The organism is Blastococcus sp. SYSU D00695, from assembly GCF_054050555.1.
Window position 1 is genome coordinate 1 of sequence record NZ_JBJGZP010000020.1, and the last position, 55,737, is coordinate 55,737.

General features: G+C 75.6%; 59 protein-coding genes and 1 pseudogene. 10 read left to right on the forward strand and 50 right to left on the reverse strand.

All coding sequences use genetic code 11. From position 1 onward, the window contains the following. Window positions 1–314 precede the first annotated feature (314 nt). The 19 genes and pseudogenes from dapB to rimP form a co-directional block, all read right to left on the reverse strand. A complete protein-coding gene (gene dapB / locus ACI781_RS13725) occupies window positions 315–1,121 on the reverse strand; it encodes a 4-hydroxy-tetrahydrodipicolinate reductase (RefSeq protein WP_456566669.1) in 807 nt (268 codons plus the stop codon). Window positions 1,122–1,168: 47 nt separating this feature from the next. Next, window positions 1,169–1,555, reverse strand: coding sequence for a VanZ family protein (locus tag ACI781_RS13730; protein WP_456566670.1), 387 nt, complete (start codon window positions 1,553–1,555; stop codon window positions 1,169–1,171). Further along, complete coding sequence (locus tag ACI781_RS13735; protein WP_456566671.1) at window positions 1,552–2,901, reverse strand: M16 family metallopeptidase; 1,350 nt, start codon at window positions 2,899–2,901, stop codon at window positions 1,552–1,554. Before ACI781_RS13735 ends, ACI781_RS13730 begins: the two co-directional genes overlap by 4 nt. Next, complete coding sequence (locus tag ACI781_RS13740; RefSeq protein WP_456566672.1) at window positions 2,898–5,177, reverse strand: polyribonucleotide nucleotidyltransferase; 2,280 nt, start codon at window positions 5,175–5,177, stop codon at window positions 2,898–2,900. Before ACI781_RS13740 ends, ACI781_RS13735 begins: the two co-directional genes overlap by 4 nt. Window positions 5,178–5,451: 274 nt before the next feature. Beyond that, window positions 5,452–5,721, reverse strand: coding sequence for a 30S ribosomal protein S15 (rpsO, locus tag ACI781_RS13745; protein WP_014742314.1), 270 nt, complete (start codon window positions 5,719–5,721; stop codon window positions 5,452–5,454). A 101-nt stretch (window positions 5,722–5,822) separates the two neighbouring features. Further along, a complete protein-coding gene (locus ACI781_RS13750; protein ID WP_456566673.1) occupies window positions 5,823–6,776 on the reverse strand; it encodes a bifunctional riboflavin kinase/FAD synthetase in 954 nt (317 codons plus the stop codon). A gap of 1 nt (window position 6,777) precedes the next feature. Continuing rightward, window positions 6,778–7,917, reverse strand: coding sequence for a branched-chain amino acid aminotransferase (locus tag ACI781_RS13755; RefSeq protein ID WP_456566674.1), 1,140 nt, complete (start codon window positions 7,915–7,917; stop codon window positions 6,778–6,780). A 114-nt stretch (window positions 7,918–8,031) separates the two neighbouring features. After that, complete coding sequence (locus ACI781_RS13760) at window positions 8,032–8,370, reverse strand: antibiotic biosynthesis monooxygenase family protein (RefSeq protein WP_456566675.1); 339 nt, start codon at window positions 8,368–8,370, stop codon at window positions 8,032–8,034. Window positions 8,371–8,434: 64 nt separating this feature from the next. Beyond that, window positions 8,435–9,352: a tRNA pseudouridine(55) synthase TruB gene (gene truB / locus ACI781_RS13765; RefSeq protein WP_456566676.1), complete on the reverse strand. Its 918-nt coding sequence runs from the start codon at window positions 9,350–9,352 to the stop codon at window positions 8,435–8,437. Beyond that, window positions 9,349–10,665 (reverse strand): MATE family efflux transporter, encoded by a 1,317-nt coding sequence (locus ACI781_RS13770; protein WP_456566677.1) that lies wholly within the window; start codon window positions 10,663–10,665, stop codon window positions 9,349–9,351. The genes truB and ACI781_RS13770 overlap by 4 nt, the downstream gene beginning before the upstream one ends. Then, on the reverse strand, window positions 10,662–11,657 hold the full coding sequence (locus ACI781_RS13775; protein ID WP_456566678.1) for a DHH family phosphoesterase: 996 nt from the start codon (window positions 11,655–11,657) through the stop codon (window positions 10,662–10,664). The genes ACI781_RS13770 and ACI781_RS13775 overlap by 4 nt, the downstream gene beginning before the upstream one ends. Next, window positions 11,654–11,899, reverse strand: a complete 246-nt coding sequence (locus tag ACI781_RS13780) for a hypothetical protein (RefSeq protein WP_456566679.1) — start codon at window positions 11,897–11,899, stop codon at window positions 11,654–11,656. The genes ACI781_RS13775 and ACI781_RS13780 overlap by 4 nt, the downstream gene beginning before the upstream one ends. A gap of 4 nt (window positions 11,900–11,903) precedes the next feature. Further along, window positions 11,904–12,407 carry a 30S ribosome-binding factor RbfA gene (rbfA, locus tag ACI781_RS13785; protein ID WP_456566680.1) on the reverse strand — a complete coding sequence of 168 codons (504 nt, stop codon included), beginning with the start codon at window positions 12,405–12,407 and terminating at the stop codon, window positions 11,904–11,906. Window positions 12,408–12,496: 89 nt separating this feature from the next. Next, entirely contained in the window at window positions 12,497–12,796 is a 300-nt protein-coding gene (locus ACI781_RS13790) for a DUF503 domain-containing protein (RefSeq protein ID WP_456566681.1), read from the reverse strand. A 106-nt stretch (window positions 12,797–12,902) separates the two neighbouring features. Next, entirely contained in the window at window positions 12,903–14,738 is a 1,836-nt protein-coding gene (gene infB / locus ACI781_RS13795; RefSeq protein WP_456566746.1) for a translation initiation factor IF-2, read from the reverse strand. 1,023 nt (window positions 14,739–15,761) lie between these two features. Next, window positions 15,762–15,908, reverse strand: a pseudogene (locus ACI781_RS13800) (translation initiation factor IF-2 N-terminal domain-containing protein); the annotation flags it as partial. A 61-nt stretch (window positions 15,909–15,969) separates the two neighbouring features. Next, on the reverse strand, window positions 15,970–16,341 hold the full coding sequence (locus ACI781_RS13805) for a YlxR family protein (RefSeq protein WP_456566682.1): 372 nt from the start codon (window positions 16,339–16,341) through the stop codon (window positions 15,970–15,972). 44 nt (window positions 16,342–16,385) lie between these two features. Continuing rightward, window positions 16,386–17,528 carry a transcription termination factor NusA gene (nusA, locus tag ACI781_RS13810; RefSeq protein ID WP_456566683.1) on the reverse strand — a complete coding sequence of 381 codons (1,143 nt, stop codon included), beginning with the start codon at window positions 17,526–17,528 and terminating at the stop codon, window positions 16,386–16,388. Further along, entirely contained in the window at window positions 17,529–18,137 is a 609-nt protein-coding gene (gene rimP, locus ACI781_RS13815; protein WP_456566684.1) for a ribosome maturation factor RimP, read from the reverse strand. A gap of 196 nt (window positions 18,138–18,333) precedes the next feature. Here rimP and ACI781_RS13820 point away from each other — a divergent pair, with 196 nt between their 5' ends. Continuing rightward, a complete protein-coding gene (locus ACI781_RS13820; protein WP_456566685.1) occupies window positions 18,334–18,834 on the forward strand; it encodes a hypothetical protein in 501 nt (166 codons plus the stop codon). Window positions 18,835–18,846: 12 nt separating this feature from the next. Further along, window positions 18,847–19,314: a DUF4439 domain-containing protein gene (locus tag ACI781_RS13825; RefSeq protein WP_456566686.1), complete on the forward strand. Its 468-nt coding sequence runs from the start codon at window positions 18,847–18,849 to the stop codon at window positions 19,312–19,314. A gap of 2 nt (window positions 19,315–19,316) precedes the next feature. On the opposite strand, the gene ACI781_RS13830 is transcribed toward ACI781_RS13825, so the two are convergent. The 5 genes from ACI781_RS13830 to dxr form a co-directional block, all read right to left on the reverse strand. Further along, on the reverse strand, window positions 19,317–21,218 hold the full coding sequence (locus ACI781_RS13830; RefSeq protein ID WP_456566687.1) for a penicillin-binding transpeptidase domain-containing protein: 1,902 nt from the start codon (window positions 21,216–21,218) through the stop codon (window positions 19,317–19,319). Between the two features lie 92 nt (window positions 21,219–21,310). After that, a complete protein-coding gene (locus tag ACI781_RS13835; protein WP_456566688.1) occupies window positions 21,311–22,162 on the reverse strand; it encodes a GNAT family N-acetyltransferase in 852 nt (283 codons plus the stop codon). 7 nt (window positions 22,163–22,169) lie between these two features. Then, entirely contained in the window at window positions 22,170–23,330 is a 1,161-nt protein-coding gene (ispG, locus tag ACI781_RS13840) for a flavodoxin-dependent (E)-4-hydroxy-3-methylbut-2-enyl-diphosphate synthase (RefSeq protein WP_456566689.1), read from the reverse strand. 65 nt (window positions 23,331–23,395) lie between these two features. After that, window positions 23,396–24,790, reverse strand: a complete 1,395-nt coding sequence (locus ACI781_RS13845; RefSeq protein ID WP_456566747.1) for a M50 family metallopeptidase — start codon at window positions 24,788–24,790, stop codon at window positions 23,396–23,398. A gap of 12 nt (window positions 24,791–24,802) precedes the next feature. Next, window positions 24,803–26,002 (reverse strand): 1-deoxy-D-xylulose-5-phosphate reductoisomerase, encoded by a 1,200-nt coding sequence (dxr, locus tag ACI781_RS13850; RefSeq protein WP_456566690.1) that lies wholly within the window; start codon window positions 26,000–26,002, stop codon window positions 24,803–24,805. A 65-nt stretch (window positions 26,003–26,067) separates the two neighbouring features. On the opposite strand from dxr, the gene ACI781_RS13855 reads away from it, so the two are divergent. Continuing rightward, window positions 26,068–26,403 carry a DUF2631 domain-containing protein gene (locus tag ACI781_RS13855; RefSeq protein WP_456566691.1) on the forward strand — a complete coding sequence of 112 codons (336 nt, stop codon included), beginning with the start codon at window positions 26,068–26,070 and terminating at the stop codon, window positions 26,401–26,403. 78 nt (window positions 26,404–26,481) lie between these two features. Here the strand turns inward: ACI781_RS13855 and ACI781_RS13860 are convergent, their stop codons facing one another. Both ACI781_RS13860 and rlmN read right to left on the reverse strand, forming a co-directional pair. Continuing rightward, entirely contained in the window at window positions 26,482–27,207 is a 726-nt protein-coding gene (locus tag ACI781_RS13860; RefSeq protein ID WP_456566692.1) for a VIT1/CCC1 transporter family protein, read from the reverse strand. A 13-nt stretch (window positions 27,208–27,220) separates the two neighbouring features. Further along, on the reverse strand, window positions 27,221–28,402 hold the full coding sequence (gene rlmN, locus ACI781_RS13865; RefSeq protein WP_456566693.1) for a 23S rRNA (adenine(2503)-C(2))-methyltransferase RlmN: 1,182 nt from the start codon (window positions 28,400–28,402) through the stop codon (window positions 27,221–27,223). Between the two features lie 197 nt (window positions 28,403–28,599). On the opposite strand from rlmN, the gene ACI781_RS13870 reads away from it, so the two are divergent. From ACI781_RS13870 to ACI781_RS13880, 3 genes are read left to right on the forward strand one after another with little or no spacing between them, the layout of a single operon-like run. Then, the gene (locus tag ACI781_RS13870; protein WP_456566694.1) at window positions 28,600–29,079 is read left to right on the forward strand and encodes a TrmH family RNA methyltransferase; all 480 of its coding nucleotides are present in this window, start codon (window positions 28,600–28,602) and stop codon (window positions 29,077–29,079) included. 31 nt (window positions 29,080–29,110) lie between these two features. Beyond that, on the forward strand, window positions 29,111–29,869 hold the full coding sequence (locus ACI781_RS13875) for a polyphosphate kinase 2 family protein (RefSeq protein ID WP_456566695.1): 759 nt from the start codon (window positions 29,111–29,113) through the stop codon (window positions 29,867–29,869). Beyond that, entirely contained in the window at window positions 29,866–31,053 is a 1,188-nt protein-coding gene (locus ACI781_RS13880; RefSeq protein WP_456566696.1) for a GNAT family N-acetyltransferase, read from the forward strand. The genes ACI781_RS13875 and ACI781_RS13880 overlap by 4 nt, the downstream gene beginning before the upstream one ends. Here the strand turns inward: ACI781_RS13880 and ACI781_RS13885 are convergent. The 5 genes from ACI781_RS13885 to rpsB all read right to left on the reverse strand — a co-directional run bounded on the left by ACI781_RS13885 (window position 30,971) and on the right by rpsB (window position 35,472). Further along, the gene (locus ACI781_RS13885) at window positions 30,971–32,047 is read right to left on the reverse strand and encodes a phosphatidate cytidylyltransferase (RefSeq protein ID WP_456566697.1); all 1,077 of its coding nucleotides are present in this window, start codon (window positions 32,045–32,047) and stop codon (window positions 30,971–30,973) included. The genes ACI781_RS13880 and ACI781_RS13885 overlap by 83 nt on opposite strands. 22 nt (window positions 32,048–32,069) lie before the next feature. After that, the gene (frr, locus tag ACI781_RS13890; RefSeq protein ID WP_456566698.1) at window positions 32,070–32,627 is read right to left on the reverse strand and encodes a ribosome recycling factor; all 558 of its coding nucleotides are present in this window, start codon (window positions 32,625–32,627) and stop codon (window positions 32,070–32,072) included. Between the two features lie 74 nt (window positions 32,628–32,701). After that, window positions 32,702–33,499, reverse strand: coding sequence for a UMP kinase (gene pyrH / locus ACI781_RS13895; RefSeq protein ID WP_456566699.1), 798 nt, complete (start codon window positions 33,497–33,499; stop codon window positions 32,702–32,704). Window positions 33,500–33,655: 156 nt separating this feature from the next. Further along, window positions 33,656–34,471, reverse strand: coding sequence for a translation elongation factor Ts (tsf, locus tag ACI781_RS13900; RefSeq protein ID WP_456566700.1), 816 nt, complete (start codon window positions 34,469–34,471; stop codon window positions 33,656–33,658). Between the two features lie 74 nt (window positions 34,472–34,545). Beyond that, the gene (gene rpsB, locus ACI781_RS13905; protein ID WP_456566701.1) at window positions 34,546–35,472 is read right to left on the reverse strand and encodes a 30S ribosomal protein S2; all 927 of its coding nucleotides are present in this window, start codon (window positions 35,470–35,472) and stop codon (window positions 34,546–34,548) included. Between the two features lie 313 nt (window positions 35,473–35,785). Here rpsB and ACI781_RS13910 point away from each other — a divergent pair, with 313 nt between their 5' ends. After that, window positions 35,786–36,304 (forward strand): M23 family metallopeptidase, encoded by a 519-nt coding sequence (locus tag ACI781_RS13910; protein WP_456566702.1) that lies wholly within the window; start codon window positions 35,786–35,788, stop codon window positions 36,302–36,304. Between the two features lie 34 nt (window positions 36,305–36,338). On the opposite strand, the gene whiG is transcribed toward ACI781_RS13910, so the two are convergent. The 15 genes from whiG to rpsP all read right to left on the reverse strand — a co-directional run bounded on the left by whiG (window position 36,339) and on the right by rpsP (window position 48,020). Next, entirely contained in the window at window positions 36,339–37,163 is an 825-nt protein-coding gene (gene whiG, locus ACI781_RS13915) for an RNA polymerase sigma factor WhiG (protein WP_456566703.1), read from the reverse strand. A 61-nt stretch (window positions 37,164–37,224) separates the two neighbouring features. Then, entirely contained in the window at window positions 37,225–38,160 is a 936-nt protein-coding gene (locus ACI781_RS13920; protein WP_456566704.1) for a tyrosine recombinase XerC, read from the reverse strand. 113 nt (window positions 38,161–38,273) lie between these two features. Continuing rightward, window positions 38,274–39,500 (reverse strand): DNA-processing protein DprA, encoded by a 1,227-nt coding sequence (gene dprA / locus ACI781_RS13925; RefSeq protein WP_456566705.1) that lies wholly within the window; start codon window positions 39,498–39,500, stop codon window positions 38,274–38,276. Then, window positions 39,497–41,017 carry a YifB family Mg chelatase-like AAA ATPase gene (locus ACI781_RS13930; RefSeq protein WP_456566706.1) on the reverse strand — a complete coding sequence of 507 codons (1,521 nt, stop codon included), beginning with the start codon at window positions 41,015–41,017 and terminating at the stop codon, window positions 39,497–39,499. Before ACI781_RS13930 ends, dprA begins: the two co-directional genes overlap by 4 nt. Beyond that, complete coding sequence (locus ACI781_RS13935; protein WP_456566707.1) at window positions 41,014–41,373, reverse strand: YraN family protein; 360 nt, start codon at window positions 41,371–41,373, stop codon at window positions 41,014–41,016. Before ACI781_RS13935 ends, ACI781_RS13930 begins: the two co-directional genes overlap by 4 nt. A 146-nt stretch (window positions 41,374–41,519) precedes the next feature. Next, window positions 41,520–41,840, reverse strand: coding sequence for a DUF2469 domain-containing protein (locus ACI781_RS13940; RefSeq protein ID WP_029432918.1), 321 nt, complete (start codon window positions 41,838–41,840; stop codon window positions 41,520–41,522). After that, entirely contained in the window at window positions 41,837–42,607 is a 771-nt protein-coding gene (locus tag ACI781_RS13945; protein WP_456566708.1) for a ribonuclease HII, read from the reverse strand. Before ACI781_RS13945 ends, ACI781_RS13940 begins: the two co-directional genes overlap by 4 nt. A gap of 230 nt (window positions 42,608–42,837) precedes the next feature. Further along, on the reverse strand, window positions 42,838–43,545 hold the full coding sequence (locus ACI781_RS13950; RefSeq protein ID WP_456566709.1) for a LuxR C-terminal-related transcriptional regulator: 708 nt from the start codon (window positions 43,543–43,545) through the stop codon (window positions 42,838–42,840). 459 nt (window positions 43,546–44,004) lie between these two features. After that, the gene (gene lepB, locus ACI781_RS13955; RefSeq protein WP_456566710.1) at window positions 44,005–44,946 is read right to left on the reverse strand and encodes a signal peptidase I; all 942 of its coding nucleotides are present in this window, start codon (window positions 44,944–44,946) and stop codon (window positions 44,005–44,007) included. Between the two features lie 64 nt (window positions 44,947–45,010). Then, entirely contained in the window at window positions 45,011–45,367 is a 357-nt protein-coding gene (gene rplS, locus ACI781_RS13960; RefSeq protein ID WP_456566711.1) for a 50S ribosomal protein L19, read from the reverse strand. A gap of 169 nt (window positions 45,368–45,536) precedes the next feature. Next, window positions 45,537–46,037: an NUDIX hydrolase gene (locus ACI781_RS13965; RefSeq protein ID WP_456566712.1), complete on the reverse strand. Its 501-nt coding sequence runs from the start codon at window positions 46,035–46,037 to the stop codon at window positions 45,537–45,539. Beyond that, window positions 46,030–46,779, reverse strand: a complete 750-nt coding sequence (gene trmD / locus ACI781_RS13970) for a tRNA (guanosine(37)-N1)-methyltransferase TrmD (RefSeq protein ID WP_456566713.1) — start codon at window positions 46,777–46,779, stop codon at window positions 46,030–46,032. The genes ACI781_RS13965 and trmD overlap by 8 nt, the downstream gene beginning before the upstream one ends. Beyond that, on the reverse strand, window positions 46,776–47,315 hold the full coding sequence (gene rimM, locus ACI781_RS13975) for a ribosome maturation factor RimM (protein ID WP_456566714.1): 540 nt from the start codon (window positions 47,313–47,315) through the stop codon (window positions 46,776–46,778). The genes trmD and rimM overlap by 4 nt, the downstream gene beginning before the upstream one ends. A gap of 12 nt (window positions 47,316–47,327) precedes the next feature. Then, a complete protein-coding gene (locus tag ACI781_RS13980; RefSeq protein WP_456566715.1) occupies window positions 47,328–47,564 on the reverse strand; it encodes an RNA-binding protein in 237 nt (78 codons plus the stop codon). Window positions 47,565–47,567: 3 nt separating this feature from the next. Continuing rightward, entirely contained in the window at window positions 47,568–48,020 is a 453-nt protein-coding gene (rpsP, locus tag ACI781_RS13985) for a 30S ribosomal protein S16 (RefSeq protein ID WP_456566716.1), read from the reverse strand. Between the two features lie 142 nt (window positions 48,021–48,162). Here rpsP and ACI781_RS13990 point away from each other — a divergent pair, with 142 nt between their 5' ends. Then, window positions 48,163–48,579, forward strand: a complete 417-nt coding sequence (locus ACI781_RS13990) for a VOC family protein (protein ID WP_456566717.1) — start codon at window positions 48,163–48,165, stop codon at window positions 48,577–48,579. On the opposite strand, the gene ACI781_RS13995 is transcribed toward ACI781_RS13990, so the two are convergent. Together ACI781_RS13995 and ACI781_RS14000 are read right to left on the reverse strand one after the other, a co-directional pair. Then, entirely contained in the window at window positions 48,569–50,317 is a 1,749-nt protein-coding gene (locus ACI781_RS13995; RefSeq protein WP_456566718.1) for a proline--tRNA ligase, read from the reverse strand. The genes ACI781_RS13990 and ACI781_RS13995 overlap by 11 nt on opposite strands. 71 nt (window positions 50,318–50,388) lie before the next feature. Beyond that, window positions 50,389–50,970 (reverse strand): hypothetical protein, encoded by a 582-nt coding sequence (locus ACI781_RS14000; RefSeq protein ID WP_456566719.1) that lies wholly within the window; start codon window positions 50,968–50,970, stop codon window positions 50,389–50,391. Between the two features lie 104 nt (window positions 50,971–51,074). On the opposite strand from ACI781_RS14000, the gene ACI781_RS14005 reads away from it, so the two are divergent. Both ACI781_RS14005 and ACI781_RS14010 read left to right on the forward strand, forming a co-directional pair. Then, on the forward strand, window positions 51,075–51,767 hold the full coding sequence (locus ACI781_RS14005) for a response regulator transcription factor (protein ID WP_456566720.1): 693 nt from the start codon (window positions 51,075–51,077) through the stop codon (window positions 51,765–51,767). Further along, entirely contained in the window at window positions 51,764–53,020 is a 1,257-nt protein-coding gene (locus ACI781_RS14010; protein ID WP_456566721.1) for a sensor histidine kinase, read from the forward strand. The genes ACI781_RS14005 and ACI781_RS14010 overlap by 4 nt, the downstream gene beginning before the upstream one ends. On the opposite strand, the gene ACI781_RS14015 is transcribed toward ACI781_RS14010, so the two are convergent. Both ACI781_RS14015 and ffh read right to left on the reverse strand, forming a co-directional pair. Then, window positions 53,017–54,102, reverse strand: a complete 1,086-nt coding sequence (locus ACI781_RS14015; protein ID WP_456566722.1) for an amidohydrolase family protein — start codon at window positions 54,100–54,102, stop codon at window positions 53,017–53,019. The genes ACI781_RS14010 and ACI781_RS14015 overlap by 4 nt on opposite strands. 7 nt (window positions 54,103–54,109) lie before the next feature. Continuing rightward, window positions 54,110–55,678 (reverse strand): signal recognition particle protein, encoded by a 1,569-nt coding sequence (ffh, locus tag ACI781_RS14020; protein ID WP_456566723.1) that lies wholly within the window; start codon window positions 55,676–55,678, stop codon window positions 54,110–54,112. Between the last annotated feature and the right edge of the window lie 59 nt (window positions 55,679–55,737).

The following is a 55,737-nucleotide window of genomic DNA, read 5'->3' on the forward strand; positions in this document are numbered from 1 at the left end:
CACCACACCCAGAGGATGCAGTGCACGGGGTAATACTTGGCACTGACTTTCGGCACGCTGTTGAGTTCTCAAGGAACGGACGCGCGAAGAACCAGACCCCCTGCGGGGCCCTCGTCAACGGCGGCTTTTCCCACTGTACGCCAGCCTCGGAGCGGCGCCACCCCGGGGGGTTCTCGCCTCGCTCCGCTCGCCCTTGCGGGCCGCGCTGGCAACAGGGAGAACCATACACGCCTCCGGAGGGCCGTGCACGGGGGGGGTCCCCCTGGGCGCGGCGGCCGCTGTCCGCGGTCGCCGCGGGAGGACGAACGACCAGGTCAGAGACCCAGGAAGGTCTCGATGCCGACCGTCAGGCCGGGTCGGCGACCCACCTCGCGCACCGCGAGCAGCACACCGGGCATGAACGACGCCCGGTCGTAGGAGTCGTGGCGGATGGTCAGGGTCTCCCCCTCCGCGCCCATGAGCACCTCCTGGTGCGCGACGAGCCCGCTGAGCCGGACGGCGTGCACGGGCACCCCCTCGACGTCGGCTCCCCGGGCACCGGGCAGCGAGTCGCTGGTGGCGTCCGGCTGCGCGGGCATGCCGGCGGCCCGCCGCGCGTCCGCGACGAGCCGGGCGGTCCGGACGGCCGTCCCCGAGGGTGCGTCGACCTTGTGCGGGTGGTGCAGCTCGACGATCTCGGTGGAGGGGAAGAAGCGCGCCGCCTCCTGGGCGAAGCGCATCAGGAGGATCGCGCCGATGCCGAAGTTGGGGGCGATCACCACGCCCAGGTCGGGCTTGGGCTCCAGCCAGGCGCGCACCGTGTCCAGGCGCTCCTGGTCGAAGCCCGTCGTCCCCACCACGCAGTGGATGTCGTTGTCGATGCAGAAGCGGATGTTGTCCATGACGACGTCCGGGCGGGTGAAGTCGACGACCACCTGCGCGCCCGCGTCGGCCACGTTGAACAGCCAGTCACCCGCGTCGACCATCGCGACCAGCTCCATGTCCGAGCTCGCGCTGACCGCCTTGACGACCTCGGCCCCCATCCGGCCCCGCGCGCCGAGCACGCCCACGGACACGAGCGGGGACTCCGCGCCGGCGGTGTCGGGGGCCTGCGGGTCGGGGGTGGGATCAGCGCTGGTCACCGGCTCAGGCTTCCCGGCGCCGGCGCCGCGCGCAAGACGCCGTCCGCCTACCGGGACGACCGATCGCGCCGGGACCGGGACCAGAGCAGCCGGGAGCGGGACCACAGCAGCAGGCCCAGGCCCACGCCGGCCACGTCGGCGACGGCGTCCGCCACCGAGCCGGAGCGCTCCAACGGGGCGAGCGCCTGCACCACCTCGCTGACCGCCGCGTAGGCGACCAGCAGCACGGCCAGGCCACGGGGCGCGACGCCCGCCCACCGGCCCGCGAGCGCCAGCGCCAGGAACAGGCCGAAGTGGACGAGCTTGTCCACGCCCGCGGGCGCCGAGGGGACGTCGTCGCCGGGCGTGAACAGCACCGCCAGCGACACGAGGACGGTGACCGCGAGCACGCCCCGGGACAGCGCCCCGTGGACCGCGAGGGCCGGGTGCGTCATCGCAGCCGGTCGAGGTCGGACTCGCGGTAGGGACCGACGACCGCCAGGCACGTGGGACGGGTCAGCAGGTCCGCCGCCACCGTCCCCACCTGCTCGGGGTCCACCGCGTCGATGCGGGTCAGCACCTCGCGCACGGGCACGTACTCGCCGTGCGCCAGCTCGCTCTTGCCCAGCCGGCTCATCCGGGAGCCGGTGTCCTCGAGCCCGAGGACGAGACCGCCCCGCAGCTGGCCGCGGGCGCGGGCCACCTCCTCGGCGGTCAGCCCGTCGGCGGCGACGCGCGCGAGCTCCTCCCGCACCAGCCGCAGGACCTCGGGCACCCGCTTGGGCGAGCACGCCGCGTAGACCGAGAACGAGCCGGTGCCGGCGTGGTGCGTCAGGGCCGAGCCCACGCTGTACACCAGCCCGCGCTTCTCCCGGATCTCCTGGAACAGCCGAGAGCTCATCCCCCCGCCGACGGCGGTCTCCAGGACCGCGGCGGCGTGCCGGCGCTCGTCGTGCCGCCCGATCGCCAGGGCTCCCAGCAGCAGGTGCGTCTGCTCGGTGCGCCGGCGGATCAGGCCCGTCTCCCGGGCCGGCGCCTCGGGGGCGGCGGCGCCCGTGCGCAGCGGCGCGGGCCCGGCGGATCCCGTGAGCCGCTCCCCGAAGACCTTCTGCACGAGCTCGAGCACCTGCGCGTGGGTGACCCGACCGGCGGCGGTGACGACGATCGAGGGGACGGCGTACCGGCTGCGGTACCAGCCGTCGACGTCGTCGCGCGTCAGCGACTCGATCGACTCGACCGTCCCCAGCACGGAGCGGCCCAGCTCGGTCGCGCCGAAGAGCGTCTCGGCGAACAGGTCGTACACGGCGTCGGCCGGCTCGTCGTCGCGCATGGCGATCTCCTCGAGCACGACGGTGCGCTCGCTCTCGAGGTCCGCGGCGGTGTTCAGGGCGTCGGTGACCAGGTCCCCGAGGATCGCCACGGCCAGCGGCAGGTCGCTGGCGAGCACGTTCGCGTAGTAGCAGGTGTGCTCCTTGGCGGTGAAGGCGTTCATCTCACCGCCGACGGCGTCCATCGCCGTCGCGATCTCCAGCGCGCTGCGGGTGCGCGTGCCCTTGAACAGCAGGTGCTCGAGGAAGTGCGAGGAACCGGCCAGGGCGTCGGTCTCGTCGCGCGAACCGACACCCACCCAGATGCCGACCGTCGCCGACAGCACCCCGGGCATGGTCTCGGTCAGGACCCGCAGCCCGCCGGGCAGCAGCGTGCGCTCCACCCGGCCGCCGACCTCGTCGACGTCCAGGACCTGGGTCACGCCGACCCGCGGGAGACCGGCCCCGGGGGTCGTGTCGGGGAACCCGCTCACGCGTCCTGCGCGGCGGCCTCGGCAGGAGCGGCCTCGGCGGCGGGGGCCTGGCCGGCACCCTCGCCGTCCGCGGCCACCGGCACGAGGCTGATCTTGCCGCGGGCGTCGATGTCGCTGATCTCGACCTGCAGCTTGTCGCCGACGTTCACGACGTCCTCGACCTTGCCGATGCGCTTGCCGCCACCGAGCTTGCTGATGTGGACCAGGCCGTCCTTGCCGGGCAGCAGGGACACGAAGGCGCCGAACGGCGTGGTCTTGACGACCGTGCCGAGGAAGCGCTCGCCGACCTTGGGCATCTGCGGGTTGGCGATGGCGTTGATCCGGTCCACCGCGGCCTGGGCCGAGGGGCCGTCGGACGCGCCGACGTAGATCGTGCCGTCGTCCTCGATGGTGATGTCCGCGCCGGTCTCGTCCTGGATCGCGTTGATCATCTGGCCCTTGGGGCCGATGACCGCGCCGATCTTGTCGACCGGGATCCGCACCGTGGTGACGCGCGGGGCGTACGGGCTCATCTCGTCGGGGCCGTCGATGGCCTCGCCCATGACGTCGAGGATGTGCAGCCGGGCCGCGCGGGCCTGGGTCAGCGCACCGGCGAGGACGTCGGAGGGGATGCCGTCGAGCTTCGTGTCCAGCTGCAGCGCGGTCACGAACTCCTTGGTGCCGGCGACCTTGAAGTCCATGTCACCGAAGGCGTCCTCGGCACCGAGGATGTCGGTCAGCGCGACGTACTCGGTCTTCCCGTCGACCTCGTCGGAGACCAGGCCCATGGCGATGCCGGCGACCGGCGCCTTCAGCGGCACGCCGGCGTTGAGCAGCGCCAGGGTCGAGGCGCAGACCGAGCCCATCGAGGTCGAGCCGTTGGAGCCCAGCGCCTCCGACACCTGCCGGATCGCGTAGGGGAACTCCTCGCGGTCGGGCAGCACCGGCAGCAGCGCCCGCTCGGCGAGCGCGCCGTGGCCGATCTCGCGGCGCTTGGGCGAGCCCACGCGGCCGGTTTCACCGGTGGAGTACGGCGGGAAGTTGTAGTTGTGCATGTAGCGCTTGCGCGTCTCGGGCGACAGCGTGTCCAGCTGCTGCTCCATGCGGAGCATGTTCAGCGTGGTGATGCCCAGGATCTGGGTCTCGCCGCGCTCGAACAGCGCCGAGCCGTGCACCCGCGGGACGACCTCGACCTCGGCGGACAGCGGCCGGATGTCGGTGACGCCGCGGCCGTCGATGCGGACCTTGTCGCGCAGGATGCGCTGGCGGACGACCTTCTTGGTCACCGAGCGGAAGGCGGCCGAGACCTCCTTCTCGCGGCCCTCGAACCGGTCGGCCAGGGCGGCCTTCACGGCCTCCTTGAGCTCGTCGGTCGCGGTCTCGCGCTCCTGCTTGCCGGCGATGGCCTGGACCTCGGCCAGCTTCGCGGCGGCCTCGGCCTCGACGGCGGCGTACACGTCGTCCTGGTAGTCCAGGAAGCGCGGGAAGTCGGCGACCGGCTTGGCGGCCTTCGCGGCCAGCGCGGCCTGCGCGTCGCACAGCGCCTTGATGAACGGCTTGGCCGCCTCCAGGCCCTGGGCGACGACCTCCTCGGTCGGGGCGGTGGCTCCGCCGGCGACCAGCTCGATCGTCTTCTCGGTGGCCTCGGCCTCGACCATCATGATCGCGACGTCGCCGTCGGGCAGGGCGCGCCCGGCCACGACCATGTCGAACACGGCCTCCTCGAGCTCCGTGTGCGTCGGGAAGGCGACCCACTGCCCGCGGATCAGCGCGACCCGGGTGCCACCGATCGGGCCGGAGAACGGCAGACCCGACAGCTGGGTGGACGCCGAGGCGCCGTTGATGGCCAGCACGTCGTACAGGTGCGACGGGTCCAGCGACATGACGGTGATGACGACCTGGACCTCGTTGCGCAGGCCCTTGGCGAAGGTCGGGCGCAGCGGGCGGTCGATCAGGCGGCAGGTGAGGATCGCGTCCTCCGACGGCCGGCCCTCGCGGCGGAAGAACGAGCCGGGGATGCGCCCGGCGGCGTACATGCGCTCCTCGACGTCGACCGTCAGCGGGAAGAAGTCGAAGTGCTCCTTGGGCTGCTTGCCGGCCGTGGTGGCCGACAGCAGCATGGTGTCGCCCATCGTGACGACGACGGAGCCGGCGGCCTGCTTGGCGAGGCGGCCGGTCTCGAAGGTGATGCTGCGGCTGCCGAAGCTGCCGTTGTCGATGACCGCGGTGGCGGTGGTGACCCCGTCCTCGGGGTCGAACTCGGCAGCGGTGCTGCTGGTGGTGGTGGGTGCGGACACGTCGTCCTCTTCCTACGTCGCATGCGGCGACGTCCTCTATTGGCGCTTCCGCGCCGGGTGTCCTCTCGTGGCGCCCGCGCCGACTGCGTCCGGGGGGCGACCGGTCTTCGAGAGAGACCCCCGGGGGCCGGCGTCCCAGGAGGACGGCGTACCCGGGGACCACCACCGAGGACCGGACCGCATCGGGCCGGGTCGGCCGGGGGCCGGGGCTCCCGTGCGGCGGGTGCCGCACGAGAGAGGGGACCGTCCCGGCCGGGACGGTCCCCTCGACGTGCTAGCGGCGCAGACCCAGCCGCTCGATGAGCGAGCGGTACCGGTTGATGTCGGTCTTCGCCAGGTAGTTCAGCAGCCGCCGGCGACGGCCGACCAGCAGGAGCAGGCCCCGCCGGCTGTGGTGGTCGTGCTTGTGCTGCTTGAGGTGCTCGGTGAGGTCGCTGATGCGACGCGTCAGCATCGCCACCTGGACCTCGGGGGAGCCGGTGTCGTTCTCGACCGTGGCGTACTCGGTCATGATCTGCTTCTTGGTCGCGCTCTCGAGCGCCATCGGTCGCCTCCCGGCGGGCAGGTGTGCGCCCCCGGTCTGAACCACGGGGGCAGGTGGACACACGAGTCGGGTCACACCCGACGCCCCAGGTTACCTGACCGTCACAGTCCGAGGACGGTTCGGGCCTGCACGAGGTCGTTCCCCATCGCCGAGACGAGCTCGGTCATCCCGGCGAAGCGCTGCATCCCGCGGAGCCGGACGGCGAACTCCACGCCGGCGTGCTCGCCGTACAGGTCGCCGTCCCAGTCGATGAGGTGCGCCTCCACCGTGCGGCGGGTGGCGTCGAAGGTGGGGTTGGTGCCGACCGAGATCGCCGCCGGGAACCGGGCCCCGCTGGTGCCGTCGACGGCCCGGATCACGAAGTGCCCGGCGTAGACCCCGTCGGCCGGGATGGCGGTGTAGGCGGGGCTCTCCACGTTGGCCGTCGGGTAGCCCATCTGCCGGCCGCGGCGGTGCCCGCGGACGACGACGCCGTCGACGCGGTGCGGACGCCCCAGGGCGGCGGCCGCCGAGCGCATGTCCCCGGCCGCGACGCAGGCGCGCACGTAGGTGGAGGAGATGGTGAGCTCCTCCTCCTCGGCGAGGCTGGCCAGCCCCACGCCCTCCACGGAGAAGCCGAAACGCCGGCCCTCGGCGACGAGCGTGTCGAGGGTCCCGGCGGCGCGGTGGCCGTAGGTGAAGTTGTCCCCCACGACGACGTGCGAGGCGTGCAGCGTGGAGACGAGCACCGTGTGGGTGAACGACTCCGGCGACAGCCGCATGAGGTCGGCGGTGAAGGGCAGCACGCACATGGCGTCCACCCCCAGTGCCGCGACCAGCTCGGCCTTGCGCTCGAGCGAGGTGAGGATCGCCGGGTGCGAGCCCGGCCGGACGACCTCGGCCGGGTGCGGGTCGAACGTGAGGAGCAGGCAGGGCCGGCCCAGGGAGCGGGCGCGGGCGACGGCGGCGCCGATCAGCTTCTGGTGGCCCCGGTGGACGCCGTCGTACATGCCCACCGTGACGACCGTCCGCCCCAGGTCACCCGGGACCGCCTCGAACCCGCGCCAGCGCAGCACCTCAGCCGACCCGGTGCAGCCAGCCGTGACCGTCGGCCACCCGGCCGTGCTGGATGTCGAGCAGGTGCTCGCGCAGGCGCATCGTCAGCGGTCCGGGGCGGCCGTCGCCCACGGTGAAGTCCCCGGTGCGGGCCTTGACCTCGCCGACGGGCGTGATCACGGCGGCGGTGCCGCACGCGAAGGTCTCGGTGACCGTCCCGTCGGCCACGCCGGCCCGCCACTCGTCGACGCTGAACTTGCGCTCGGTCACGCGGTGGCCCAGCTCCCGGGCGACGGTGATGAGCGAGTCGCGGGTGATGCCGGGCAGCAGCGTGCCGGTGAGCTCGGGCGTGACCAGCTCGGCGTCGTCGCCGGAGCCGAGGACGAAGAACAGGTTCATCCCGCCCATCTCCTCGACCCAGCGCTTCTCGTGCGCGTCGAGCCAGACGACCTGGTCGCAGCCGGCGTCGATCGCCTGCTCCTGGGCCAGCAGGCTGGCCGCGTAGTTGCCGGCGCACTTGACGTCGCCGGTGCCCCCGGGCGCGGCCCGGATGTAGTCCTCGGACAGGTACACCGAGACCGGGTGCACGCCCCGGGGGAAGTAGGCACCGGCGGGGCTGGCGATGACCAGGAACAGGTACTCGTGCGCCGGCCGCACGCCGAGGAACGGCTCGGTGGCCAGCTGGTAGGGCCGCAGGTACAGCGTCTGGTCGGGGCCGGTGGGCACCCAGTCCCGGTCGGCGTCGACGAGGGCGTCGACGGCGGCGAGGAAGGCCCGCTCGGGCACCGGCGGCATGGCCAGGCGGCGGGCGCTGCGGGCGAAGCGGGCGGCGTTGGCCTCCGGGCGGAAGGTCGCGACGCTGCCGTCGGGCTGGGCGTAGGCCTTGAGCCCCTCGAAGATCGACTGGGCGTAGTGCAGCGCGGCCGTCGCCGGGTCCACCTGCAGCGGGGCGTAGCCGGTCAGCCGGGCGTCGTACCAGCCCTCACCGGCGCGGTAGCGCGCGACGAACATGGAGTCGGTGAAGAAGCGGCCGAAGCCCGGGTCGGCGAGGACCTGCTGCCGCTCGGCGTCGGAGCGGCGCCGGACGTCCTCCACGACCACCGGGACGCCCTCGGTGAACTCCCGCGGGGAGGTGCGGCTGTCGTCGAGGGTGTCGGTCATGGCTCCCACCTGCGTGTCCGGGTGGGCCCGGCGGTGCTGCGGACCCACCCGGCCACACTAGTCCGGCCGCCGCGGCGGGGCCCGCCGCCGTCCGGCGCCAGGCCCCCGCCCGGGTCAGGCCTGGTGGTCCTGCCCGGCCCTCGGGCCGGCGGACTCGATGACCTCGTAGGACCACAGGTGCGAGGAGCTGGCCGCGGCCGGGGCGAGGGTGTCGCCGCCGCCGGAGTGGGCGCGGTCGAAGTCCTGGCCCGACTGCCAGGCCTCGTAGGCGGCCTCGTCGGTCCACCGCGTGTAGACCAGGTACTGGTCGGTGCCCTCCTGCGGGCGCAGCAGCTCGAACCACTCGAAGCCGGGGGTGTCCTCGACCGCGCCGGCCCGTCCGCGGAAGCGCTCCTCGAAGCGCTCCTGCCGCTCCTTGGGCACGGTGATCGCGTTGATCTTCACGACGCTCATGCCGCTGCCACTTCCCCGCCCCGCGCGACGTCAACCACCGGCCGCGGCCGGGCGGCTCCCCCGGTCACCCGGGCGGGAACCCCACGGACACCCGCGCGGTGGGCCCGGCGTCCTCCAGGAGCGCGACCAGCCGCCCCGCCGGGTCCACGGCCGCGACCAGCCCGGCGGTGCCCGTGGCGGGGACCCGCTGCCCGTATCCGAGGGCCGTCGCCTCCTCGGCGGTGACCGCCCGCCGCGGGAAGACGGCGGTGGCCGCCGCGGTCAGCGACAGCACCCCGCGCCCGCCCCCGGTGGTCAGGGCCGCCGCGGCGTCCTCCACCGGCGCGGCCTGCGCCGTGGTGAACGGGCCCGACGCGGTGCGCCGGAGCGCGGTCAGGTGCCCGCCGACCCCGAGGGCGGCGCCGGCGTCCCGGGCGATCGCGCGGATGTAGGTGCCGGCGGAGCACTCGACGGTCACGTCGACGTCGAGGACCTCGGGCGAGGGACGGCGGACCGCGTGCACCTCCAGCCGGTGCACGGTGACCGCGCGCGGCGCCAGGACGACCTCCTCCCCCGCCCGCACCCGGTCGTAGGAGCGCCGGCCGTCCACCTTGACCGCGCTCACCGACGAGGGCACCTGGGAGAGCGCGCCGGTCTGCGCCGCCAGCGCGGTGCGCACGGCGTCGTCGTCGAGGTGCCCGGCCGGGGTGGCGGCGAGGACCTCGCCCTCCCGGTCGTCGGTGACCGTGCTCTGCCCGAGCCGGATCGTCGCCTCGTAGGTCTTGTCGTGCCCGCCGAGGTGGCCCAGCAGCCGGGTGGCGGCGCCGACCCCCAGCACCAGCAGGCCGGTGGCCATCGGGTCGAGGGTGCCGGCGTGCCCGATGCGGCGGACCGACAGCGCCCGCCGGGCGCGGGCGACGACGTCGTGGGAGGTCATCCCGCCGGGCTTGTCGACCAGCAGGACCGAGGGGGCGACGTCGGCGTCGGGACGGCGGGGGCTCATGTCCCCACCGTCGCAGGCGCGCTCAGCCACCGGTCCCCCGCCACCCGGACGAGGACCGCGACCAGCCGCAGGGCGATGAACAGCGTCAGCCCCGTCCACACCCCGGCCAGCCCGAGGCCGAGCGGCCCGGCCAGCAGCGACAGCGGCAGGAAGCCCAGGACCGCCGCGCCGATGGTCACCGTCCGCAGGTAGCCGACGTCCCCGGCGCCCATGAGGACGCCGTCCAGGGCGAACACGACCCCGGCCAGCGGCTGGAACCCGGCGAGGAACCACCACACGAGCTCCGCCTGCGCGCGGACGGCCGGATCGCCGGTGAACAGCGGCACGAGCACGTCGCGCAGCGCGAGGAGGACGGCGGCGACGAGCAGCCCCGTGCCCAGCCCCCAGCGGGCCACCCGGACCGCGGTGGCCCGGGCGCGGTCCACCTGCCCGGCACCCAGCGCGTGGCCGACCAGGGTCTGCGCGGCGATCGCGTAGGCGTCGAGGACGAGGGCGAGGAAGAAGAAGAGCTGCAGGGCGATCTGGTGCGCGCCCAGCTGCGCCGTCCCCGCCCGCGCGGCGACCCCGGCCGCCACCAGGAACGCCAGCTGCAGCACGGCGGCGCGCAGCAGCAGGTCGCGGCCGAGCACCAGCTGCGCGCGGACCGCCCGCGGGCGGGGCCGCCAGCCGGCGCCCTCCCGCACGAGGGCGCGGACGAACAGCGCCGCGGTGAGCGCCTGGCCGACGACGTTGGCGACCGCCGAGCCGGGCAGGCCCATGCCCGCGGTGTGCACCAGCAGGGGGCACAGCAGCAGGCTGGTGAGGCTGCCGGAGAGGACGTAGCGGACCGGGCGGCGCAGCTCCTGCACCCCGCGCAGCCAGCCGTTGCCGGCCAGGGAGACCAGCAGCAGCGGCGCGCCCAGGCCGGCGATGCGCAGCCACTGCTCCCCCGCCTCGGCCACCGGTCCCGCACCGCCGGCCAGCAGCCGGGTCAGCGGGCCGGCCAGCAGCTGGAACCCGGCCAGCACGAGCAGGCCGAGGACGACGGCCAGCCACGTGGCCTGCACGCCCTCGGCGACGGCACCGGCGCGGTCGCCGGCCCCGGCCCGCCGCGCGGCACGGGCGGTGGTGCCGTAGGCGAGGAAGTTCAGCAGCGCCGCGGCCCAGGCGAGCAGGCCGCCCCCGACGGCCAGCCCGGCCAGCGGGACGGTGCCGAGGTTGCCCACGACCGCCGTGTCGACCAGCAGGTACAGCGGCTCGGCGGCGAGGACGACGAGCGCGGGCAGCGCCAGCGCCAGGACCCCGGGCTGCGGTCCGGTGGACCGCGCCGTCATCGGGCGAGCTCGGCCCGGATGGCGGCGATGGTGCCCTCGCGGTCGGTGCGCGACGTGAAGCCGGCCGCGGCGCGGTGGCCGCCGCCACCGAGCGCGGTGGCGACGCGCGCGACGTCGGTGGTCCCCCGGGAGCGCAGCGAGACCGACCACGTGCCGTCGTCCTGCCCCTTGAGCACGCAGGCCACGTCCGCCTCCTCCGTCGAGCGGACGACGTCGACGAGCGCCTCGAGCTGCTCGCCGGGCAGGCCGTGCTCGGCGGCCTCGGCGGTGCTGGACCACGTCCACACCAGGCCCGAGCCGACGCCGGCCTCCAGCCGGGCCCGGCCGGTGACCCGCGACAGCAGCCCGAGCCAGCCGAACGGCGCGGTGTCGAACAGCCGGCGGCTGATGCCGGCGTGGTCGATCCCCACCTCGAGCAGCCGGGCGGCCAGCCGGTGGGTGTCGGGGCGGGTGCTGCCGAAGCGGAAGGACCCGGTGTCGGCGGCCAGACCGGCGTACAGGCAGGTGGCCAGCCGGGCGTCGAGGGAGATCCCGAGCTCGTCGAGCAGGTCGGCGACCAGCGTGACCGTCGCGGGCGCGGTGGGGTCGACGACGCGGACGTCGCCGAAGCCGGGGTTGCTCGCGTGGTGGTCGACGACGACCGACGTCCCCGCGCGCTCCAGCAGGGGCGCGAGCTCCCCCAGCCGGCCGGGCGAGGCGGCGTCCAGGCTGACGAACACGTCCGGCGAGGTGGGGACGTCCCCGGAGGGCACCAGGCCGGCCGCCCCCGGCAGCCAGGAGAGGGTGGCCGGCAGCACGAACGGCGCGGGGAACGTCGCGAGCACCCGCGCCCCGCAGCGGCGCAGGGCGTCGGCCAGGGCCAGGGTCGACCCCAGCGCGTCGGCGTCGGGCTGCACGTGCGCGGACAGGACGACGGTGGCGCGCGCGGCCGCGGCCTCGGCGAGGACCCCGGCCGCCGTCCGCGCCGCGTCCGGGACCGGCTCGGCGGTCACGACCCCGGGGCCGGGTCGGCGACCGGTGGCGCGTCGGGCTCCTCGCGCACGGCGCCGCCGGCGACCGGGATGGGCGGGCCGGCGTCGTCGGGCTGGTCGGCGGCGATGCTCGGGGCCTCCCCGATCCGGCCGGTCTTCCCGCCCCGCGTCGGGTCGCCGCCGGCCGGCATCTCCCGGCCGCCCAGCTCGGCCCGGTCGAGGCCCTCGTCGGCCAGGCGCGGGTCCGGGTCGTTCTCGCTCACCGGCTCAGCTCCGGCTCTCGGCGGGCGCGTCGGTGGCGGCGGGCTCCTCGTCGTCCGCCCGGTCGGCTGCGCCGTCCTCCTCGTCGTCCTCCGCCGGCTTGCGGTAGGGGTCGGCCTCGCCCGCGTACTGGGCGCCCTCGCGAGCCCGGGCCAGCTCCTCGTCGGCGTGGCGGGCGCGCTCGAGCGCGAGCTCCAGCTCCCGCGCGGTGTCCGGGACGATGTCGGCGACGAAGGTCAGCGTCGGCACGAACTTGACGCCGGTCTGCTTGCCGACCGTGGCGCGCAGGATGCCGGTGGCGCTGGCGAGCGCCCGCGCGGAGTCGGCGATCTGCGTCTCGTCGCCGTAGACGGTGTAGAAGACCGTGGCCTCCCGGAGGTCCCCGGTCACCTTCGCGTCGGTCACGGTGACCATGCCCAGGCGGGGGTCCTTGATCTGCATCTCGATCGCCTCGGAGACGATCTGTCGGATGCGCACCGCGAGCTTGCGGGCGCGGGCCGGGTCGGCCATCGGACCTCCTGGGTGTGAGGACCCCGTCCTGGCCGGCCCCGCACGTCCGGGGCGGGCTCCAGGTGGGGCCGTCGGGTCTGACTCGCGGGCTAGTCCGAGTCGCTGAACAGCTGCCGGTGCGTCGACAGCAGCGTCACCTCGGGACGGTCGGCCAGCAACCGCTCGCAGGCGTCGAGGACGTCGGTCACCTGACCGGCGTCCCCGGCCACCGTGGCGACCGCGACCTGCGCGCGGCGGTGCAGGTCCTGGTCGCCGACCTCGGCGGCGGCCACGGCGAACCGGCGCCGCAGCTCGGCCGTGATCGGCCGGACCACGCCCCGCTTCTCCTTGAGCGAGTGCACGTCGCCCAGCAGCAGGTCGGCGGTGAGCGTGCCCGTGAACACGCTCACCACCTCCTGTCTGCCGGACGGCCCCCACCGCTCGTGCCCGGCGGCAGGCCCCTCAGCGGGGGCCCGCCGCGGGCATGCGAGCGGTGGGGGGCGACGGGGTCCTTCCTCAGTCGCGCGGCTTCTCGCGCATCTCGAAGGTCTGGATCACGTCGTCGACCTTGATGTCGTTGAACGACCCCAGGCCGATACCGCACTCGTAGCCCTCGCGGACCTCGGTCGCGTCGTCCTTGAAGCGGCGGAGGGACTCCACCGTCAGGTTGTCGGCGACCACGGCACCGTCGCGGATGAGCCGCGCCTTGGAGTTGCGCACGATCGTGCCGCTGCGCACCAGCGAACCGGCGACGTTGCCGATCTTCGGCACCCGGAAGACCTCGCGGACCTCCGCCGTGCCGAGCTGGACCTCCTCGAACTCCGGCTTGAGCATCCCCTTGAGGGCGGCCTCGATCTCGTCGATGGCCTGGTAGATGACCGTGTAGTACCGGACGTCCACACCCTCGCGGTTGGCGAGCTCGGTGGCCTGGCCCTCGGCCCGGACGTTGAAGCCCAGGACGATGACGTCGTCGGCCAGCGCCAGGTCGATGTCGCTCTTGGTGATGCCGCCGACGCCGCGGTGGATGACCCGCAGCGAGATGTCGTCGCTCACCTCGATCTTCATCAGGGCCTCCTCGAGCGCCTCCACGGTGCCCGAGTTGTCGCCCTTGATGATCAGGTTGAGCTGGCGGTTCTCCTTGAGCGCCGCGTCGAGGTCCTCGAGGCTGATCCGCTTGCGCATCGAGGCGTTCTGCGCGTTGCGGATGCGGGCCTGACGACGGTCGGCGATCTGCCGGGCGACGCGGTCCTCCTCGACGACGAGGAAGGTGTCGCCGGCGCGCGGCACCGAGGTGAGACCCACGACCTGCACGGGGCGGGCCGGCAGGGCCTCCTTCAGCTTGTTGCCGTGCTCGTCGAGCAGCGACCGGACGCGGCCGTAGGCGTCGCCGGCCACGATCGAGTCGCCCTGGCGCAGCGTGCCGCGCTGGACGAGCACCGTGGCGACGGGCCCGCGGCCCTTGTCCAGCTTGCCCTCGATGACGACACCCTGCGGGTCCTGCTCGGTGTTCGCGCGCAGGTCCAGCGAGGCGTCGGCGGTGAGCAGGATCGCCGCGAGCAGGTCGTCGAGACCCTGCCGGGTGATCGCGGAGACGTCGACGAACATCGTGTCGCCGCCGTACTCCTCGGCGATGAGGCCGTACTCGGTGAGCTGCTGGCGGATCTTGGCGGGGTTGGCCCCCTCCTTGTCCACCTTGTTGACCGCGACCACGATCGGGACCTCGGCGGCCTGCGCGTGGTTGAGCGCCTCCACCGTCTGCGGCATGACGCCGTCGTCGGCGGCGACCACCAGCACGACGATGTCGGTGGCCTTCGCACCACGGGCACGCATCGCGGTGAACGACTCGTGACCCGGGGTGTCGATGAAGGTGATCGGGCGCTCCTCGCCCTCCAGCTCGGTGACCACCTGGTAGGCGCCGATGTGCTGGGTGATGCCGCCGGCCTCCCGCGCCACCACGTTGGCGTTGCGGATCGCGTCCAGCAGCTTGGTCTTGCCGTGGTCGACGTGACCCATGACGGTCACGACCGGCGGGCGCGGGGCCCAGTCCTCCTCGTCGCCCTCCTCGTCACCGAAGGTGAGGTCGAAGGTCTCGAGGAGCTCGCGGTCCTCGTCCTCGGGGCTGACGACCTGGATGACCCAGCCGATCTCGGCACCGAGCAGCTGCAGCGTGTCGTCGTTGACCGACTGCGTCGCGGTGACCATCTCGCCCAGGTGGAACAGGGCGGTGACCAGCGCGGCCGGCTGGGCGCCGATGCGCTCGGCCAGGTCGGTCAGCGAGGCGCCGCGGGGCAGCCGGACGGTCTGCCCGTTGCCGCGGGGCAGGCTGACGCCGCCCATGCTGGGCGCCGCCATGGAGTCGAACTCCTGGCGCCGCTGCTTCTTGCTCTTGCGGCCGCGGACGGGACCGCGCCCACCCGGACGGCCGAACGCACCCGCGGTGCCCGCACCGGAGCCGCCGCGACCGCGCCCGCGGCCACCGCCGCCACCGCGGAAGCCACCACCGGCCGGCGCGCCGGCACCGGGGGCACCGCCGCCACCGCCGGGACGGAAACCGCCACCGCCACCGGGACCACCCGGGCGACCACGGCCACCGGCACCGCCGGGGCCGCCGCCGGGACGGCCCGCGGGGCGCGGCGGCATCATGCCGGGCGACGGGCGCTGCGGCATCATGCCCGGGTTCGGGCGCGGGCCACCGGGGCCGGGGCCCGGACGGGGACCACCGGGACCGGCCGCCGGACGCGGGCCACCGGCACCGGGGCCCGGACGGGGACCACCGGGACCGGCCGCCGGACGCGGACCACCGGCACCGGGGCCCGGACGCGGACCGCCGGGACCCGGACGAGGGCCGCCGGGACCGGCCGCAGCCGGGTTCGCCGCCGGGCCGGGACGCGGGCCACCGGCCGCCGGGCCGGGACGCGGAGCGCTGCTGAAGGGGTTGTTGCCCGGGCGCGGGGCCGGCCGAGGACCGGGCCGCGGACCCTGACCGCCAGCGGGGGCGCCGGGACGCGGGGCGCCGGGCGCCGCACCGCCGGCGGCGCCGGGACGGGGGGCGGGTGCGCCGGGACGCGGGGCGCCCGGACGCGGACCGGCCGGCGCCTGCGGCGCAGCCGAGGCGGCGGGCGCCTGCGGGGCCGGGGCCTGCGGAGCCGAGGCCGCGGGGGCCTGCGGAGCGGCAGCGGCCGGAGCCTGCGGGGCCGGGGCCTGCGGGGCCGGGGCGGCCGGACGCGGGCCGGGCGTGGGGGCACCCGGGGTCGGGGCGCCGGCCGGGGCGGCGGGGGCCGCGGCGGACGGAGCCGGACGGGGCGCGGGACGCGGGCCCGGGCGCGGGGCCGGGGCCGCCGGCCCGTTGCCGGCACCGGTGCTCGCACCGAGGGCCTCGCGCAGCCGGCGGGCCACGGGGGCCTCGACGGTGGACGAGGCGGACTTCACGAACTCGCCCTGCTCCTTGAGCTTGGCGAGAACGGTCTTGCTGTCGACTCCGAACTCCTTGGCGAGTTCGTGTACGCGGGCTTTGCCTGGCACGGGTCTCCTCTAGGTGAGGCCGGCGGCTGGCCCGCTCGACCTCTTCGTCAGTGGTGCATGGTCATCGTGGGGACTTCACGGCTGGCTCATCCGACGACGTCCTGCTCTCGACGTGCCGGTCCGGCATGGCTGCCGGGCCCGGCTGTGGAACTGCGGTCTGTCGTTCGTTGTCGCCCGTCCCGAGCACGTGGGCCCGGAGCGGACCGGCCTCCACCGGGGTGCTGCAGCGCAGCGCCCGGAGGAAGGCCCGGCGTCTCTCGGCCGCGTGCAGGCACTCCGGGGTGGGGTGCAGCGACGCCCCCCTCCCGGGGAGCACCCGCCGCGGATCGGGGACCAGAGCCCCGTCCACGACGACGACACGCAGCAGATCGGTGACCGGCGCTCTCGACCGGCAGCCCACACACGTGCGCACCGGCTTCGACGATTCGGCCACCCTGCACTCTAGCGCGCCCGGGGCCGCCGATGTTCCGGGCTCGGTCAGCGCCCCACCCGACCGGGGCTGCGGCCACCCGCGCCCCCGCGCCCCGCGCCGCCCGCGCCGGGACGGCCGCCCGGCCCGCCGGGACGACCGCCGGGGCCGCCGGGTGCCCCGCCGGAGCGCAGCGGCGGCCGCCCCACACCCGGCGAGGGCTCGGCGGCGTCGTCGGGCTGGGCGTCGCTGCGGATGTCGATGCGGCACCCGGTGAGCCGCGCGGCCAGGCGGGCGTTCTGGCCCTCCTTGCCGATGGCCAGCGACAGCTGGTAGTCGGGGACGACGACGCGGACGGCCTTCGCCTGCGGGTCGACGACGCGCGCGCTGCTCACGCGGGCCGGGCTGAGCGCGGAGGCGACGAAGGTCGCCGGGTCCTCCGACCAGTCGACGATGTCGATCTTCTCGCCGTGCAGCTCGCTCATGACGTTGCGCACCCGCTGGCCCATCGGGCCGATGCAGGCGCCCTTCGGGTTGAGCCCGGCCACCCCGGTGCGGACGGCGATCTTGGACCGGTGCCCGGCCTCCCGCGCGACCGCGACGATCTCGACGCTGCCGTCGGCGATCTCGGGCACCTCGAGGGCGAACAGCTTGCGCACCAGGTTCGGGTGCGTGCGCGAGATGGTGACCTGCGGCCCGCGGATGGTCCGCGCGACGGACACCACGTAGGCCTTCAGGCGGCTGCCGTGCGGATAGGACTCCCCCGGCACCTGCTCGGCCGGCGGGAGGACGGCCTCCACCTTGCCGATGTCCAGCAGCACGGCGCCCTGGGCGTTGCGGCGGGCGTCGGCCTGCACGATGCCGCTGACGATGTCGCCCTCCTTGCCCGCGTACTCGCCGAAGGTCTGCTCGTGCTCGGCGTCCCGCAGCCGCTGCACGATGACCTGCTTGGCGGTGCTCGCGGCGATCCGCCCGAAGTCCGAGGGGGTGTCGTCCCACTCGCGCACGACCTCGCCATCGGCGCCCAGCTCCTGTGCCAGGACCACGGCCTCGCCGGTCTTGCGGTCCACGTGCACGCGCACGTGCCGGGCGGCGCCGTCGGCGTGCCGGTAGGCGGTCACGAGTGCCGTCTCGATGGCCTCGATGACCGTGTCGGCGGGCAGGCCCCGCTCCCGCTCGACCGCCCGGAGGGCGGTCACGTCGATGTTCACTTATCGGTCCTCGATGTCGCTGTCGCTGCTGTCGTCGGTCGGGTCCACGTCGTCGGCGTCCCCGTCGTCGGCGTCCCCGTCGTCGTGCGCGCCGGGGCGGCCGAACTCGACCTGGACGCGGCCGGCGCCCAGCCCCGACCAGGGCACCTGCCGAACGGTCGCCGGCCGGCGGCGGGCGCCGGGCTTGCCGGGGGCCTCGACGGCGAGGGTGACCCCCTCGTCGTCCACGGCCTGCACGCGGCCGGTGACCTGCTCGCCCGACCCGGCCGGGCCGACGGTCACCGTGACCAGGCGACCGGTGTTGCGTCGCCAGTGCCGGTGCTCGGTCAGCGGCCGGTCCACGCCGGGGCTGGTGACCTCGAGCACGTAGGGCGCGCGGCCGAGCTCGCCGTCGTTGTCGTCGAGCGCCGCGGAGACGGCGCGGCTGACCTCGGCGATGTCGTCGAGGGTGACGCCCTCGTCCCGGTCGACGACGACGCGGACCACGCTGCGCCGGCCGGCCGGGGTGACGACGAGCTCCTCGAGGTCGTAGCCGGCCGCGTCGACGACCGGCTGGATCCAGCCGGTGAGCCGGGCGGTGGCGGGATCGGTCCGGCGGCTGGTGGACACGGGCTCCTCCCCTGCTGACGACGTCGGGGACACGTGTGCTGCGGACCCGCTCCCCCGGTCCCGGAGCCCGGACGGGCCCGGCCGGGCGGATCGTCAGGTTACCGCCCGCCCGGCGGCGCCGGGACCGGACGGCGGGGGCGGGGCCCCGCGGTGCGGCGGCTGCGCGCCGTCGCGGCGGGCTGCGAGGATGGTCCCGATGCTCCCTCCGCCCCTTCCCCGACCGCCCGGCTTCCCCCGGCGGACCCTGCTGACCGGCGCCGCGGGGGCGGCCGCCCTCGCGCTGCTGGCCGGGTGCACCTCCGGCGGGGACGGCGGCGACGCCGGTCCCGGGCGGGAGGAGGCCGACCGGCTGGCCGCCCAGGTGCCCGTGCAGGAGTCCGTCGTCGCCGCCTACGCCGCCGCCGCGACGGCCGACCCGGGCCTGGGCGAGCGCCTGGCCGTGCAGGCGGGCCAGGCGCAGGAACAGCTGGACCGGTTGCGGTCGGCGGCCCCCGGGGGGTCCCCCGCCTCGTCGCCGGCCCCGGCCGACGGCGGCACCCCCCCGGCGGGCGGCGACCCGCAGGCGTGGCTGCGCGAGCAGGTGGGCGCCGCGGCGGGGTCGCACGAGTCGGCCTGCACGGAGCTGGCGGGCGCCCGCGCGGCGCTGCTGGGCTCGGTCGCCGCCGGGCTGCGCGGCCAGGAGGCGGTGCTGGCGTGACCGGGAGGACCGATGGCTGACGACGACACCGGCACGGGCGACACCGCCGCGGAGGACGACGCGCTGCGCGCCGTGGTCGCCGCCGAGCACGCCGCGGTGTGGGGCTACGGCGTCGTCGGCGCGGCGCTGCCGGTGGCCGACCGCGGCGCCGCGACCGAGGACGAGAACGCCCACCGCGACGTCCGCGACCGGCTGGCGGCGCTGCTGGACGAGCGCGGCCGGGACGCGGTGCCCGCGCAGGCCGCCTACGAGCTGCCGTTCCCGGTGCTGTCGGCCGTCGACGCCGCCGCGCTCGGTGCCGCGCTCGAGGCCGGGGTCGGCGCCGCCTGGGTGGCCCTGCTGGACCACGCGGCGCAGGCCGAGGTCCGCACCCTGGCGGTGCAGCAGCTCGGCGCCGCCGAGGTGCGCGCCGTCCGCTGGCGCACCGCCGCCGGGTCGTCGCCGGTGACCAGCGCCTTCCCCGGCCTGCCGCCCGCTTAGCCCTACTGCTGGCCGAGGCCGCCCAGGAACGCGTCGGTCACCCCGACGGCGACGCTGCTGGACTGCCCGGCCTCCACGAGGACGGCGAAGGCGAGATCGCCCTGCGGGCCGCCGAGCTGGTAGCCCATGAACCAGCCGTGCGACTCGGGGGGCGTGGCGGTGCCGAACTCGGCGGTGCCGGTCTTGCCGTACACCTCGCCGCGGTCACCGAGGGCCTCCGCGGTGCCGGTGAGCACGACCTGGCGCATCATCGGCCGCAGGGCGTCGAGCACCGCCGCGGGCGGCCCGGTGGGCGCGGCACCGGCCGGCTCGCCGCCGACGACCTCCACGGGGGCGGCCGGGGTGCCGCTGGCGATGCCGCCGGCGACCAGCGCCAGCTGCACCGGGCTCATCAGCACCTGCCCCTGGCCGATCGCGTTCGCGGCCTTGGTGGTGCCGGTGCTGTCGGCGGGGACCGTGCCGCTGAACACGCCGACGGGCAGCTGCCAGTCCGAGCCGACGCCGTAGGACGCCGCCGCGGCGGCCAGGGCGTCGTCGGGCAGCTGCAGCCCCTGCTGGATGAACGTGGTGTTGCAGGACTCGGCGAACGCCTCGGTGAACGGCACGGTGCCCAGGTCGAACTGGTCCTGGTTCTCGAACTCGCGGCCCTCGACCACCGTCGTCCCGGGGCACGGCACCGGGGTGTCGGGGGTCAGCGCACCGGCGCCGAGCAGCGCCGTCGCCGTCATGGTCTTCATGCTCGACCCGGGCGGGAACTGCCCGGTCAGCGCGTTCGCCGGGTTCGCCGCCTCGTTGGAGGCGACGGCGAGGATCTCGCCGGTCCCCGGCCGGACGACGACGAGGTGGGTGGGCAGCGGCTGCGTGGCGACGGCGGCCTCGGCGGCGGTCTGGACGGCGGGCACGATCGGCGTCTGCAGCGGCTGACCGGGCACCGGGTCGACGGCGGCGACCGGGCGTCCCTCGTCTCCGGTGCTCTCGTCGGTGCTGACGACGGACACGGTGAAGCCGGGCGTGCCGGCGAGCTGGTCCTGGAACGCCCGCTGCAGGCCGGACGTGCCGAGCTGGTCGCCGGCGGCGTAGCGCGGGCCGTCCTCGCCGGTGGTCTCCTCGAGGATCTCGGCGGTGGCGTCGCCGACGCGGCCCAGCAGCGCGACGGCGAACCGCGGGCTGGGGGCCAGCAGCCGGGTCGAGGTCGGGAAGACGGCGCCGGGCAGGTCGAAGACCTGGGCGCGGATCCGTTCGAAGTCCGGCCGGCGCAGCGCGATGACCTGGACGAAGTCGTCCGGCCGCGCGGCCTGCGCGTCGGCGACGATCTCCTCCGCGGCGACCCCGGTGGCGGCCGACAGCGCCGCCGCCACGCCCGGCAGGTCGGTCACCTGGCCGGGCACCAGGCCGACGTTCACGACCTCGGTGGGCGCGAAGACCGGCGTCCCGGTGGCGTCGGTGATCGCCGCCCGGTCGGGCAGCTGCCGGCTCAGCTCGAGGTGCTGCCCCTCGGCGAGCTCCGGGTGGACCAGCGTGGGCTCGGCCACGACCCGCCAGTCGTCGCCGTCCTCGCGCAGGTCGAGGGTGGCCTCGTAGGTCCAGTCGGGGGCGGCGGCCAGGTCCCAGGTGGCGGTCCAGGCGGCGGTCGCGGTGCCGTCGTCGCCGACGCGGACGTCGCCGAGGTCGGCGCTCAGCGCGGCGTCGGGCAGGTCGGTGGCGGTCTGCTCCAGCAGCGCGGTGGTGGCGTCCGGGTCGTCGGTCGCGCCCGCGGCCGCGGCGGTGTCCCCGGCGGACCAGTCGGCCAGGAACGCCCGGGCGGCGTCGCGCACGTCGTCGTCGTCCGAGTCGCTCGAGCACGCCGCCAGCACCGGCACCGCCAGCAGCACCGCGGCCGAACCCAGGACCGTTCCCCTACGCATCCGCACGCGACGACCTTCGCACCCGGCCGCCCGGCCCCGGCGCAGGGACCCGCCGCGAGCCTGCGCGCGGTGGGGGGCGAGGGGGTCCTCCGTCAGAACAGGACGCTGGCGTACCGGCCGACCTCGCGCAGCCCGACGCGGGCGTAGGCGGCGCGGGCCGGGGCGTTGAAGTCGTTGACGTAGAGGCTGACCACCGGCGCGATGACCCGGCGGGCGTACTCGACCACGGCGGCGGTCCCGGACGTGCCGATGCCGCGGCCGCGGACGGCGGGCGACACCCACACGCCCTGCACCTGGCAGACCGTGCGCGACACCGCCCCGACCTCGGCCTTGAACAGCACCTGCCCGTCCTCGATCCAGGCGAGGGACTGACCGGACCGGACGAGGTCGGCCACGCGGGCGCGGTAGCCGGCGCCGCCGTCCCCGCGCAGCGGGCTGACCCCGACCTCCTCGGTGAACATGGCGACCGCCGCGGGGAACAGCACGTCGACCTGGTCGGGGCGCACGGGCCGCACCCGCGGCTCGGGCGGCACCGCCGGCGGCCCCTCGATCGCCATGAGCGGCTGGTGCGGGCGGTGGTCGCGGGCCGGCCCCCAGTGCGGTGCCAGCAGCTGCCACAGCGGCTCCACCGATCCGGCGGGCCCGACGATCGTGGAGCAGCGGCGGCCGGCGCGGCGGGCGCGCTCGGCGAAGGCGGCCGCGGACGCCTGCTCGGCCCCGGGCAGCGCGAACGGGATGAGGTTCGCCCCGGCGAGGCAGACCGCCTCCAGGTCCCGTCCCCCGCCGAAGCCCCACAGCGGCGCGCCGAGGGCGGCCGCGGCGGTGCCGTCCCGCTCGACCCGGCCGGCGATCACGCAGCTCGCGACGGGGTCGGTGTCCAGCAGCCGGAGGACGGCAGCCTCGTCCGACCCGTCCAGCAGCCGGGCTGCCGGCGAGCGCAGCACCGCGTCCTCAGCCGACGGTGACCACGGGCGACCCCGAGGGGACGCCGTCGTCGGCCTGCTCGCCGGCGAGCCGGAGGGCCTCCTCGATGAGCGTCTCCACGATCTGCGACTCCGGCACGGTCTTCACGACCTCGCCCTTGACGAAGATCTGCCCCTTGCCGTTGCCCGAGGCGACGCCGAGGTCGGCCTCGCGGGCCTCGCCGGGGCCGTTGACGACGCAGCCCATGACGGCCACGCGCAGCGGCACCTCCAGCCCGTCCAGGCCCGCGGTCACCTCGTCGGCGAGCTTGTAGACGTCGACCTGGGCCCGGCCGCAGGAGGGGCAGCTGACGATCTCCAGGCCGCGCTGGCGCAGGTTCAGCGACTCCAGGATCTGGGTGCCGACCTTGACCTCCTCCACCGGCGGCGCGGAGAGGGAGACGCGGATGGTGTCGCCGATCCCCTTGCTCAGCAGCGCGCCGAACGCGACCGCCGACTTGATCGTGCCCTGGAACGCGGGCCCCGCCTCGGTGACGCCCAGGTGCAGCGGGTAGTCGCACTGGGCGGCCAGCAGCTCGTAGGCGCGGACCATGACGACCGGGTCGTTGTGCTTGACCGAGATCTTCAGGTCGCGGAAGCCGTGCTCCTCGAACAGCGAGCACTCCCACAGCGCCGACTCGACCAGCGCCTCCGGGGTCGCCTTGCCGTACTTCGCGAGCAGCCGCTTGTCCAGGGAGCCCGCGTTGACGCCGATCCGGATGGGGGTGCCGGCGTCACCCGCGGCCTTGGCGATCTCGCCCACGCGGTCGTCGAACTTCTTGATGTTGCCCGGGTTGACGCGCACCGCGGCGCAGCCGGCGTCGATCGCGGCGAACACGTAGCGCGGCTGGAAGTGGATGTCGGCGATCACCGGGATCTGTGAGTGCCGGGCGATCTCCGGCAGCGCCTCCGCGTCGTCGGTGTCGGGGACCGCGACGCGCACGATCTGGCACCCGGCGGCGGTCAGCTCGGCGATCTGCTGCAGGGTCGCGTTGACGTCGGCCGTCTTCGTCGTCGTCATCGACTGCACGCTGACCGGGGAGTCGCTGCCCACCCCGACGCCACCCACGTCCAGCTGCCGCGTCTTCCGGCGGGGGGCCAGGACGGGCGGGGGCGCTGCGGGCATGCCGAGACCGACGGGGATGGCCATGGCTCCCAGTATCCCCCGCGGACCCGCCGGCGCCCGCGACACGGCTGTGACGTGCGCGGGACCGGCTACCGCAGCGTGATCGGGTTGACGATGTCGGCGACCAGCAGCAGCCCCGACAGCGCGATGAACACCCCGGCCACCGCGTAGGCGACCGGCATCAGCCGGGCGATGTCGAAGGGCCCGGGGTCGGGGCGGCCGCGCCAGCGGGCCACCGTGGACCGGGCCTTCTCGTACAGCGCGCCGGCGACGTGGCCGCCGTCGAGCGGGTACATCGGCAGCAGGTTGAACAGGAACAGCACGAGGTTGACGCTGGCCAGCAGGCTGAGGAAGAAGCTCAGCTTCTGGGCGGCGCTGAAGTCGTCGAAGGCGAAGACCTCGCCCGAGATCCGGCCCACCCCGACGACGCCGATCGGGCCGTTGGCGTCGCGCTCCTCGCCGAGGAAGGCGGCCCGGAACAGCTGCGGGACCCGCTCGGGGATCTCGGCGAGCTTCTCGACGGAGTTGCTGACGATCATCCCGAAGTAGCCGGGGACGTCCTCGAGGGACTGCCGGGCGAAGCCGTTGCGCGCCGGGGAGATGCCCAGGTACCCGGCCGTCGTCGTCCCCTCGCCGTCCTCGGCGACGACGGTGTTCTCGATCGGGGTGACGGCGACGTCGCGCCGGTCGCCGTCGCGCTCGATGGTCAGCGTCAGCTCGCGGCCCGGGGAGCTGCGGATCGCGTCCTGCACGGTCGACCAGCTGTCGTAGGCGTCGGGGTCGATGCCGCGCCCGTCGATCGCGACGATGGTGTCGCCGGGCCTCAGCCCGGCCCGGGCCGCGGGGCTGGGCTGCGGGACCGCGCAGTCCGGGGTGCCCAGCTCGCACACCTGGCCGGCGTCGGCCCCCCGCGTGACGATCGGGATCTCGCAGACGTCGCTGCCGTCCGCCGCGGCCCGGTCGATGCTCTGGGCGTTCGCGGGCACCACGCAGGCCGGCACCGACTCCAGCTGGGTCGGGAGCACGCTGATCCCGATCGCGGTCAGCGTGACGGTGAAGAACACGACCGCCAGGACGAGGTTGTGCAGCGGCCCGGCGGACATGACGACCACGCGCTGCCACCACGGCTTGGCGTAGAAGACGCGCCCCTCGTCGCCCGGGCGGATGTCGTTGAGCGCCTGCCCGCGGACCTCGGCGATGAAGCTGCGCATGCGCGTGGCGCGCTTGCTCTCGCCCTCCTCGGCGGGCGGGATCATCCCGACGATCCGGATGAAGCCGCCCATCGGGATCGCCTTGACGCCGTACTCGGTCTCGCCGCGGGTCCGCGAGAACACCGTGGGACCGAACCCGACGAAGAACTGCGGCACGCGCATGCCGAACTTCCGGGCCCAGAAGAAGTGGCCGAACTCGTGGAAGCCGATCGAGAACAGGAGGCCGAGGGCGAACGCGACGATCCCGAGGACCGTCAGCAGGATGCCGGTCAGGTCAGGCCTCCGTCAGTTCAACCGGCCGATGGCGGCGCGGGCGTGCTGGCGGGCCCGCCGCTCCGCGGCGAGCACGTCGTCCACGCAGGTGGGGGCGCCGAGGTCCGGCGCGTCGTCGAGGGTACGCGCGACGAGGTCGACGATGCCCCGGAACGGCAGCCGGCCGGCGAGGAACGCCGCGACGGCCTCCTCGTTGGCCGCGTTGAACATCGCCGGCACGACGCCGCCGGCCTCCCCGGCGGCGCGCGCGAGGCGGACGGCGGGGAAGGCGTCGGCGTCCAGCGGCGCGAACTCCCACGTCGAGGCGGCCGACCAGTCCAGGGCGGGCTGCACGTGCGGGAGCCGGTCGGGCCAGGCCAGGGCCAGCGCGATCGGCAGCCGCATGTCCGGCGGGCTGGCCTGCGCGATGGTCGCGCCGTCGGCGAAGGTCACCATCGAGTGGACGATCGACTGCGGGTGGACCACGACGTCGATGTCGGCGTAGGGGATGCCGAACAGCAGGTGGGCCTCGATGAGCTCCAGCCCCTTGTTCACCAGCGTCGCCGAGTTGATCGTGACCACCGGACCCATGTCCCAGGTGGGGTGGGCCAGCGCCTGCTCGACGGTGACGTCGGCCAGCTCGGCGGCGGTGCGCCCGCGGAACGGGCCGCCGCTGGCGGTGAGCACCAGGCGGGCCACCTCGCCGCGGGCCCCGCCGCGCAGGCACTGGGCCAGCGCCGAGTGCTCGGAGTCGACCGGGACCAGCTGGCCGGGCGCCGCCGCCGCGGTCACCAGGTCCCCGCCGGCGACCAGCGACTCCTTGTTGGCCAGCGCCACCGTCCGCCCGGCGGACAGCGCGGACAGCGTCGGACCCAGTCCGATGGAGCCGGTGATGCCGTTGAGGACGACGTCGGCCGGCCGCGCGGCGAGCTCGTCGGCGGCGCGCGGACCGGCGAGGATCTCCGGCAGCGCGTACTCCCCCGCCGACCAGCCGCGCTTCGACGCCGCCGCGTAGAAGGCCAGCTGCAGGTCCTGGGCGGCGGTGGCCCGGGCGACGGCGACGGTGCGCACCCCGAGGGCCAGGGCCTGGTCGGCGAGCTGGGCGACGTTGCCCCCGCCCGCGGCCAGGCCGGTGATCCGCAGCCGGTCGGGGTTCTGCTCGGCGACCGCGACGGCCTGCCGGCCGATCGACCCGGTCGAGCCGAGGACGGTCACCTCGCGCGGCTGGCTCATGCGCCGATCCTCCCGCACGACCCGCCGACGCCCTCGTGCGGTCGCGGCACGCACGGGCTGGCAGGATGAGCGCCGTGAGCGAGCAGACCCACCGGGACCGCGTCAGCCTGGACCACCCCGACACCTCGCGCGTCAACCAGCCCAACCGCGAGGAAGGGATCGTGCGCCACGACGCGCACCCGGTCGAGCACGAGCGTCCCGAGGACTGGGGCTGGCACGGCGAGACCGGCCGCGCCGGCCGCATCGGGGCCTGGATCGCGGTGCTGGTCGTCCTCGCCTACCTGGTCGGCAACCACGAGGGCCGGGTCGAGGACATCTGGGTCGTGGGTGTCGCCGCCGTGATGGTCCTGATCCTGCTGATGGACATCCGGCGCCGGAAGAACGCCTGGCGCGCCAAGTGAGCTGAGCGGCGAACGCGCGAGGAGGCCCGTCCCCGGTGGGGGCGGGCCTCCTCGCGCGTCCGGGGCCGGCAGGGAGGCTCAGGTGGCGGTGACGCCGATCGCCAGCCCGATCAGGTAGGTCGCGGTGCTGGCGACCGCGCCGAACAGCAGCTGCCGGCCCGCGGCATACCACCACGGCCGGGGCGTGAACCGCGAGGAGAGCGCACCGGCCACCGCGAGGCCCACCCCGCCGCTGACCAGCGCCACCCACAGCAGCGAGACGCCGAACAGGTAGGGCAGCAGCGGCACCGCCGCGCCGACGGAGAACGTGACCAGCGAGGACAGGGCCGCCGTCCACGGCGACGGCTGGTCGTCGACGGTCACCCCCAGCTCGGCCACCACGTGCAGGCGCAGCGCCGTCTCCGGGTCCCGGGACAGCTGCTCGGCCACCTGCTCGGCGAGGTCGGCCTCCACGCCCCGGACCCGCAGCTGGTGCACCAGCTCGGCCAGCTCCCCGCGGGGGTTCACCTCCAGCTCCCGGCGCTCCTTGGCCACTTCGAGGTGGAGCTGCTCGTTCTGCGTCCTCACCGAGGTGTACTCGCCCAGCGCCATGGACAGCGCCCCGGCGACGAGGCTCGCGACGCCGGCCAGCACGACGGCCCGCGGGGCGGCGCCGCCGCCACCGACGCCGGCGACGAGCGCGGTGTTCGTGACCAGCCCGTCCATCGCGCCGAACACGGCGGCGCGCAGCCAGCCGCCGGAGACGTCGGCGTGGCTGTGCTCGGAGTGCTCGGCGGCCGCCCGCGGGCTCACGACCTCGCTCACCGGTGCGACCGGCTCACGCGTCGGCCTCCGCGCCGAGCGGCACCGGCGGCTCCACGGGCTCCGTGGCCGGGACCGTCGCCACCGCGGGCACGCCGTCGGCGAGATCGGCGGCGGCCAGCTGCCCGCAGGCGCCGTCGATGTCCTGCCCGCGGGTGTCGCGCACCGTCGTCGGCACGCCGGCGGCGCGCAGCCGGGCCACGAACTCGCGCTGGGCGGGCAGCGGGCTGGCGTCCCACGGGCTGCCGGGCGTCGGGTTGAGCGGGATCAGGTTGACGTGCGCGCGGCGGCGGGCCAGCAGCCGGCCGAGCAGGTCGGCGCGGTGCGGCTGGTCGTTGACGTCCCGGATGAGCGCGTACTCGATCGAGTACCGGCGGCCGGTGCGCTCGGCGTACTCGTCGGCGGCGGCGACGACCTCGGCGACCTTCCACCGGGTGTTGATCGGCACGAGGGTGTCGCGCAGCTCGTCGTCGGGGGCGTGCAGGCTGACCGCGAGGGTGGCCGACAGGCCCTCCTCGGTGAGCTTCCGGATCCCGGGGACGACGCCGACCGTGGACACCGTGATCGACCGCTGGGAGAGCCCGAGCCCGTGCGGGGCGGGCGTGTACAGCGCCTCGAGGGTCCGGCGGACGCGGGCGTAGTTGGCCAGCGGCTCCCCCATGCCCATGAAGACGACGTTGGACAGCCGGCCCGGCCCGCCCGGCAGCTCGCCGTCGGCCATCGCCCGCGCGGCCGCCACGGCCTGGCCGATGATCTCCGCGGCCGACAGGTTGCGGGTCAGCCCGCTCTGCCCCGTGGCGCAGAACGGGCAGGCCATGCCGCAGCCGGCCTGGCTGGAGATGCACACCGTGGCCCGGTCGGGATAGCGCATGAGCACGCTCTCGACCAGGGCCCCGTCGTGCAGCCGCCACAGCGTCTTGCGGGTGCGCCCACCGTCGGCGGCCTGGTGCCGCACCGGGGTCAGCAGGCCGGGCAGCAGCGCCGACGCCAGGGGCTCGCGGGCGGCGGCCGGGACGTCGGTCATCTGCGCCGGGTCGGTGGTGCCCCGGTAGAAGTGCCGGGCGAGCTGGTCGGCGCGGAACGCCGGCTGGCCCAGCTCCGCGACGGCGGCCCGCGCCTCCTCCCGGGTGAGGTCGGCGAGGTGGCGGGGCGGCTTGCCCCGGCGGGGGGCGTCGAAGACCAGGGGCAGGGCAGTCATGGCGCCGTCCATGGTCCCACTACCGTGCACCGGGTGTCCGACGCCGAGAGGGAACTCACCCCGGCGGTGGACGACGTCGGCGTCGGCCCTGGGAGGGGCCCTGGCCGCAGGACCCCCGCTACGACCCCGAGCTGCTGGCGCACGGCGACCGGCGCAACGTCGCCGACCGCTACCGGTACTGGACCGTCGAGGCGGTCGTGGCCGACCTCGACACCCGGCGGCACCCCTTCCACGTGGCGATCGAGAACTGGAAGCACGACCTCAACATCGGGACGGTGGTGCGGACCGCGAACGCGTTCCTCGCCGCCGGCGTGCACGTCGTGGGACGGCGGCGCTGGAACCGGCGCGGCGCGATGGTGACCGACCGGTACCTGCACGTGCACCACTCCCCCGACGTCGCCACGCTCGCGGCCTGGGCGCGCGAGCGAGAACTGCCGCTGCTGGCCGTGGACAACCTGCCCGGCGCGCGGCCGCTGGAGACCGAGCCGCTCCCGCGCGCCTGCGTGCTGCTGTTCGGCCAGGAGGGCACCGGCCTGTCCGAGCCCGCCCGGGAGCTGGCCGACGGGGTGCTGTCCATCGCGCAGTACGGCTCGACCCGGTCGATCAACGCCGGCGTGGCCGCGGGGATCGCCATGCACGCGTGGGTCCGGCAGCACGCCGCACCGCCGCCGGGGTGACAGCGACCGCCGGGCGGGCGAGGCTCGCGGCATGAGCCGCCTCGCCGACGTGGACCTGTCCCTGCACCTGGGGAAGAAGGAGGGCAAGGAGCAGCTGGCCGCGGCGCAGCGGCGGCTGGTGCACCTGCGGCTGCTCCTGGGCGGGCAGCTGGGCTCGGGCGAGCTCGGCCCGCCGCTGTGCGTGCTGTTCGAGGGCTGGGACGCCTCGGGCAAGGGCGGGGCGATCAAGCGGCTCGTCGAGGTGCTGGACCCGCGCCACGTGCGGGTCGCCCAGTTCGCCGCGCCGACGCCCGACGAGAAGCGCCACCACTTCCTGTGGCGGTTCTGGCCGGCCCTGCCCGGCTGGGGCGGCATGACCGTGCTGGACCGCTCCTGGTACGGCCGGGTGCTGGTCGAGCGGGTCGAGGGCCTCGCCCCGGAGGCGGCGTGGCAGCGCGCCTACCGCGAGATCACCGACCTCGAGCGGACGCTCGCCGCCGAGGGGACGGTGCTGGTGAAGTTCTGGATGCACGTCTCCCCCGATGAGCAGCTGCGGCGCTTCGAGGCCCGGCGCGACGACCCGCTCAAGGCCTGGAAGCTGACCGACGAGGACTGGCGCAACCGGGACAAGCGGGGCGCCTACGAGGCGGCGGTCGAGGAGATGCTGCACCGCACCGACGCCCCGGTCGCCCCCTGGCACGTGGTCGCCGGCGACGACAAGCGGTGGGCCCGGGTGTCCGTCGTCCGCACGGTCTGCGAGGCGATCGAGGCCGCGCTGCGCGCGCGGGGCGTCGACCCCGACGCCGCGTGACCCCGCTGCTGCACCTCGCCGAGCCGGCCGCCTGGCGGGCCGCGCTGGACACCGGCGCGGTGCGGCCGCCCTCGCTGGCGCTGACCGGGTTCGTGCACCTGTCCACCCCGGACCAGGTGCACCTGCCCGCCGCCCGGCTGTACCCCGGGCGCCGGGACCTCGTGCTGCTCGTGGTGGACCCGGCCCGGCTGACCGGTCCGGTGCGGTTCGAGCCGGGGGTGCCCGGGGACCCCGCGGCGATGCGGTTCCCGCACCTGTACGGCCCGCTGCCCACCGCGGCGGTCGTCGCGGTCGTGCCGTGGCTGCCCCCGGCGGTCCCGGTGCTGCCCACGCCGCAGGACGCCCTGGGCCGGGCGCTGGCGCACGCGCTCTCGCTGCGCGTCCGCCGCGCGGCCGAGGTGCGCGACGTGCCCGGCGGCGTCGCGGTGCTGCACCCGGGGTGCCGGCACGCGCCCGACGACGGCCGCCTGCTGCTGTCGGACCCGGTCGACGCCGCGACCGTCGCGCGCACCGCGGATGCCCTCGCCCGGGAGGCGGGGCTGGGCCACTGCTCCGCCACGCTCCGCTGGGCCGGGGCCGAACGGGTGGCCGGGGAGCTCGCCGCGGACGGGTGGCGCGCCGAGGAGGTCCGGGTGATGGCGCGGCCGGCCACCGCCGGTCGCGCCGGACCGCGTGCCGTGCCCGTGGACCAGCACGAGGTGCACGACCTGTGGCGCCGGTCGTGGCGGCGCACGCTGCCGCCGTCCCCGGACCGGCCCGAGGTGGTGGAGGAGCTCGTCGGCCGCGCGCAGCGCGACGACCGCGTCGTCGCCGTCACCGACCTGGCCGTGCGGGAGGAGGGGCGGGTGGTCGCCGCCGGCCGGCTGCGCGTCGACGGCGCCACCGCCCTCGTCGACGCCGTCCTCACCGACGCCGCGGCACGCCGCCGCGGGCACGGGGACGCGGTGCTGTCGGCCGCCCTGGACGGCGCGGTCGAGGCCGGCTGCGACCTGGTCGTGGTGGAGACGGCCGCCGGCGACTGGCCCCGTGGCTGGTACGCCCGGCGCGGGTTCGCCGAGGTGGGCACCGTGTGGGAGGTGGCGGGGCCCCAGACGGGCGGCGCTAGACGGGCGGCGCCACCACCCACGTCAGCAGCAGCCACGCGACCGCGGCCGAGGGGAGCAGCGAGTCCATGCGGTCCATGAGGCCGCCGTGGCCGGGCAGCAGGCTGCCCATGTCCTTGATGCCCAGGTCGCGCTTGATCAGCGACTCCCCCAGGTCCCCGAGCGTCGCGCTGACCGCCAGTGCCGCGCCGAACACCACGCCGCCCCACCAGGGGCCGTCGAGGCCGAGGATGACGATGGGCGTCGCGATCGCCACGCAGAGGACGACGGAGCCGGCCATGCCCTCCCAGGACTTCTTCGGGCTCACCGTCGGGGCCATCGGGTGCCGACCGAACAGGACGCCCGCGGTGTAGCCGCCGACGTCGTTGCCGACCACGGTGGCGATGAACAACAGCACGCGGGTCGCGCCGTCGTCGGGCACCAGCAGCAGGACGGCGAAGCCCGCCAGCAGCGGCACGTACAGGGCGACGAGCACCCCGGCGGCGGCGTCGCGCAGGTAGCCCTCGGGGCCGTCCGCGAGCCGCCACAGCAGGACGGCGAGCACGGTCAGCAGGAAGGCGACGACGAGCCCGGTGGCGCCGCGGGTCCAGGCCAGGGCGATCATCGCCACCGCGCCGACGACGACGGGCACCACCGGCGGCGCCGCCCGGCCGGCCCGCAGCGCCCCGCCCAGTTCGACGACCGAGACCAGCACGGCGGCGCCGAGGACCAGCAGGAACGCCTCCCGCCGGACCAGCAGCGAGGCGACGATGACGGCGCCGAGGGTCAGCCCGACGGCGATCGCCGCGGTGAGGTTGCGGCCCGCCCGGCTCGCCTTCGGCTCGATGACCGCCTCCTCGGGTGCGGCGGCCCCCCGCTCCTCGGCCGCGTGCGCGCCGGCGGCGGGCGCCGGGCGCGGGACGGCGATCTCGTTGGTGGCCGGGACGCCGGCGGGCTCGTCCCGGGGAGCGCCGCCGGGCAGGGGGACGGCCCGGGTGGCGGGGACGGCCAGCTCCGCCGTCGGCGGTCCCGACGGTGGCGGCGGCCCCGCCGGGGAGGCCGCCGGCAACGGGCCGGTGTCGGACTCGCGTCTCATGGTCGCGGCGAGAGAGGTCGGGTCAGACCTCGAGGAGCTCGCTCTCCTTGTTCTTGACCGCCTCGTCGACGTGGCCCACGTGCTGGGCGGTGAGGTCGTCGAGCTCCTTCTCCGCGCGGCGCACGTCGTCCTCGCCGGCCTCGCCGTCCTTGGCGATGCGGTCGAGCTCCTCCTTGCTGCGCCGGCGGATGTTGCGGATGGCGACCTTGGCGTCCTCGCCCTTGGACCGGGCCATCTTCACCAGGTCGCGCCGGCGCTCCTCGGTCAGCTGCGGGAAGACCACGCGGATGATCTGGCCGTCGTTGGTCGGGTTGACGCCCAGGTCGCTGTCGCGGATGGCCTTCTCGATCGCGCCGAGCTGCCCGTTGTCGTAGGGCTTGATGACCGCCATGCGGGCCTCGGGCACGGTGATGGAGGCCATCTGCGGGACCGGGGTCGGTGCGCCGTAGTAGTCGACCACGATGCGGTTGAACATGGACGGCGCGGCGCGGCCGGTGCGCACCGAGCCGAGGTCCTCCCGAGCGACCGACAGGGCCTTGTCCATCCGCTCCTCGGCGTCGAGCAGGGTGTCGTCGATCACGGGTCTGTCCCTCCTGCGGCGGCGCCCTCGTGGGCCGCCTTCCTCTGTCCTCGGGTGTGCCGTCGGCGCGCGGTTCAGGCCGGCGTGCTGATCAGCGTCCCGATCCTCTCACCTGCGACCGCCCGCGCGATGTTCCCGTCCTGCAGGAGGTTGAACACCACGATCGGCATCCGGTTCTCCATCGAGAGGCTGATCGCGGTGGCGTCGGCGACCTTGAGCTCGTCGGCCAGGACGGTGGCGTAGTCCAGGTCGGTGTACATGGTGGCGTCGGGGTTGCGCCGCGGGTCGTCGTCGTAGACGCCGTCGACGCCGTTCTTGGCCATGAGCAGCACCTGGCAGCCGATCTCCAGCGCGCGCTGGGCGGCGACGGTGTCGGTGGAGAAGTAGGGCATGCCCGCGCCCGCGCCGAAGATGACCAGCCGGCCCTTCTCCAGGTGCCGGACGGCCTTGCGCGGGATGTAGGGCTCGGCGACCTGGCCCATCGTGATCGCCGTCTGCACGCGCGTCTCCAGGCCCACCTGCTCGCAGAAGGCCTGCAGCGCCAGGGCGTTCATGACCGTGCCGAGCATGCCCATGTAGTCGGCGTGCCGGCGGTCCATGCCCGCCTGCGCCAGCTCCGCCCCCCGGAAGAAGTTGCCCCCGCCGACCACGACCGCGACCTGCGTGCCGGCGTGCACGACGTCGGCCAGCTGCTGGGCGATGCTGTGCACGATGCCCGAGTCCACGCCGACGTTGCCGCCGCCGAACGCCTCACCGGACAGCTTCAGCAGCACCCGCTGGTAGCCGGCGCCGTCTGCCGGCTGGAAGGCCGTGGGCGCGGAGGTGGGCGCGATCTGGTGGGTGGTCGTGCTCGGCGCGACGGTGTCGGTCAACTGCTCATCCCTCGCTCGGCGGCGTCCTGGTGATGTCGTGCTGGTGGTGCCGTTCCGGTGATCCTGCCTCATGCGCCCGGTCCGGACAGCCGGGCCCGGACGCACCACCGGCCCCGCCCCCCGAGGGGGACGGGGCCGGTGGTCACGCGGCGGCGGTCAGGCCTGGCCGACCTCGAAGCGGACGAAGCGCTCCACGGTCAGGCCGGCCTCGTCGACGATCTGCTTCACCGTGCGCTTGGGCTCGGTGATCGACGGCTGCTCGAGCAGGACGAAGTCCTTGTAGTAGGCGTTGACCCGCCCCTCGACGATCTTGGTGATCGCCTGCTCGGGCTTGCCCTCCTCCTTGGCGGTCTGCTCGGCGACCCGGCGCTCGGTCTCGACCGCGTCGGCCGGGACCTCCTCGCGGGTGAGGTAGCGCGGGCGGGCGGCCGCGATGTGCATCGCGAGGCTGCGCGCCGCCTCCTCGGAGCCGCCGCTGTACTGCACCGCGACACCGATGCCCGGGGGCAGGTCGGTGGCCCGCTTGTGCAGGTAGGTGGCGGTGGTGCCCTCGAAGACGGCGAAGCGGGAGAGGACCAGCTTCTCGCCGATGCGGGCCGACTCGGCCTCGATCAGCGAGGCGACGGTCTGCCCGTCGACCTCGGTGGCCAGCAGCGCGTCCACGTCGGCCGGCTTCTGCGCCAGGACGATGTCGAGCAGCCGCTCGCCGAGCTTGACGAAGTCGGCGTTCTTGGCGACGAAGTCGGTCTCGCAGTCGATCTCGAGCAGGGCGCCGTCCTTGCTGACGACGATGCCGTTGGTCGTCGAGCGCTCCAGGCGCTTGCCGACGTCCTTGGCGCCCTTGATGCGCAGCAGCTCGACGGCCTTGTCGTAGTCGCCGTCGGCCTCGGTGAGCGCCTTCTTGCAGTCCATCATGCCGGCGCCGGTGGCGTCGCGGAGACGCTTGACGTCGGCTGCGGTGAAGTCAGCCATGTCTCTCTTCCTGAGGTCTGGAGGTGGAGGCGGTGCGGCGCCGTCCCCGCTCGGGGGGACGGCGCCGGACGCGATCAGGCGTTCTCGGCGCCCTGGGTGCCGGTCTCGGTGCTGCCGGTGGCCGGCACGCCCTCGACCGGGGCGACCTCGCCGGCGGTGGCGGTCGGCGGGACGGCCGGCGCCTCGGGCAGCTCGGTGGCGGCAGCCTCACCGGTCTGGCCGGTCAGCAGCTCGCGCTCCCAGTCGGCCAGCGGCTCGTCACCACCGATGACCGGCTGCGCGCCGTCCTCGCGGCCGGCGTTGGCCTGCGCGGCCGAGCGGGCCATGAGGCCCTCGGCGACCGCGTCGGCGACCACGCGGGTCAGCACCGTGATGCTGCGGATCGCGTCGTCGTTGCCCGGGATCTTGTAGTCGACCTCGTCGGGGTCGCAGTTGGTGTCGAGGATCGCGACGACCGGGATGTTCAGCTTGCGCGCCTCGCCGACGGCGATGTGCTCCTTCTTGGTGTCCACGATCCAGATGGCGCTGGGCACCTTCTGCATGTCGCGGATGCCGCCGAGGCTGCGCTCGAGCTTGGCCTTCTCGCGGCTGAGGACCAGCTGCTCCTTCTTGGACAGGCTGACCAGCACGCCGGTCTGCTCCATGTCCTCGAGCTCCTTGAGGCGCTGGAGCCGCTTGTGCACGGTCTGGAAGTTGGTGAGCATGCCGCCCAGCCAGCGCTGGTTCACGTAGGGCATGCCCACGCGCTGCGCCTGCTCGGCGACGACCTCCTGCGCCTGGCGCTTGGTGCCGACGAACAGGATCGAACCGCCGTGCGCGACCGTCTGCTTGACGAACTCGTAGGCGTTGTCGATGTACCCGAGCGTCTGCTGCAGGTCGATGATGTAGATGCCGTTGCGCTCGGTGAAGATGAAACGCTTCATCTTGGGGTTCCAGCGACGGGTCTGGTGCCCGAAGTGGACGCCGCTGTCGAGCAGCTGCTTCATGCTGACGACTGCCATGGTCGCCTCTCTGTACGCACGCGACCGCCGGGCGGTCGCGCATCTCGGTTGCCGCGGGCACCGGGTGGTGCACCGCCCTGGCGTCCGGAGCGCCACACCACCCCGCGGAGGACCACGGGGACCGAGGTGGCGACCACCCCGCTGAGCAGCGGCGGGGTACGAGGACGCGCGAAGTCGACCCACCTGGGCGGGCCGCACCCGACAGCATACGCGCGCCCGCCCGGCGGCCTGCCGGGCGTCCACCGGGGCGGGCGCCGTCCACAGTTCCGGGTCACCGGCGCCCTGCCCGCCGCCCCGGGGGCAGGGTCAGCCCGTGTCCCCCGCCGCGCGCCGCGCCGCCGCCGTGCTCACCCTCGCGCTGTCGGTCGCGGCCTCGACCGGTCCCGGCCCGGCGGCCGCCCGGCCGGCGCCCGAGGCGCCCGCGGCGGTGTGGGGAGCGCCGCTGCCGGGCCCGGAGGTCACCCGGCCGTTCGAGGCGCCGGCGTCGCCGTACGGGCCGGGGCACCGGGGCGTCGACCTGGCCGGGGCGCCGGGCGCGGTCGTGGTCGCCGCGGGCGACGGCGTGGTGGCGTTCGCCGGGTCGGTCGCCGGCCGGCCGGTGGTGAGCGTCGACCACCCCGGCGGGCTGCGCACGACCTACGAGCCGGTCGCCGCGACCGTCGGCGCGGGCCAGGCGGTGGTCCGGGGCGCACCCCTCGGGACGCTCACCGCGGGGCACGCCGGCTGTCCCGCCGCGGCCTGCCTGCACTGGGGGCTGCGCCGCGGCGAGACCTACCTGGACCCGCTGTCGCTGCTGCGGCCGCCGCGGGTCCGGCTGCTCCCGGCGGCGTGACCGGGCGGTCGGACCCGGCGCTCCTCCGGTCCGGTCAGGCGATGTCGGCGAGCTTGGTGCGCAGGTGCAGCACGGCCTTCGTGTGCAGCTGGCAGATGCGGCTCTCGGTGACGCCGAGGACGCGACCGATGTCGGCGAGCGTGAGGCCCTCGAAGTAGTAGAGGCTCACGACGACCTTCTCCCGCTCCGGGAGCTGCTCGACGGCGCGGGCCAGCAGCTGGCGCGCCTCGCCGTGCTCGGCCATCGCCTGCGGGTCCAGGGCGCTGGTGTCCTGCAGCGTGTCGACCAGCCGCGGGGCGCCGCCCTCGTCGTCGGTGAGCAGCTCGTCGAGGGCGACCACGTTGACCAGGGACAGCTGGCCGAGGAACTTGCGGACGTCCTCGACGTCCATCTCCATCTCGGCGGCCACCTCCTCGTCGGTGGGGCTGCGCTGCAGCCGGCTCTCCAGAGCGGCGACGGTCCGCTCGAACAGGCGGGCCTTGCTGCGCACCGACCGCGGGATCCAGTCGGTGGTGCGGAGCTCGTCGATGATCGCGCCGCGGATGCGGGCCATCGCGTAGCTCTCGAACTTGACCTCGCGGGAGGGCTGGTAGCGGGTGATCGCGTCGATCAGCCCGAAGGTGCCGTAGGAGGCCAGGTCGGCCTGCTCGACGTGCGCGGGGAGCCCCGAGCCGACCCGGCCGGCGACGTACTTGACCAGCGGCGCGTAGTGGAGGATCAGCCGGTCGCGCAGCGCGGGGTCCCGGTCGGTGACGTAGTCGCGCCACAGAGCGGCGATGGCCGCATCGGTGTCCTCGTTCGACTCGTCGAGGGCGTCGATCGTCGCCTCGGGCACGGTGAGGGTCCCCCGGTCGCTCATGGGGCCGTCACGACGGCCCCGTGGTGGGCATCGCAGTCCAGTATCGGCAGCCGGTCGGCCCTCACGCGCGCGGATGGGCCTGCGCGTGCACGGCGCGGAGCCGCTCGACCGTCACGTGCGTGTAGATCTGCGTGGTCGCGAGGCTAGCGTGGCCCAGCAGTTCCTGGACCGAGCGCAGGTCGGCGCCGCCCTCGAGCACGTGCGTCGCCGCCGAGTGCCGCAACCCGTGCGGGCCGACGTCCGGGGCGCCGGGCGCCCGCCCGACGGCGGCGTGCACGACCCGGCGGGCCTCGCGCGGGTCGAGCCGGCCGCCGCGGGCACCCAGCAGCAGCGCCGGCCCCGAGCGCTCGCCGGCGAGGGCGGGCCGGCCCCGGGTGAGCCAGGCGTCCAGGGCCCGCTCGGCGGGCGCGCCGTAGGGGACGCTGCGCTCCTTGCGGCCCTTGCCCAGCACCCGCAGCAGGCGGCGGCCGCGGTCCACGTCGTCGACGTCCAGGCCCACGAGCTCGCTCACCCGGATGCCGCTGGCGTAGAGCAGCTCCAGCACGGCGGCGTCGCGCAGGCCGAGCGGCTCCTCGGCGCCGGCGGCGGACTCGACGACGGTGCGGGCCTGCTCGGGCGCCAGCACGTCGGGGAGAGTGCGGTGCGCCTTGGGGCTGACCAGCCGGAGGCCGACGTCCTCGCCGGTGAGGCCGGCGCGGCGCAGCCAGCGGGTGAACGACCGGGCGGCGGCGGCCCGCCGGGCGGTGGTCGCCCGGCTGTCGCCGGTGGTGCGGCCCTTGGCCAGCCAGCTGCGGAGCGCGGCGAGGTCCAGGTCGGCGACGCGGGTGCCGCTGCGGCGGGCCAGGTGGTCGAGCAGGGAGACGGCGTCGGTGACGTAGGCGCGAACGGTGTGGTCGGACAGCTCGCGGGCCCCGCGCAGGTGCTCCTCGTAGTCGTCGACGACCGCGGCCAGGGCAGGCGGGAGCCCGGCGCGCAGCTCCGCCGTCGACCCGGACACGCAGCGACCGTCCGTCGGGGTGGCCGCCCGGTCAAGCGGGCGCGCCGGGCGGCGGGCCGGCCCGGCCGCGCGACTCCTGGACACGCTCGGTCCGGGGGGCGCGCCTCCGGGCGTCACCGCCGGTCCTCCGCGGGCGGTGCCGTCACCCGCCACCCGCCGTCGGTCCACCGGACGAGCCCGGCCAGCTCCAGGGCCGGCAGCACCTGCAGCACCTCCACGACGCTGCAGCCGGCCACGGCCGCCAGCCGCTCGGCGGGCACCCCCCGCCGGACGGGGCAGGCGTCGAGCACGCGGCGGGCGACGTCGGACAGGTCGTCGCGGACGTCGGCCACCCCCTGCACCGGCGGTGCGAGGTCCTCGCCGAGCCGGCCGACCTGCTCCAGCACGTGCGCGGCATCGGCGACCAGGACCGCGTCCAGGCCGCGGTCGCGCAGCAACTCGTGGGTGCCGACGCTCATCGCGCTGGTCACCGGCCCGGGGACCGCCATCACCGGCCGCCCCAGGCGCGCGGCGCGACGAGCGGTCGCCTGCGCGCCCGAGCGGGCCGCGGCCTCGACCACGACGGTGCCGCGGGTGAGCCCCGCGATGAGCCGGTTGCGGACGAGGAAGCGGTGCCGGTGGGGCGCCGCGCCCGGCGGCCACTCGCTGACCACGAGGCCGTCCTGCGCGATCCGCTCGAGCAGCGCGCCGTTGCCGCTGGGGTAGACGCGGTCGATGCCGCATGCCAGCACCGCGACCGTCGGGGCGCCCGCCGCCAGCGCGCCCCGGTGGGCGGCGGCGTCGATGCCGTAGGCCCCGCCGGAGACCACGGTCCACCCGCGCTCCCCCAGCCGGTGCGCGAGGTCGCCGGCGACGTGCTCCCCGTAGGCCGTCGCGGCGCGCGCGCCGACCACGGCCACCGACCGGTCGACGACCTCCGCCAGCGGCGCCGGCCCGCGGACCCACAGCGCGACGGGCGGCACCGGCGCCGTCGTCCGGTCGCTGCCGCCGCCGGGCAGGTCGGGTTCGTCGGCGACGGCCACGGTGAGGGCGTGCAGGGCCAGCGCGGGCCACTCGTCGTCCTCCGGGACGACGAGCCGGCCACCGCACTGCTCGGCGCGCCGCAGGTCGACCAGGCTGGCGTCCTGCTGGGCGCGGGCCCCGACCAGGGCCTGGACCGCCTCGGGTGCCCGCTGGGCGCGCAGCAGCCGGACGGCCTCGACCGGGCCGGTCCGCTCGACGAAGCGCCAGAAGGCGACGCTGCCCGGCTCGGCCGCGCGGGTGAGCCAGGCACGGGCCCGGCGCACCTCGTCCGGGTCCTCCACCGGGACGGCGAGCACGGCCCCGGGGTCCGGGCTCACGCCGCCACCCGCTGCACGCGCATGCCCAGGGCCTCGGCGACCTGCTCGGGGCCGGGTGAGGTCCGGCCGGAGAGGTCGGCGAGCGTCCAGGCCACGCGCAGCACCCGGTCGAAGCCCCGCACCGACAGGACGCCCCGCTCCAGCGCCCGCTCGGCCAGCACCGACGCCGACCGGGGCACCGCCCACCGCTCCCGCAGCAGACGTCCGGGCACCTGGCTGGTGAGGGCCAGGCCGCTCCCCCGCATCCGGTCGGCCGCCGCGGCGCGCGCCGCCGCGACCCGGGCGGCGACGACGGCCGAGGTCTCCGGCGGGTCACCGCCGTCGAGCCAGGCCGCGCGGGTCACCGGCGGCAGATCGACCCGCAGGTCGATCCGGTCCAGCAACGGGCCGGACAGCCGGGACTGGTAGCGCCGGCGCTCGTGGGCGCTGCAGGTGCACGCGGCGTCCCCGGCCGCACTCGCGCACGGGCACGGGTTCGCCGCGAGGACCAGCTGGGCGCGGCACGGGAAGGTGGCCGCCCCCGACGCGCGGGAGATCGTGACGCTCCCCCGCTCCAAGGGCTGGCGCAGCGTGTCCAGCACCGCCCGGGGGAACTCCGGGCACTCGTCGAGGAAGAGGACGCCGCGGTGGGCCCGGCACAGCGCACCGGGGCGGATGGGCCCCGAACCCCCACCGACCAGCGCCGCCATGGTGGCCGAGTGGTGCGGTGCCTCGAACGGCGGCCGGCTCACCAGGGGCGCGCCGGGCGGGAGGGTGCCGGCGACGGAGTGGATGGCGGTCACCTCCAGCGCCGCCTGCTCGTCGAGGACGGGCAGCAGCCCCGGCAGCCGCTCGGCGAGCATCGTCTTGCCCGCTCCCGGGGGTCCGGTGAGGAGCAGGTGGTGGCCGCCGGCCGCCGCGACCTCCACGGCGCGGCGGCCGACCGCCTGGCCGACGACGTCGGCCAGGTCGGGACCCGGCGGTGGCGCCGGCAGCGGGCCGCGCCGGTGCGGCCGCAGCCGGTCGCGGCCGGTGAGGTGGCCGAGCAGCTCCCGCAGCGTGGCCACCGGCAGCACGTCGATGCCCTCGACCAGCGCCGCCTCGTCGGCGTTGCCCGCGGGCACGGCGACCTGGCGGTGACCGCCCCGCCTCGCCGCCAGGACGGCGGGCAGGACGCCGCGGATGGCCCGCACCGTCCCGTCGAGGCCGAGCTCCCCCAGGAGCACCAGCTCGCCCACGGCCGCGGCCGGCACGGTGTCGGCGGCGGCCAGCACCCCGGCGGCCAGGGCCAGGTCGAACCCGCTGCCCTGCTTGGGCATGGACGCCGGGGACAGCCCGATCGTCACCCGGCGCAGCGGCCAGGCGGCGCCGGCGTTGACCACGGCGGCGCGCACGCGGTCGACCGACTGGCGCACCACGGCGTCGGGCAGCCCCACCAGGACGACCCCGGGCACCCCGGCCGACATGTCGACCTCGACCTCCACCAGGGCGCCGTGCACGCCGGCCAGACCCACCGACCAGGTGCGGGCGAGGCTCACTCGAAGGCCGCCGGGAGGTGGGTGACGACCGCGGGGCCGCCGGGCCGGACCAGCACCCCGACGACGTCGAAGCGGAGGTCGGGGGCGTGCTCCTCGTGCGCGGCCAGCCAGCGGGAGGCCAGCAGCCGCAGCCGCCGCTGCTTCGTGGCGGTCACGGCCTCGACGGGATGCCCGAACCCGACCTCCCGCCGGGTCTTCACCTCGCAGAAGACGATGGCGTCGCCGTCGCGGGCCACGATGTCGAGCTCACCCTCGCGGCAGCGCCAGTTCCGGTCGAGCAGCCGCATCCCCCGGTCGGTCAGGTAGCGGGCGGCGATCCGCTCTCCCCGCAGGCCCAGGTCCGTCGTCGTTCGCACCCCGTGACCGTGGCCCGCGCCGGACCCTGGCCGCGACGTCCGGGCCGGGTCTGTGGACGGCACCGGCGCCTGTGGACGGCCCACACCGCCACGTCACCGGGAGGGGCTGTCCTCCCCGCGTGCAGGAGCAGGCGGGGCGTGCGGGCTCAGGGCAGGCGAGGACCGTCGGGCAGCTCGAGGTCGGGCTTGTCCAGCTCCTCGACGTTGACGTCCTTGAACGTCAGCACCCGCACGTTCCGCACGAACCGGGCCGGCCGGTACATGTCCCAGACCCAGGCGTCGGAGAGCTTGAGCTCGAAGAACACCTCGCCGCCGGCCTCGCGCACCTGCAGGTCGACGGAGTTGGCCAGGTAGAAGCGCCGCTCGGTCTCCACCACGTAGGTGAACTGGCGGACGATGTCCCGGTACTCGCGATAGAGCTGCAGCTCCATCTCGGTCTCGTACTTCTCCAGGTCCTCGGTGCTCATCGCGGCTCTCCGGAGACGGTGCGCATGGGTCCATCATCGACCATCGGCCCCGGGCCGGGCAGCCGGGAGTCGCGACCGGCGTGTGCGGCCGCCGCACGGGCCACGTTGACGAAGCGGCGGCGGTGCTCCGGACAGGGCCCGTGGCGCTCGAGGGCGGCGCTGTGCGCATCGGTGATGTAGCCCTTGTGCACGGCGAAGTCGTACTCCGGGAACCGGTCGTGCAGCTCCAGCATCATGCGGTCGCGGGTGACCTTGGCCAGCACCGAGGCCGCCGCCACGCAGGCGGCGACGCGGTCGCCCTTCCACACCGCCAGCGTCGGGCGCGCGAGCCCGTTCACGGGGAAGCCGTCGGTCAGCACGTAGTCGGCGCCGGGATCGAGCGCCCACACCGCGCGGCGCAGGGCCTCGATGTTGGTCACGTGCATGCCGCGCGCGTCCAGGTCCGGCACCGGCATGACCACCACCGACCAGGCGACGGCCCGGTCGACGACCTCGGCGTAGACGCGCTCGCGGGCGGCCTCGGTGAGCAGCTTGGAGTCGGCCAGCCCGGGCACGCGGCCCCGGCGGCCGGCCGGGAGCACGCAGGCGGCGGCGACGAGCGGGCCGGCGCAGGCGCCGCGCCCCGCCTCGTCGGCCCCGGCGATCGCGGAGAAGCCGCGGCGGCGGAGCCTGCGTTCCATGTCCCACAGCGCGTCGGGCCGCTCGTCGGCGACCCGGCGGCCGCCGGCGGGCGCGGGCGCGGCGCGGGAGGTGGTGCGGACTGCCATGGCGCCGTCGACAGTACGACGGCGGGCTCGCCGGCGGCGCAGGTGCGGAGCGGTGCCCCGACGTGCCACGAGCCGGCCCCCGCGGGAGGCGGGGGCCGGCTCGTGGAGGGGTGCGACCGGAGTCGCGGGCGCCGGGCCGGATCGCTGAGGAGGCGAACCGTCCGGTCCGGCGCCACCCGGGCGGCTCCCCGGCCCCCGCTGCGGGCAGCGGGTACCGGGGAGGTCGGAGGTCAGACCTCGGCGGTGTCGGCGGGGACGACGGCGTGGGTGCCGCACGTGCAGCCGCCACCCGAGGAGCGGGAGGACAGGACCAGGGAGACGGCGTGGGCGCGGTCGCGGGCACCGAGCTTGCGCAGGATGGCCTTGACGTGGCTCTTGACCGTGTCCTCGCTGATGAACAGGTTGCGGCCGATCTGGCGGTTCGACTGGCCCTGCAGCAGCTCGTCGAGCACGTCGGACTCGCGGCGGGTCAGCGGCACCTCGGGGGCGAAGGGCTTGGCGGCCGGCACGGCGGAGGGCTCCACGCGGCGGATCTGCGGGTCGACCACGGTGCGGCCGGCGCGGGCGGCCAGGATGGCCCAGCCCAGCAGGGTGGGGCTGGTGTTGATCATGAGGTACCCGCGGACGCCGGCGGCGACGGCCTCGTTGACGACTGCCGGGTCCTCCGACGTGGCGAGCGCGATGATCGCGACCCGGGGGAAACGGCGGCGCAGGTCCCGGCACGCGGCCAGCGTGGCGGCGCGGCCCGAGCCCAGCTCGACGACGACGGCGTCGGGGCGGGCGGTCTCGACGAGGGTCAGGGCCCGGCGGAGCTCCCCGGGGGTGCCGACCGACTGCATCCCGGCGGTCTCGTTGATCATGCTGACCAGCCCACGGCGCAGGACCGGGGCGTCGGCGAGGATGAGCACGCGGGTCACGCCGCGGGCGGTGCTCGCCATGGGTGCAGACACTGTCGACTCCGTTTCACACGTTCGGGGTGGTGCTTACACACCATCCATCGGACGGGTGAGAGAAGTGCTTGACACCTTTTCCGACATTTTTTCGCCATTGTGCCGCGTCAAGACAAAGCGAGTCGCGGACCTCATCCGTAACAGCACTCGCGATTGTCGACATGGCGATGAGCCATTCGGTCACCATTTCGCGCGTCGCCGGGCTCCACAGCACCGGGGACGCCGGGGCCCCGGCGCGTCCCAGCCGGTGCGCACCGACGCCACTCCAGGCACGTCCGCCGGACACGGCGGCCGCGCCTGCCCGGGCGAGCGCGTCGGTGCGCTCCCGGGTGCGGGTGGAGGGGCGGCCAGGACAGGCCGACAGCGACCCGGGACGGGCCGACCGCGACCCGGGACGGGTCGCGGGTCGGCGACAGCGCGCGGGCGCCCCCGCGGGCGCGGAGCGCCTCAGGCAGCCGCGCGACGCGCCCGCCGGCGCCGGCGCCAGGCCACGACCGGCACCGCGCCGACCAGGCCGAGCACGTGCGGGGCGGCCACGGCGGCGGCCCCGGACACGGGCACCCCGGTCACGGTCGCGCCGGCGGCGTCCGCGTCCTGGATGTCGGGCGAGTCCAGCAGACCGAACCGGTCGAGCGGCCAGACGATGACGGCGGCCTTGCCGATGACGTCGTCGACGGCGATGGTCCCGGCGTACCGGTCGTCACGGTGGGACCGCGAGTCCGCGGACGCCGAGCGGTGGTCGCCCATCACCCACAGCCGGCCCTCGGGAACGGTCACCGGGGCGAAGGAGCGGCTCTCCGGCGGGGAGTCCTGGTAGATGTAGGGCTCGTCCAGCGGACGGCCGTCGACGATGACCCGCCCCTCGGGGTCGCAGCACTCCACGGTCTGGCCGCCGACGGCGATGACGCGCTTGACGTAGTCGTCCTCGCTCGGCGGGGCGACACCGACCGCGCGCCCCAGCCACAGCAGGGCCCCGGAGAACCAGTTGCCCGGCTCGGCCACCTGCACCTCCGGCGACCACGTGTCGGGCCCCTCGAAGACGACGATGTCGCCGGGCTCGGGCTCCCCGAACCAGTAGGGCACCTTGTTGACCAGCACGCGGTCACCGGTGCACCCGGGGCAGCCGTGCAGCGTGGTCTCCATCGACCCCGAGGGGATGAAGAACGCCTGCACGAAGAAGGTCTTGACCACCAGCGCCAGGACGAACGCCACGAGCAGCAGCACCGGCAGCTCGCGCAGCAGCGAGGGCTTCGAGCCCGGCGCGGGGCGCCGTCCGCCCCACCAGCGCCGGCCGCCCGGCGGCGTGGCCGGCGTCGCGGCCTCGCGGTCCTCGGGTCCGTCGTCCCCGGGGACGACATCGGCGGGTCCCCCGTGCCGGTCGCTGCTCATCGGGGATCAGCGTACGGGCGCGGGAGACCCGCCGTGTCGAGGCAGGTGCAGCGGCGCGAGCGTGTCAGCGCGCGACGGTCTCGCGCTTCTCCTTGATCTTGGCGGCCTTGCCGCGCAGCTCGCGGAGGTAGTACAGCTTGGCGCGACGCACGTCACCGCGGGTCAGCACGTCGATCTTCTCGACGACCGGGGTGTGCACCGGGAAGGTGCGCTCCACGCCGACGCCGAAGCTGACCTTGCGGACGGTGAAGGTCTCGCGGATCCCGCCGCCCTGGCGGCGGATGACGACGCCCTGGAAGACCTGGATGCGGGAGCGGTTGCCCTCGACGACGCGCACGTGCACCTTGACGGTGTCGCCCGGGCGGAACTCGGGGATGTCGTCGCGCAGCGAGTCGGCGTCGAGTACGTCCAGGGTGTTCATCGCAGCAGTCCTCGTGTTCTGGCCAGGTTCTTCAACGGCGGGGTCTCAACTCGGTGACGGACAGCGGGACGCCCCGGCTGTCCGTCCCGGGGAGCTGCGGCTCCGACGTGCGCGGCGCCCCGTCGGCCAGGCCGACGGTCGTGCAGCAGCTAGCCATTCTGCCACGACTTCAGCCGACGAAGCGCGGCGGGCCCCGGTGCGGGCCGCGCAGCAGCTCGGCGAGCACCCCGGCGAGGTCCGCGGGGGCGAAGGTCTCCCCCGACGCGGCGATCTCCTCGACGCTCCACCACCGGTGCGGCTCGTCGCCGAGCACCTCCAGCTCGGTGCGCCCGGCCCCGTCGACGGTGTGCTCGACGTCGCGCAGCACGAAGAACGTCTCGCGCGAGTCGATGTCCACCCCGCCGAAGGCGCCCACGTGCCGGCGGAACCAGACGGGCCCCTCCAGGGCCGCCGGGTCGGCCACCAACCCGATCTCCTCGGCGAGCTCGCGGACGGCGGCCGCGCGGACGGTCTCGCCGTCCTCCACTCCCCCGCCGGGCGTGTACCAGAACAGGACGTCGGCGGGGACGGCGTCCGGGCCGGTGAGCCGCGCGCCGAGCAGCAGCACCCGGCCGGCCGGGTCGAGCACGACGACGCGGGCGGTGGGCCGGACCCAGGCCCGGTCAGCCACCGTCGAGCACCGCGCGGTCGGCGTCGGTGAGCGCCCCCTCGGGCAGCGCGGCGAGCAGGTCGGGACGCCGCTCCCCCGTCCGGCGCAGGGACTGCTCGCGCCGCCAGCGGGCGATGGCCGCGTGGTCGCCGGACAGCAGCACCGGGGGCACGTCGTGGCCGCGCCAGGACGCCGGCCGGGTGTAGGAGGGGCCCTCCAGCAGGCCGTCGGCGTGCGAGTCGAACTCCACGGACTCGCGGTTGCCGACCACGCCGGGCAGCAGCCGGGTCACGGCCTCGACCATGACCAGCACCGCGGACTCCCCGCCGGCCAGCACGTAGTCGCCGATCGACACCTCCGAGACCGGCCCGGCGTCGGCGGCCCAGTCGGCGACCCGCTGGTCGATGCCCTCGTAGCGCCCGCAGGCGAACACCAGGCCGGGCTCGGCGGCCCACTCCGCGGCGACGGCCTGCGTGAACGGCCGGCCCGCCGGGGTGGGCACCACCAGACGGGTGCCGGGCGGGCGGACCTCCTCCAGCGCCCGCGCCCACGGCTCGGGCCGCATGACCATGCCGGGGCCGCCGCCGTAGGGGGCGTCGTCGACGGTGCGGTGCACGTCGTCGGTCCACTGCCGCAGGTCGTGCACGCCGATGGCGACCAGGCCACGCTCGGCGGCCTTGCCCAGCAGCGACTGGCGCAGCGGCGCCAGGTACTCGGGGAAGATCGTGACGACGTCGACCCGGTACGGCAGGGGCGCGGTCACAGGTCCAGCAGCCCCTCGGGCGGGTCGACGACGACGAGCCCGCCGGCCAGGTCGACCGTCGGCACGATGGCGGAGACGAACGGCACGAGGACGGTGCCGCCCTCGGGACGCCGGACGACGAGCAGCTCGGTGCCCTCGTGGCGCACGGCGGTGACCTCGCCGAGGGCGGTGCCGTCGGGCAGCCGCGCGGCCAGACCGACCAGCTGGTGGTCGTAGAACACGTCGGGGTCCGCGAGCGCCGGCAGGTCGGCGACGGGGACGTGCAGCTCGGTGTCGCGCAGCTCCTCGGCGGCCTCGCGGCTGTCCAGCTCGCTGCCGTCGGGCCGCGCGAGCCGCAGCAGGAGGACCTCGCGGTGCCAGCGGCGGCCGGCGACCGTCAGCGGGCCGCGGGCGGCGGGCTCGGTGCGCAGGACCGCGCCGGGGGCGAAGCGGAGGTCGGGGTCGTCGGTGCGGACCTCGACGGTGACCTCACCACGGACACCGTGGGGCCGGCCGATGCGGCCGACCACCACGGTGTCGTCGGGGGTGGTGCTCAAGGGACGGCGCGCTCAGCGCCCGTCGGTGTCGACGACGTCGACCCGCAGGCCCCGGCCGCCGACGCCGGTCATGACCGTCCGCAGCGCCTTGGCGGTGCGGCCGCCGCGGCCGATGACCTTGCCGAGGTCGTCGGGGTGCACCCGGACCTCGAGGGTCTTGCCGCGGCGGCTGGTGAGCAGGTCGACCTGGACGTCCTCCGGGTGGTCGACGATGCCCCTGACCAGGTGCTCGAGCGCCTCTTCGACCACGTCTTACTCGGCGGGCGTCTCGGCGGCGGCCTCGGCGGGCGCCTCGTCCGCCGCGGGGGCGTCGGCCTTGGGGGCGGCCTTCTTCTTCGGGGTGGTGGCGCCGGCAGCCGGCTCGTCACCGGAGGCGCGGACGGCCTCCTCGTAGAGGGCCTTCTTGTCCGGCTTCGGGGCCGCGACCTTCATCGGGGCCGGGGCCGGCTCGCCCTTGAACTTCTGCCAGTCACCGGTGACCCGGAGGATGGCGGCGACGGCCTCGGTCGGCTGCGCGCCGACACCCAGCCAGTACTGCGCCCGCTCGCTGTCGACCTCGATGAAGGACGGGTCCTCCTTCGGGTGGTACTTGCCGATCGTCTCGATGGAGCGACCGTCGCGCTTGGTGCGCGAGTCGGCGACGACGATGCGGTAGTACGGCGCGCGCATCTTGCCCAGGCGCATGAGCTTGATCTTGGTGGCCACGGTGGCTCGTGTTCTCCTCGAACGCTGTCTGTCGGTGCTCGCCGGACGGACGCGTGGGGTACGCCGGGGCGGAGCCAGGGACACGGCCGGGCACGGTGAGAGGGCCGCGCACCGCCGTGTTCGACCGACCATGATGCCAGACGTGACGACCGGGGATGGAGCCAGCCGGGGTCTGCTGCACCACGTGGAGCTGTGGGTGCCGGACCTGCCCCGTGCGCAGCGTTCCTGGGGGTGGCTGCTGACCCGGCTCGGTGCGACGCCGTACCGGTCCTGGGAGCACGGCCGGTCGTGGCGGTCGGGCGACGTCTACGTCGTCCTCGAGCGGTCCCCGGACCTGGCCGGCGACCGGCACGAGCGCCGCGCGCCCGGGCTCAACCACCTGGCCTTCCACGCCGGGACGCCGGCCGAGCTCGACGCCCTCGTCGCCGAGGCGCCGGCGCACGGGTGGCGGCTGCTGTTCGCCGACCGGCACCCGTTCGCCGGCGGCCCGGACCACCGCGCCGCCTACCTGGAGGACGGCGACGGCTTCGAGGTCGAGCTCGTGGCGACTAGCCCCTGACGGCGGCCAGCACCCGCGCGGCGGCCTCGGCGACCGGGACCTCCGCGCGCTCGCCGGTGGCCCGGTCCCGGACCTCGACGACGCCGTCGGCCAGGCCGCGCCCCACGGTGACGATGGTCGGCATCCCGAGCAGCTCGGCGTCCTTGAACTTCACCCCGGGCGAGACCTTGGGCCGGTCGTCGTAGAGCACCGTCAGCCCGGCGCCCACCAGCGCCCGGGCGAGCTCCTCGGCGGCGGTGAACACGGCGGCGTCCTTGCCGGTGGCCACGACGTGCACGTCGGCCGGGGCGATCTCGCGCGGCCACACGAGCCCGAGCTCGTCGTGGGTGGACTCGGCGATCGCGGCGACGGCGCGGGAGACGCCGATGCCGTAGGACCCCATGGTCACGGTGACGAGCTTGCCGTTCTCGTCGAGCACCTTCAGGTCCAGCGCCTCGGCGTACTTGCGGCCCAGCTGGAAGATGTGTCCCATCTCCACGCCGCGGGCGAGCTCCAGCGGGCCGGAGCCGTCGGGCGCGGGGTCCCCGGGCAGCACCTCGGCGGCCTCGATGACGCCGTCCCAGCCGAAGTCCCGGCCGGCGACCAGGTCGAACACGTGCCTGCCGGGCTGGTTGGCGCCGGTGATCCAGCGGGTGCCGGAGACCACGCGCGGGTCGACCAGGTAGCGGATGCCGGACGCGCTGTCGGCGCCGAGCACCTGCGGGCCGATGTAGCCCTTGACCAGCGCGGGGTGCTGCTCGAACTCGGTGAACGGCTCGACCTCGGCGGGGGCGACCTGGGCCTCCAGCCGCTTGGCGTCGACCTCCCGGTCCCCGGGGACGCCGATGACCAGCGGCTCGCGGGTGCCGTCGGGGTGCACGAGGGTGACGACGACGTTCTTCAGCGTCGACGCGGCCGTGTACCCGGCGTCGGGGAACAGCTGCTGCGCGACCGCGACCAGCGTCTCGATCGTCGGGGTGTCGGGGGTGTCCTCGACGTGCGCCTCGGGGAGCCCGTCGAGCGGGACCTCCTCGGGGACCACCGTCGTCACCGCCTCGACGTTGGCCGCGTACCCGCCGGCGGAGCGGACGAAGGTGTCCTCGCCGATCTCGGTGGGGTGCAGGAACTCCTCGCTGCGGGAGCCGCCCATCGCCCCGGACATCGCCGAGACGATCACGTACTCCAGGCCGAGCCGGTCGAAGATGCGGATGTAGGCGTCGCGGTGGGCGGTGTAGCTCTTGTCCAGCCCGGCGTCGTCGACGTCGAAGGAGTAGCTGTCCTTCATCGTGAACTCGCGGCCGCGGAACAGCCCGGCGCGGGGCCGCGCCTCGTCCCGGTACTTGGTCTGGATCTGGTACAGCGACAGCGGGAGGTCCTTGTACGACGAGTACAGGTCCTTCACCAGGAGCGTGAACATCTCCTCGTGGGTGGGCCCGAGCAGGAAGTCGTTGCCGCGGCGGTCGGTCAGCCGGAACAGGTTGGGCCCGTACTCGGTCCACCGGTTCGTCGCCTCGTAGGGCTCGCGCGGCAGCAGCGCGGGGAAGTGCACCTCCTGGGCACCCATCGCGTCCATCTCCTCGCGGACGACGCGCTCCACGTTGCGGAACACCCGGTAGCCCAGCGGCAGCCAGGTGAAGCCGCCGGGCGCGGCGCGGCGGATGTAGCCGGCGCGCACGAGCAGCCGGTGGCTGGGCACCTCGGCGTCGGCCGGGTCGTCGCGGAGGGTGCGCAGGAACAGGGAGGACATCCGGAGGAGCACGAGGCCGATCCTCCCAGGCGGGCTCCGGCCACCGCCCGCGGGTTTCCGCGGGCGGTGGCCGGGTGGGCCGGTCAGTCGTCGGAGCCGTGCCCGCCGTGGTCGTCGCCCCCGCGGTCCCCGCCCCGGTCGTCGCCCGGCGGGTCGTCGGAGCCGTGGCCCCCGCCCGAGGTGGACGGCCCGGCCGGCGTCGCCGACGGCCCGGCCGGCACCGCCGACGGGGTCGCCCGGGTGCTGGAGTCGTCGAGGACGAAGTACGGCGCCCCGCCGGTGCAGTAGACGTCGACCTCGACCTTCTGCGACCCGCTCTCGAACTCCATCTCCCCCGGGTCCGGCGAGTCGTCGACCGACCAGCCCGCCGCGGGCGCGCCGGCCACCACCGGCGACCCGCTGGAGCAGTCGGCGTAGACGGTGCCCCCCACCGTGACGTACTCCCCAGTGCCGGGGGACGCGGACGGCGGGGCGGTGGCGGAGGTGCCGGCCGACGGGACGGCGGCCGAGGTGCGGGCGGCCGGGGTGGCGGTGCCGGTCGCGGCGGCGAGGGCGGTGCCGGGGGACGCCGAGGCGTCGACGAGGGACACCGCGAGGAACCCGAGCCCGACGGCGACGGCGGCGGACGCGGTCCAGGCGGCCCCGAGGAGGAGTGGTCGTCTCATGGGGCAGACCCTCCGTCCGTCTCGGTCAAGACCGGGTCAAGGTGGCCTCAAGCCTCGGCCAGGACCGCCGGACCCGGCCCCGGGGGACGCTAGCGTCCCGCGACGTGGCCCAGGTACTGGTCGTCGAGGACGACGAGCGCATCCGCACCGCGCTGGTGCGCGCCCTCCGCGAGCGCGGGCACGTCGTGAGCACGGCCGGTCTGGCCCTGGAGGGCCTGCGCCTGGCCGTCGAGCAGCGGCCCGACATCGTCGTCCTGGACCTCGGCCTGCCCGACCTCGACGGCGCCGAGCTGCTGCGGATGCTGCGGGCGGTCTCGACCGTGCCGGTGGTCGTGGCCACCGCCCGGGACGACGACGACGCGGTCGTGCAGGCGCTGGACGCCGGGGCCGACGACTACGTCCGCAAGCCGTTCCGGGCCGACCACCTGGAGGCCCGGATCCGGGCGGTCCTGCGCCGCACGGGCGCGGGGGCGGCCACCCCGCCGTCCCCGCTGGTGGTCGGCGAGCTGGCCGTCGAGCCGCACAGCCGACGGGTCACCTACGGCGGGGCGCCGGTCGAGCTCAGCCCCAAGGAGTTCGACCTGCTGGCCTACCTGGCGGCGCGGCCGGGCACGGTGGTCCCCAAGCGCGAGCTGCTCGCCGAGGTGTGGCGGCTGCCCTACGGCGGCTCGGACCGGACCGTCGACGTCCACCTGTCCTGGCTGCGGCGCAAGCTCGGCGAGTCCGGCGCCGAGCCCCGGCTCCTGCAGACCGTGCGCGGCGTCGGGGTCCGCCTGGCCGATCCCGCACAGCCGTGAGACGGCAGATCACCCTGCTGGTCGCGGCGACGACCTCGGTGGTGCTACTGGCCTTCCTGCTGCCGTCGGCCGCGCTCGTCGCCCGGGTCGCCGCGGCGCGGGCCCTGGACGGCGCGCAGGCGCAGGTGCAGTTCCTGACCCCGTCGGTGGGCCTGTCCGGCCGCGACCAGGTCGCCGAGGACCTGGTGGGCACCGCCGCGGCGCTCGACGTGGCGGTGCGCTGGCCCGACGGCGAGTGGCTCGGCGAGCACCGGGCGGGCGGCCCCGGGGGCGCGGTCACCTCGGCCACCGTCCGCGAGGAGGACGGCGGCACGCGGGTGCTGCAGCCGGTGCGCCGCGGCGACGGCACGGCGGTCATCGAGGTGTTCGTGCCGTCGGAGCTGCTGCGCACCGGGGTGCTGCGGACCTGGCTGGTGCTCGGCGGGCTCGGGGTGGTGCTGCTGGCGCTGGCGCTGCTGGTGGCCGACCGGCTGGCCCGCTCGCTCACCCGCCCGGTCACCGACCTGGCGACGACGGCGCGCCGGCTGTCGGCCGGGGACCTCTCGGCGCGGACCACCCCGGCCGGGCCGGCGGAGGTCCGCGACGTCGGCGAGGCCGTCGACCAGCTGGCCGGCCGGATCGGGGAGCTGCTGCACGCCGAGCGCGAGGCGGCCGCGGACCTCGCCCACCGGCTGCGCACGCCGCTGACCGCGCTGCAGCTGGACGCCGAGGCGCTGCCGCCGGAGCACCGGGCGCGGCTGCTGGACGACGTCGAGGCCCTCGACCGGGCGGTCGACCACGTGATCCGGGAGGCCCGGCGTCCCGTCCGGGAGGGGCTGGCGGCCGGGTGCGACGCCGTGGCGGTCACCGTCGAGCGGGCGCGCTTCTGGTCGGTGCTGGCGGCCGACGAGCAGCGACCGCTGCACGTGCGGCACGCCGACGGTCCCCTGCCGGTCCGCGTCCCCGCGGGGGACCTCGCCGCGGCCCTGGACGCGCTGCTGGGCAACGTCTTCGCGCACACCCCCGACGGCACCGCGATGGGCGTGGACGTGCGGTCGCGCGAGGGTGGTGGCGCGGTCGTGACCGTCCGGGACGAGGGCCCGGGGGTCCCCGACGCGGCCCTGGCGCGCGGGCACAGCGGCGGCGGCTCCACCGGCCTGGGCCTGGACATCGCCCGGCGGACGGCGGAGGCGTCCGGTGGGTCGCTGCGGGTGCGCTCGTCCGCCGCGGGCACCGACGTGGTGCTCGAGCTGGGGCCGCCGGAGGGGCGCTAGCGGTACACCCGCCCGCGCAGGACGGTGAGCGCGGGCCGGGCGAGCACGTCGAGGTCGGCCCGCGGGTCGGCGTCGTAGACGACGAGGTCGGCCGGGGCGCCGTCGACCACGTTGGGCAGCCCCAGCCAGGTGCGCGCCGCCCACGAGCCGGCCGCCAGTGCCGCCTCGGGGGGCAGCCCGGCGGCCGCGAGCGCGCGGATCTCGTCGGCGACCCGGCCGTGGTCGATGCCGCCGCCGGCGTCGGTGCCGGCGAACACCGGCACCCCGGCCTCGTACGCCGCGCGCACGACCGCACCGGAGCCCGCGTACAGCCGGCGCATCGTCGAGGCGTAGGCCGGGAAGCGCTTCTCCCCCGCCTGCGCGAAGCCGGGGAAGTTCTCCACGTTGACCAGCGTGGGGACGACGGCGGTGCCGCGGGCGGACATCTCGCCGACGAGCTCCTCGGTGAGCCCGGTGCCGTGCTCGACGCAGTCGATGCCGGCCCGGATCAGGTCGGGCAGGGCGTCGGTGCCGAAGGTGTGCGCGGTGACCCGGGCGCCCTCCTCGTGGGCGGCGGCGATGGCGGCGGCGACGACGTCGGCCGGCCACTCCGGCGCGAGGTCGCCCACCGAGCGGTCGATCCAGTCGCCGACGAGCTTCACCCAGCCGTCGCCGCGGCGGGCCTGGGCCCGCACCTCGGCGACGAGGTCCTCGGGCTCGAGCTCGATCCCCAGCCCCGGCAGGTAGCGGCGGGTGCGGGCCAGGTGCCGGCCGGCGCGGATGATCCGCGGCAGGTCCGGCTGGTCGTCCAGGGCCCGGGTGTCCACCGGCGAGCCGCAGTCACGCAGCGCCAGCACGCCGGCCGACCGCTCGGCCAGCGCCTGCTCGCGCAGCCCGTCCAGGGTCTCCACGTGCACCCCGCCGCGGCCGATGCCGACGTGGCAGTGCGCGTCGACCAGCCCCGGCAGCACGAAGCCGCCGCGCGACACCGTCTCCGCGCCCGGCACCGGCTCGCTGGTGAGCAGGCCGTCGCGGACCCAGAGGTCCCGGTGCTCGCCCTCGGGGAGGACGACGCCGGACAGGTGCAGCGCGGGCGCGGTCACGGCGGGGTCAGCGCCCGCCGTCCTTGAACTTGTCGAAGTCCAGCTTGGTGAGGTCGGGCATCCCCTGCCCCGGCGGCAGGCTGGGCATCCCCCCGGGCATCCCGCCCGGCAGGCCGCCGAAGGGGTTGCCGCCGGCGGGCAGGCCGGGGGCGCCCATGGGCCGGCGGGCGGGCGCCTTGCCCTTGCCCTTCTTGCCCTTGCCCTTCTTCGCCTGCGCCTGCATCTGCCGGCCGCGGGCCTTCTTGGACATGGGGCCCATGCCGGGCATGCCCATGCTGCCGGCCATCTGGCCCATCATCTTCTGGGCCTGCGCGAACCGCTCCAGCAGCTGGTTGACGTCGGTGACGCTGACGCCGGAGCCGTTGGCGATGCGCACCCGCCGCGAGGCGTTGATGATCTTGGAGTTGACCCGCTCCTCCGGCGTCATCGAGCGGATGATCGCCGCGGTCCGGTCCAGGTCGCGGTCGTCGACCTGCTTGAGCTGCTCCTTCATCGCCCCGGCGCCGGGCAGCATGCCCAGCAGGTTGGCGATCGGCCCCATCTTGCGGATGGCGAGCATCTGCTCGAGGAAGTCCTCGAGCGTGAAGCCCTCGCGGGAGGCGAGCTTGCCGGCCATCCGCTCGGCCTGGTCGGCGTCGAACGCCTGCTCGGCCTGCTCGATGAGGGTGAGGACGTCGCCCATGCCGAGGATGCGCGAGGCCATCCGCTCGGGGTGGAAGACGTCGAAGTCGGTGAGCTTCTCGCCGGTCGAGGCGAACATGATCGGCTGGCCGGTCACGTAGCGGACCGACAGCGCCGCACCACCGCGGGCGTCGCCGTCGAGCTTGGTCAGCACGACGCCGGTGAAGCCGACGCCGTCGCGGAACGCCTCGGCGGTGGTCACCGCGTCCTGGCCGATCATCGCGTCGACGACGAAGAGGGTCTCGTCGGGCTGGACGACGTCCCGGATGCCGGCGGCCTGGGCCATCAGCTCCGCGTCGATGCCGAGGCGGCCGGCGGTGTCGACCACCACGACGTCGTGCATCGTGCGGCGGGCGTGCTCGATCGAGTCCGCGGCGACCCGGATCGGGTCGCCGACGCCGTTGCCCGGCTCCGGCGCGTAGACGTCGACGCCCGCCTGGCCGGCGACGATCGACAGCTGGTTGACGGCGTTCGGGCGCTGCAGGTCGGCGGCGACGAGCAGCGGCGTGTGCCCCTGGCTCTTCAGCCACCGGCCGAGCTTGCCCGCCAGCGTCGTCTTACCGGCACCCTGCAGGCCGGCGAGCATGATGACCGTCGGCGAGGTCTTGGCGTAGCGCAGCCGCCGGGTCTCCCCGCCGAGGACCTGGATCAGCTCCTCGTTGACGATCTTGATGACCTGCTGCGCCGGGTTCAGCGCCTGCGACACCTCGGCGCCGCGCGCCCGCTCCTTGACGGCGGCGATGAAGGCCCGCACCACCGGCAGCGCGACGTCGGCCTCGAGCAGCGCGATGCGGATCTCGCGGGCGGTGGCGTCGACGTCGGCGTCGGTCAGCCGGCCCTTGCCGCGCAGGCCGGTGAAGACCTTGTCCAGGCGGTCGGAGAGGGTCTCGAACACAAGCCGTCCTCGGGGGAGAGTTCCGGGCGCGGTCCGGCCGCGCCTTTACCTCAGCGTAC

Bases quoted from the DNA above. Each gene is read 5' to 3' on its own strand.
- ACI781_RS13830 (WP_456566687.1), bottom strand. From the start codon at position 21,218: ATGCGTAGGGGAACGGTCCTGGGTTCGGCCGCGGTGCTGCTGGCGGTG.
- rbfA (WP_456566680.1), bottom strand. From the start codon at position 12,407: ATGGCCGACCCGGCCCGCGCCCGCAAGCTCGCGGTGCGCATCCGACAG.
- ACI781_RS13730 (WP_456566670.1), bottom strand. From the start codon at position 1,555: ATGACGCACCCGGCCCTCGCGGTCCACGGGGCGCTGTCCCGGGGCGTG.
- ACI781_RS13950 (WP_456566709.1), bottom strand. From the start codon at position 43,545: ATGGCGAGCACCGCCCGCGGCGTGACCCGCGTGCTCATCCTCGCCGAC.
- ACI781_RS13770 (WP_456566677.1), bottom strand. From the start codon at position 10,665: ATGACGGCGCGGTCCACCGGACCGCAGCCCGGGGTCCTGGCGCTGGCG.
- lepB (WP_456566710.1), bottom strand. From the start codon at position 44,946: ATGAGCAGCGACCGGCACGGGGGACCCGCCGATGTCGTCCCCGGGGAC.
- ACI781_RS14000 (WP_456566719.1), bottom strand. From the start codon at position 50,970: ATGAGACGACCACTCCTCCTCGGGGCCGCCTGGACCGCGTCCGCCGCC.
- truB (WP_456566676.1), bottom strand. From the start codon at position 9,352: ATGAGCCCCCGCCGTCCCGACGCCGACGTCGCCCCCTCGGTCCTGCTG.
- dxr (WP_456566690.1), bottom strand. From the start codon at position 26,002: ATGAGCCAGCCGCGCGAGGTGACCGTCCTCGGCTCGACCGGGTCGATC.
- whiG (WP_456566703.1), bottom strand. From the start codon at position 37,163: ATGAGCGACCGGGGGACCCTCACCGTGCCCGAGGCGACGATCGACGCC.
- rlmN (WP_456566693.1), bottom strand. From the start codon at position 28,402: ATGACTGCCCTGCCCCTGGTCTTCGACGCCCCCCGCCGGGGCAAGCCG.
- ACI781_RS13825 (WP_456566686.1), top strand. From the start codon at position 18,847: ATGGCTGACGACGACACCGGCACGGGCGACACCGCCGCGGAGGACGAC.
- infB (WP_456566746.1), bottom strand. From the start codon at position 14,738: ATGGCGGCGCCCAGCATGGGCGGCGTCAGCCTGCCCCGCGGCAACGGG.
- ACI781_RS13875 (WP_456566695.1), top strand. From the start codon at position 29,111: ATGAGCCGCCTCGCCGACGTGGACCTGTCCCTGCACCTGGGGAAGAAG.
- rplS (WP_456566711.1), bottom strand. From the start codon at position 45,367: ATGAACACCCTGGACGTACTCGACGCCGACTCGCTGCGCGACGACATC.
- ACI781_RS13855 (WP_456566691.1), top strand. From the start codon at position 26,068: ATGAGCGCCGTGAGCGAGCAGACCCACCGGGACCGCGTCAGCCTGGAC.
- tsf (WP_456566700.1), bottom strand. From the start codon at position 34,471: ATGGCTGACTTCACCGCAGCCGACGTCAAGCGTCTCCGCGACGCCACC.
- ACI781_RS13885 (WP_456566697.1), bottom strand. From the start codon at position 32,047: ATGAGACGCGAGTCCGACACCGGCCCGTTGCCGGCGGCCTCCCCGGCG.
- ACI781_RS13820 (WP_456566685.1), top strand. From the start codon at position 18,334: ATGCTCCCTCCGCCCCTTCCCCGACCGCCCGGCTTCCCCCGGCGGACC.
- ispG (WP_456566689.1), bottom strand. From the start codon at position 23,330: ATGGCCATCCCCGTCGGTCTCGGCATGCCCGCAGCGCCCCCGCCCGTC.
- rpsO (WP_014742314.1), bottom strand. From the start codon at position 5,721: ATGGCGCTCGAGAGCGCGACCAAGAAGCAGATCATGACCGAGTACGCC.
- rpsB (WP_456566701.1), bottom strand. From the start codon at position 35,472: ATGGCAGTCGTCAGCATGAAGCAGCTGCTCGACAGCGGCGTCCACTTC.
- ACI781_RS13940 (WP_029432918.1), bottom strand. From the start codon at position 41,840: ATGAGCACCGAGGACCTGGAGAAGTACGAGACCGAGATGGAGCTGCAG.
- ACI781_RS13760 (WP_456566675.1), bottom strand. From the start codon at position 8,370: ATGAGCGTCGTGAAGATCAACGCGATCACCGTGCCCAAGGAGCGGCAG.
- ACI781_RS13945 (WP_456566708.1), bottom strand. From the start codon at position 42,607: ATGGCAGTCCGCACCACCTCCCGCGCCGCGCCCGCGCCCGCCGGCGGC.
- ACI781_RS13755 (WP_456566674.1), bottom strand. From the start codon at position 7,917: ATGACCGACACCCTCGACGACAGCCGCACCTCCCCGCGGGAGTTCACC.